The organism is Lebetimonas sp. JS032, assembly GCF_000523315.1.
In the GTDB taxonomy this organism is placed as follows: domain Bacteria; phylum Campylobacterota; class Campylobacteria; order Campylobacterales; family Nautiliaceae; genus Lebetimonas.
In genome coordinates this window covers 1-57136 of the sequence record NZ_ATHS01000002.1, presented here as the reverse complement: position 1 = coordinate 57136, position 57136 = coordinate 1, and the positions used below count along the sequence as shown (strand labels likewise).

Genomic DNA, 57136 nt, shown 5'->3' with positions numbered 1-57136 from the left:
GTTTGAGCTTGGAAGAGGGGGGGACGTTTTTTATGTAGATGAAGAATATCATGCAAGCGGAATAGCAGGAAGCAGGTTGACAAATGCCGAAGTCAAATTTTTTAAACACAACGATTTTGAAAATTTAAAAAAAATAAGCGTAAATTATAAAAAATACAACAGGGTTTTTACAGTGGTAGAAGGGATTTATTCCATGATGGGGGACAAGGTAAAAAAAGAAATTACCGATTACGCCCAGAAAATCGGATACCTGATTATAGACGAGGCTCACAGCGTAGGAATTTGTGGAGACAATTTAATGGGGATTACCGATGAATATAAATTAAGCCCGACAAACACCATCAAAATGGGGACCCTCGGAAAAGCACTCGGAAGTTACGGGGCATATATTCTGGCAAATAAGGAAATAATAGAATTTTTACTTAATAAAGCAAGAAGCATTATTTATACAACAGCCCTGAGCCCCGTTGATTCCCTTTTGGCTTTTTATGCCATTGAAGATATTACAAATAATCTTAATTTTTATAAAGAAAAAATAAAAAAAAGACAAAAATTATTTGATTCCCAATCCTTAATAAAAATAATCCCTTCCCTTTCAAACAAAGATTTACTAAAAAAACAAAAAGAACTTTTAGAAAAAAATATTTTAATAGGGGCAATACGACCCCCTACCGTAAAAAGCCCCATTTTCAGAATAATTTTAAGATTAAATGTAAGTCTTGATATAATACATGAAACATTAAATTCTTTGGGAGAAAAATGATAAAAAAAATATTTACTTTTTTATTGATGTCTTTAACGGCGGCAGTTATTGCAGGTTTAGGGTATTTTTTATATTTATATAACGACACAAGGTTTGTTGCGGCAAAAATAATATATTACAACCCGCCTGTTTCAGCCCGGTTTTTTGACAGAAACGGAAAGTTAATAGATGTCAGGTTTTCTAAACAAAACCGTTTTTATGTAAAATACAAAGACATTCCCGGACGTGTCATAGAAACACTGGTTGCCACAGAAGACACCTCTTTTTTTGAGCATGAAGGTATAAATATAAATGCAATTTTAAGAGCCCTCATTACGGATATAAAAGCCGGCAGAAAAGTTGAAGGGGCTTCGACAATAACCCAGCAGCTTGTAAGAAACATTTATTTAAACAGAAAAAAAACATTAAAAAGAAAACTAAAAGAAATAATAATATCTTTAAAAGTCGAACATTTTTTAACCAAAGAGGAAATTCTCGAGAGATATTTAAACCAAATCTATTTTGGTAATGGATATTACGGGATTGCCACGGCGGCTTACGGATATTTTCACAAAAAATTGAAAAATTTGAGCTTAAAAGAAATTGCAATGCTAATTGCCCTTCCAAAAGGTCCGAGTCTATATGACCCCACCAGACATTATGAGCTTAATTTAAAAAGAGCCGATTCCATTATTAAAAGACTGTATCTTTTGGGATGGATTACCCCCGAAGAATATAAAAAAGCGATACTTTCACACCCGAAAGTATATAAATACATGATTGAGCCGAAAATAAAAAATTTAGTAGGCTATGCAGTGGACAGCGCAATTTACAGACTCTCTAAAAAATACAAAAATCTGCTTTCACGTGGATATGATATTTATCTGACAATAGATACCAATATACAAAAAATTGCAAATGAATCCATAAAAGAAAATTATGAAAGACTGTTAAAACTTAATCCAAAATTAAATAAAAACGAGCTTAACGGCGCAATGATAAGCTTAAACCAAAAAACAGGTGAAGTTTTGGCTCTAATCGGGGGTGTCGATTATAAAAAAAGCAAATTCAACAGAGTTATTCAGTCAAGAAGAAGCGTGGGAAGCGCAATAAAACCGTTCATTTATCAAACAGCTTTGAATATAGGCTATAATCCGGCAAGTCTTATCCCGGATATTAAAAGAACATTTAAAATCCCAAGCAATACCCCTCAAGAAGATAAATACTGGAAGCCTAAAAATTATGAAAAAAACGCTCTCGGACTTATTACATTAAGAGAAGCCCTTGTCCATTCAAGAAATCTTGCAACCATAAACCTTGTTATGTCTATGGGATTAGATAATGTTATAAAAAATCTTTATAATTTCGGATTTGACAAACTTCCCAACAATTTAAGCATTGCACTTGGAAGCGCCGGGATTCCAATGTGGAAATTTGCCCAGCTTTATACAATATTTAGCAACTACGGCACAAAAAGTTATATTCATATAGTAAAAAAAATCATTTTGCCAAAAGAAGGGCTTATTATAAAAACAGAGCCGAAATACGAATATATTGAACCTGATTATCAGGCATATTTAATGATAGATATATTAAAAGATGTAGTCAAACACGGAACAGGTAGAAAAGCCAGGGTAAAAGGCATTGAAATAGCGGGTAAAACAGGGACAACAAATAACTTTACAGACGCATGGTTTTGCGGATTTACACCAAACACTCAAACTCTCATATGGTTTGGAAACGACGATTATTCAACACTCGGAGATAAAATGCCAGGCGGCAGGGTAAGTGCCCCGGTATTCAAAGAATTTTATAAAAAACTGTTAAACCTTCATCCGGAACTGATTAGACATTTTAAAAAACCTCAAAAAGTAAAAACATTTACATTGCCAAACGGTAAAAAAGAACTCTTTACCCCTCTCTCTCCTCCTCCAAAACAAAGCTCTTACGTACCGGTTTTTTAATTATATTTAGTAATAATTTTTACTATGTCTATAGGTGTTATTTTATTATCTTCTGCAATTTCTCTTAAAGTTTGAGTCTTTTTAGCATTTATTCCCTTAGATTTTAGAGTTTTAATAGTTTCATTTACATTACAACCGTATTTTTTACAAAAATCGCTAAGAGTCATTTTTCCAATTCCGCTTCCCGGTATAAACTTTACATTTTGAAAATTGCTATTTTTTTTAGGTTTTATTATTTCATAAATTTTAACAGGGGTTAAGTTATTTTTATTGGCAATTTCTTTTAAAGTTTCGTTTACATTAAATTTAATTCCTTTTTCTTTTAATTTATCTGTCGCTTGATTTAAAGGAATATTCAATTTATCACAAAAATCTTTTAAACTCAAAAGCTCTCCGTGTGCAATTGGTATCTCACTTTTTGAAACTTCCCAAGAATTTTTAATATACTCTTCTAAATCACTTACACTCTTAAAGGGTTGGATATTCTTTATTGTCCCAATAGATACCAAAGCTATAATTAAAAGAGCAAACACTGATTCTTTTTGTAAAAAAAGATATTTTTTTAAAGCCCTCCAATTAACAACAATATGCCAAATTGCTACAATAACCATAAAAAATCCAAAAATTACATGCAAATTATCCCATCCGTCTTTATCAATACCTAAAAACTTCCAACCTGTAAAATAAGCCACCCTTCCATGAGGCATTATGTATAATACAATTCCACTAAAAATGATAATTATCGTTGCATAAAACAAAAACAGATCAATCCATTTTCTCATTTACATCTCCTAGATTTACTTTTATACTCCAAACTTGTTGTTTTATCTTCTATTTCACAAGTTATAAAACTATACATTCCCTTATAACCTTTTACTTCTACTCTATCCCCAGGCCTTATATTGATATTTTGTAAAGTCCAAGTAGGTGCAATTGCTACTTTTAAAGTAGCATTATCAGTTTTTACATCTGCCATCCACCAATAAATACCTTTTCTAAGACCAGGTAATGTATAAACTCTCTCAACAACTCCATAAAACTCATTATTGTAGTACTTAGAACTTTTCATCATTCCCATTTCGTGTTTTGAACTTATAATTTGATTAAATTCACTCATAGAAATAAATTGTGGAGTATAATCCCCGCCATATCTTCTTAACACTCCAACAAAAGCTCTCATATGATTACGGCTTCCTTTTTCAAGATTTTGATAAACTAAGTTTATATCTTTATTATTACTTCTTTTAATTGCTTCTTCTAAATCTTTAATATCCAAATCTTCTATTGTAGCTCCTACCATTAAAGCGTCTTTTAAACTCATTGAGCCTTTCTCAACCAATTCATTATAAAGTTTTTGAAGCTTTTTACTCTCAAATACACCTACCCTGTCTCCTGTTTTTTCAACCGGGTCATTTAAACCATATTTATCTAAAAGCAATTTAATCATATGCATATGCCAATTTTCACTTTTTGAAATATTTTTAAATACCGGCAGTTTCCATTTTTTATATAAAGTCAGATAAACATCCCTTGCTAATTTTTCTTCTTCTCTCATATGAAGTAAGTCATTAATTTCAACTTTTGATAAACTCTCTTTAGGTAAACTTAATACATAATTTTCAATCGGCGTTTTTGCATAAGCACTACTTAATAAAACTCCTAAAACTAATGCGCTTAATAATTTTTTCATTTCTTTCTCCTTAATTTTTTCTAAAATTATAAAAGAGGAAGTTAAACAAAATGTAAACAGACTGCTACTTTTTTATCTATATTTCTAATTTCAAACTTTATTTTATATTCATCTGCTATTTTTTTAACAATATAAAGTCCAAGCCCAAAACCGCCCTCACTACTATTTTCTCTTACAAATTTTTTTGTAATGTTTTCAATATTTTTAATTTCACCAATATTTTTTGTACAAAATTTTCCTTTTTTAAGTTTAATCTCAATAGTTGAATTATTAGGAGCATATTTAATTGCATTTGAAAGTAAATTATCAATAATTCTAATTAAATCTTCTTCATCAAAAATTACTTCAAAACTTTCACAATCTTTTATAACTTTTAAGTTTTTATTTTCAATTTGAGTTTCAAAAACTAAAATCCTCCTAGAAACAAGCTCTTTTAAATCAATCTTTTTTAACTCTTTTTTCTTTTTATGATACAACCTTATATATTTTAAGTCTTCAAAAATTTTACTAAGTCTCATACTAGCATTTTCTATTCTTTTTATAGCTTTTTTATTTGGTTTTTCTTTAATCATCTCAATATTTGTAAGAATTATGCTAATAGGAGTATTCATTTCATGAGTTGAATCTCGTATAAAGTCTTCTAAACTATTTATAACCTCTTTCATAGGAGCTAAAAATACTCTTCCTAACCAAAAAGAAACAAAAGTTAAAAAAAATAAAAAGAAAATATTAAATATCAACAAATTTTTATATAAAATATTAAATTTTGTTTTATTAAGTGGTTTTTCAGCGATAACATCTATTATTCCCCATCTTTTAATCATTTCAAACCTGTAATAAATATATTTTCTTTTAATCCAAAACGTTTTATCAAAATATACTTTTTCAGGATTAAAATTCGAATATATTAATTTTTTATCTTTATATATTACAATTTTTAAATTTGTTGGAGAAGTAAATTTATAATTGATTATTTTTATAAACATTCCTCTGTTTTGTTCTAAAAAAACCTTTATTTCTGTTTCAATTGACTTAATTTCACTTTCAATAATATTTTTATAAGCTAATTTATAATAAAAAAACTCTCCTATACCTATCAAAAAAATTGTAGATACTAGATAAATTAGCAAAAACCTCCTTAAAGCCTTCTTTTCAGCCAACAAATTTATATCCCCTGCCACTTATTGTCTCAATACTATCTTTTCCTAAAACAAACCTTAAATTATTGATAAAAGTCCTTAATGATTTTTCATTTGGTTCATCTAATCCATACAGATATTCAAAAATTTCCTCCTTACTTACAACCCTGTTTCTGTTTTGTATAAAAAATTTTAAAAGCTCTGCAACTTTCGGTTTTAAATGAATAGTTTTATTATCTTTTTTCAATTCTAAATTATTCAAATCAAATTCAAATCCGTTTTTTAATCTTACTATATTTGAATCTCCATATACCCTTTTGATAATTGCATCAATTCTGTATTTGAGTTCTTTTAAGGAAAAAGGTTTTTTTATATAATCATCCCCGCCGCTTAAAAAACCTTCTTCAACATCTTTTTCACTATCAAGTGAAGTTAAAAAAATAACAGGTGTGTTTTTAAATTTCCTGATCTCTTTTACTGCACTAAATCCGTCCATTTTTGGAAGTTTTACATCAAAAATCATTAAATCATAATTATTTTCGTAAGCTTTTTTTAGAGCTTCTTCCCCGTCAAACACACTATCTATTTCATAAAAATTTTGCAGATATTCTTTTATAGTCTCATTTAAATCTATATCATCTTCCACTAACAATATTTTCATTTTCTCTTCCTTATTTCCCCCATACTCATAAACACACCTGCCAAAAACACTAAAAATCCACCTGTTATCTGATAAATATTAGGCACTTGGCCTAAAATAAGCCACGCAAGAATCATTGCAAAAAAAAGATCCGTAAATGCAATAATAGAAGCGGCCGAAAGTTTTATATAATTTAGGGAATCATACCAGAGAAAAAGTGCCAGTGCGGTATGGACAACTCCGGTAACGGCTGAAACGACAATTCCCTGAATTGTAATATGATAATTATTTATAAACAAAAACGGGAATGTTAAAAAAATGGAAATAAAAACCTGCCAGGCAGTAACATCCAAAGCTTTATGATATTTTGTGGCTATTTTGGAAAAAAAACCCAAAAATCCGTAAAAAACTCCTGAAAGCAAGGCAATAAAAACAAATTTATTTACTTCAATTTCGCCTTTTACACTGAAAATCACACCTAAAAGGGCAAAAAACATGGCAATTATCAAATTAATTGTTAGTTTTTCTTTTAAAAAAATTACAGATAAAATAATGGTAAATATAGGACCCGTATAATACATTACTATAACAGTTGAAACACTTATAAAATTTACCGCCCAGAATAGAAAAATCCAGTTAAAACTTAGCATAATTCCCGATAAAAAAATTGGCCAAAAAGGTCTTAATTTAAAAAATTCTTTAATTCCTGTTTTTTTAATAGCAAAATAGAGCAAAAAAGGAAAAGCAAAAACGACCCTAAAAAATACAAAAACCCCGCTTGGAAGATGTGAGAGAATAGACATTATCGGAGTGCTGCCCCATAAAAAGGCGGCACTAAACATTTCAATTATACCTCTTTTTTTCATTTTTTCAACTTTATTCCATATTCAATACACTCAACAAGTTCTTTAAAAGAACTTTTTAATGCAAGGCTTTTAGCCAGGTTAATTTCCCCAATGAGTGCAAGATATCTTTCAAAAATCAGTTCAATGCAAAATAATACTACTATCCATCTCTTTTTGTGTATAAAAACTTGGTAAAAAATGATAAATCCCCTCAATTTTTTCAAAATTTATATTTTTTTCTTCAAAAAAATTTAAATTTCTTTTTTTCTCTTATAACCTCAACTCCTGAATTAACTAAATTATTCAGTTCTTCATAAACATCCCTGTCAAATACATCAACAAAAACATCTTCACTAAAAGCACTGTATAAATGGGTACAATCGGCATCAAATTCAACAACATCTCCCTGGTTAATTTCTTTTGGATCATCCACTTTCCCTACTGTGATACTTCCGTTTAAAACAAAAATTTTTTCTTTTGTACCTGCAAAATGAGGTTTCGCAATGTAAGTTGCATTTTCTTTTAAATCTCACACCCTCTTCTTTTATTTCACCCTCGCCTACAAGCTCTCCAAAAGGAACACCTAAAATTTCGGCAATGGCCCAGATTGTTTTGATAGTCGGATTTGTTTTATTCAGTGTGGATTTTGCAATCCCGGCTCTTTTTGCAAGTCTCTTAGAAACTTTATTTTCTCTCCAAGTGTCATATTAAGCCTTTTGTTTCTTTTAAGTTAAAAAAGATATTTAACGCAACTTACAGCGGATGGACAGCGTTAATGTTATGATTTTACCTGTGGCGTTTGTATTCGGAAAATTTGGCAAAATGTATCCCAGTGCAGGAGGAAGCGCTACATTTGTTGGTACGGCTTTTGGATTTTTATATCTTTCAATAATCCCTATAGGCCCACTTATTATTTGTTTTTCCATTTATTAAAACTCTCGGAATTGTGTTTTGGTGTTTTGTGGGTATAGAGGCACTGAGCCATATATCACATGAATTTAAAAATGAAAACGACTTTTTTAAAGCGGTATATGGCCGTAACTTTTTCGGTTTTGGTATTCAATGCATATGGAAACGAATCAAAAAATCTCCACTCACTTGTAATAATTGCATCAAAAGTAATGCCTTATACCGACAAATTAATGGCAATTATCGCTTTTAGCATATGCATAATGGCTCTTAATTTATATGTTGCGGCTCTTACACGCTTAGCAACCACCCTGAATATAGAATTTAAAAAAGCACTTTTTATTATTATGGGCATTTTAGAATCTAAAATGAAAATTTTAAAAAACAAAATCTCTTTTTTTGCAGTTGTTTGAATGAGCTTAATTATATGTTTTATGCGACAGCTGTATTTTTAATATTTATAATTTTACAAAAAAGAGGTTTAAAAAACCTCAAAATTTGCGAGTAATTTTCCTATTCTTTTTATCACTTCCTCTTTTCCAAGGACGCTTAACATTGCCGCAAGGTCAATTCCTTTGGTATCCCCCACCATTGCGATTCTAAGAGGCGGCATTAAAAATTTGGGTTTAATCTGTTTTAATTCCAAAAATTCATGCATGATATCATGCCATTCATTTGGCAGTTTTGGATTTTTATCTTCTAAAAAGACTACAAATCCATTTAAATTGGCCAAAACATCATCTTTTATAAATTTTTTAACCGCTTTTTCATTATATTCACCCGGAGCGTTTAGTATTTTTTCAATTTCTGTGGCCATTTCTTTTAGGGTTTTTACCCTCTCTTTCAATTCATCTATTAAAATCTCTTTTCTGTCATGATTTACAATGTCAACACCAAAATCGTCTCTTAATATAATTTCCAATCTTTCATTCGGCGAATTTTTAATATAATGGGAGTTTAACCACTCAAGCTTTTCTTTATTGAATCTGCTTGGGGCTTTATTAATGTCTTTCGGGTCAAACAGGTTTATCATTTCTTCCATGCTGAAAATTTCCTGATCCCCGTGAGACCATCCGAGGCGCACTAAAAAGTTAAGCAAAGCTTCCGGAAGAAAGCCTTCTTTCTTATATTCCATCACATCCACAGCACCGTCACGCTTACTCATTTTGCCGCCTTTTTCATTATGAATCATAGGCACATGGTAAAATTTCGGCATTTTCCATCCGAAAGCTTCATAAAGCAGCATCTGTTTGAATGTATTTCTTAAATGGTCATCCCCCCTTATAATATCCGTCAAACTCATTTCATGGTCGTCAATTACAACCACAAAATTATATGTAGGAGTTCCGTCACCCCTGGCAATTACAAAATCTTCAATTTCTTTTGCATCCACACACTGCATTCCCTTTACACCATCTTCAAAACAAATTTTTCCCTCAAGAGGCGTTTTAAATCTTATTACATAAGGCTTATCAAGTTCACCCTTAAAATCTCTGTATTTTCTTATGTCAATAGGGGGTTCCCCGCCTTTCATTTTGGCGTTTCTTATTATTTCAAGCTCTTCTTTTGTGAGGTAACATTTATATGCAAGACCTTTTTGCAGCAGTTCGTTTACAAATTCTTTATAAATATCAAACCTCTCACTTTGAAAAACCACTTCCCCGTCATAATTAAGCCCAGTCCACTCAAACGCTTTTATTATGGCTTGGACCGCTTCTTGTTTATTTCTTTTTTTATCTGTATCTTCTATTCTTAGTCTGAATTTACCGTTGTTTTTTCTGGCCCAAAGCCAGTTAAAAAGAGCTGTTCTAAGCCCGCCGATGTGCAGATATCCTGTAGGGGAGGGAGCAAATCTTGTAATTACCATTATTTTCCTTTTTTGTGAAATTATACCAACTATTAATAATGAAAAATTAAAAGTGAAAACTTTTAACTATAAATCTGTTTAATACTTTTATTCCTATCATGACAACAATAACTTCCATTACAGCCGCAACAACCAAAACATTATACCAATAATCATTTATTGTACGATTCTGATGTGCAAGAGCGGCAACAGCAATCATTAGAGTAAGAGGCATGGAAAGGCTTATACCAAACAATATACTTTTTAAATTCAAAACACGGAAAAAAACAGATGAAGCAAAAATTCTTATTAAAATCATTAAAAGCACAATATAAAAACTGTCAACCAGCATTGTTGAAGAAAGAAGTTTTATATCAAGGCTTGAACCCACATGCACAAAAAATATCGGAATCAAAAAACCGAATCCAAAAGGAGCCAATTTGTGCTCAAGCGATTTATTATGCTCAAAAAACGTTTTCAAAAACACCCCTACCACAAAAGCCCCCAAAACCGCATCAATACCTATTTTATACAAAAGAACAATTACTATAAAAAAGAGGCTAATCGCAATTCTCACATCCTGATGATATTTATCAATTCCCGGCATCAGATAAAATTTAATCTCGGGAAACCACCAAAAAAGTGTTCTCATTATAAAAAACAAAACCGCAAGGGAAATTAAAACTGCCATTAATATAGAAATATTTACAAAGAATCTGTGTGTAAAGCCAAATTCAAAATAACTGCTAAGAAGCGTCAAAACAATAATAGAAACAACCTCGGCAATCACCCCTACTTTCATTGCAAGTTCAAGCCACTCTTTTTTGCCGATTTCCTGTTGCAAAGAGAGTATAAGCCCAACCGAAACCAGAGGAAAAACAACAATAAATATTTTACTGAATCCTAAGAAAAAAACGCTCAATAAACTAAGCAGATACATTAATATCAAAAATAAAACAGCATAGATAAATATCTTTTTTTCAAGTTTAAACATCTCTTTTAAGTTTATTTCCATCCCCGCAAGCAGCATTAAATATAAAAAACCTGTTTCAGAAAGCAGGCTAAAAATTTCATTTTCCCCAATTAATCCTATAAAACCGAAAATTGCTCCCAAAATAATTTCAACCGCTAAAATGGGAAAACGAAATATAGAACTTATAAAAGGTGAAATAAGAATAATTACGGCTAATGATAAAATCAAAATAAACTCAGCATGCATTTGCTATCTCTATATTTTCTTTTTTTAATATTTCTATATCTTTATCAGGTTTTTCCCCTTTGGTGGTTAAATAATCACCTATAACTATAGAATTTGCACCTGCTTTTATTCCTTCAATCCAAGTCTCTTTAAATACAACTTCCCGGCCTCCCGCCATCATTACAATAGAATTTGGAAATTCTTTTCTAATTTTTTTAATCATATCAATAGCAAATTCTTTTGTGTGGGTTGCTTTAAGAGGCAGCTTTTTGTTTTCTATAAAAAAATTTATTGGAATTCCTTCAGGATTAAGTTTTTTTAGTGAATTAATAAGACTTATTCTATCCTCTTCACTTTCTCCCATTCCAAAAATTCCTCCGCAGCAAAGTCCAAGACCCACTGATTTTATATTTTCACATGTTTTAAATCTTTCATCCCAGCTGTGGGTTGAACAGATTTTAGGATAATATTCCTGACTTGTTTCAAGATTGTGGTTATAAATTTTTACACCGCAGTTTTTAAGTTCCTTTAATGCAACTTTGCTTGCAATTCCGTTGCATGCAATAATAGTTATATCCACTTCTTTGAGTATTGCCTTACTTGCCCTGCCTACATATTCAAGTGTTTTGTCATCAAGACCTTTCCCGCTTGTAACAAGACAAAATCCGCTTGCCCGGTTTTTTTTTGCAAGTTTTGCCTCATAAACAATAGTTTTAATACTTTTTTCCCTATATCTGTTTATATTAGCGCCCCATTTGACACTCTGGGTACAAAACCTGCAGTCTTCCCTGCACGCTCCGCTTCTAATATTTGATATAGCACATAAATATACCTTATCCATAAACTTTCTTTTTTGATATAATTATACCATACGACCCGTTAGCTCAACTGGCAGAGCATCGGACTCTTAATCCGAGGGTTGTGGGTTCGATTCCCACACGGGTCACTTTAAACTGAAATTATTTCAATATCCGAGGAATAAAATCCTTTATCATTTGTCGCTATATAATCAGATTTTACTTTTTTAGCCAAAATATATTGCTGCATTATGTTTTGCTCTTTTTGGATCAATAAAATCAATAAGAATATTTGCGTCAATGAACCTTTTGAATGGCTTTTAATTCTTTTATCCCATATTCTTTTAAAGCCTCCCTGATAAAAAAACTTTTTGATTTTTTAGTCTGCTTTACTATTGTTTCAAGTTTATTCTCTAATTCTTTATCAAGCCTAATACTTAGCATTATTACTCCTAATCAGAACAATTATAACAGTAGAGACACGGGTCACTTTTTAAAAAAATATATTTTATTCTCCTGAAACAGTCTTTTTTTTGCCAAAAATTTCTTTTCCGCAAAAATTGCAAATATTAAAATAAAAATTAAAATCATCCATAAAATAATAGCTTTTATTCTGTGCTCTTTTGCTTTTTTTTCTTCCCACCATTTCCTCGGTTTAACGCCCTGAAACAAAAATGTTAAAACGCCGGCAAGATTTAAACTTGCAAAGTTTGCCAAAAAAAGTAAAAAACTCCCTATTGCATATAAAAAATATCCGTTAGATATTAATAATCCCGTGTTAACCAAAGGGGGAAGCAGGGAAATTGCAACCATAACACCCACAAGTCCCATCATCTGACCTGTGGTAAACGCCAATGTTCCGGCAACGCCTGAAACAAAAGCTATAATCAAATCAGGATAATTTACAGCTATTCTGCTTTTTATTTCAAAATTGTCAACATCAATATTTAAAAAAAACCCTGTTGCAACCGATAAAAGCAGAGCAATAAAACAGCCGATCAAAAAAGCCGCAATTCCTTTTTTTTCAAGTTCCAAATCTCCTAAAACCGTGGCGAACGAAACGGCAATATTCGGAGAGAGCAAAGGGGCTATCACCATGGCGCCGATTATAATCGTCCCGCTGTTTTTATAAAGTCCAAATGCTGCAATTATTGTTGAAAGAACAATCATTGTTATAAAAATATAATTTATTTCAATCGATGAAACAATGGCATTGTAAAGCTCCGGAATACTTACTCTTATGTGTTTGGTTTTTGAAATTTCCTGCTGCGGGAGCGGAAGGGTTGTTTTTACATCCATGCTGACAATTCTGAATCTCTCGTCTTTTGAAAATTTTCTTGAAAGCTTATCAATCAGTTTTTCGGATAATGTCGCATCTACCAAAATTTGAAAAATAATTTTATCCTCAACAATTTCTTCACGCCAAAAATCGACAATATTTTCTTTTGAAAGTAAAGTTTGAATATCTTCTTTTTTTTCTTTTGGTAAAACAGCTTCTATTAATCTTAATTCCATAATTTTTCTTTTTTATTAATTATAGCATTAAAAAATAAATTCTTTTTTCTTTTCTTTCCATTCACTCTCGCCGACTTTTCTGTAATAAAGCGTTACAATATATTTATGAGGCTCAATATCCAAAGTCATACATGTAGAAAACCCGTGGTCTCTTGCACAAACTTCACCTGGATTTAAAATCAAATTTTTACCGTTATAGCTTATATCTACATCATGGGTATGTCCGTAAACAATTATATCGGTTTCCAAAGGAAACATATATTTTGGATAATGCATTAATTTCCATGTTTTATTTGCAAGTTTAAAATAATAAGGTTCAGTTACAAGATTATATTTATCAATTACACTGTATAAATGGTGATCGTTATTACCGAGAACAGCCACATATCTGATTTTCTTTTCTAAATATTCCAAGACTTCAACTCTAACAATATCCCCCGCATGAAGCATAAATTCTATATTTTTGCTCAAAAGCAAATCTATTGCTTTTTTTGCCCTTCCCGGTTTTTTATGTGTATCTGAAATAATGCCTATTTTCAAATATCTTTCCTTGTTTTGCATTTTATACATTCAAGTACTTCTTTCCCCCTGTATGTACGTCTGGCCATTAAATATCCGCATTTAGGACATTTTTCACTGGTGGGACGGTATTTGGAAATAAATTTGCATTTCGGATAATTGCTGCAACCGTAAAATTCCCCTCTTCTTGATTTTCTTTTTATTATATCTCCTCCGCATTCCGGGCATTTTACATCTTCAAGAATTTCGGGAGGGTTAAGCGGTTTTGTGTTTTTACATTTCGGATAATTGCTGCATGCCAAAAACTCCCCGTTTTTTCCTTTTTTAATAATCATGTCGGCCCCGCATTTGTCACATTTGACATCGGCTTTTTTTACTTTTTCTTCTTCCAATGGCCTTGTATATTTACATTTAGGATATGAACTGCAGGCTATAAACTCCCCGAATCTCCCTTTTCTGATAACAAGAGGCGCCCCGCATAAAGGGCATGTCTCATCAATTGGTTTTGCAATTTTTTGTGAGGGGATTTCTTTATATCCTTTATCAATCATATCCATAAAAGGTTTGTAAAATTCTTTTAACACTTCCTGCCAGTCTTTTTTGTTTTCCGCAATTTTATCAAGCATTTCTTCCATATTCGCAGTAAAATTCGCATCCACTATATTTGGAAAATGTTTTTCAAGCGTTTCAATAACATTAAAGGCAATTTCTGTCGGATAAAGTTTTTTATCTTTTACCTCAACATAATTTCTGTTTTGAAGCAAAGTGACGGTCGGGGCGTAAGTGGAAGGCCTTCCGATTCCAAGAGATTCGAGTTTTTTAATAAGACTTGCTTCAGTGTATCTTTCAGGCGGTTTTGTAAAATGCTGGGTTGCTTTTACATCATCCGGTTTTAATTTTTCGCCTTTTCTGAATTCAGGCAATAATTCATCTGCGCTCGGTTTTCCGTAAACTTTATAAAATCCGTCAAAAATCAGTTTTTTACCGCTTATTTTAAATTCGCCCAATTCATTGGAAATATAAATATTTTGGGTTTCATATTCGGCATCTTTCATCTGAGATGCCAAAAATCTGTTATAAATCAGAGTATATAATTTTAATTCATCTTTAGTTAAATAGTTTTTTAAATCCTCCGGGGTCAGTCTCACATCAACCGGTCTTATTGCTTCATGCGCCTCCTGTGCACCTGATGATTTTGTTTTGTATGTTTTAGCCTGGGCATAATTCTCACCTATATTTTCTTTTATAAATTTCACTGCCCCCTCCCGGGCTTCTTTTGCAATATTTAAACTGTCAGTTCTCATATAGGTGATAATACCGCTCTCGCCCACAGGGGTTTTAACACCTTCATAAAGTTTTTGCGCTATCTGCATTGTTCTTCTCGGGCCAAATCCCAGCTCGCTGCTTGCAACCTGCTGAAGAGTTGAAGTCATAAACGGAGCGGGTGATTTTACTTTTGTTTTTTTCTTTTCTATTTTAGAAACCGTATATTCAAGAGGCTTAAGCTCTTTTACTACTTTTTCCGCTTCATCTTTTGTTTTTATATCAAATTTATCAAGTTTTTTGCCGTTATATTTAATTAAACTGCCGGCCTTGTTTTTAAAAACGGCTTCTATACTCCAGTATTCCTGAGGAACAAACGCTTTGATTTCCCTTTCCCTGTCCACTATAAGTTTAAGCGCAGAACTTTGAACCCTGCCGGCGCTTAAACCTTTTTGAATTTTTTTATTAAGTAAAGGTGAAAGTTTATAACCCACAATTCGATCAAGAAGTCTTCTTGCCTGCTGGGCGTTTACTCTGTTAATATCAAGCTTTTTCGGTGTTTTTAACGCATTTTTTATAGCGGTTTTTGTAATTTCATGAAACACAATTCTAGGAAGTTCTTCCGGATTTTTGCCTATTACGTTTGCTATGTGAAACCCTATCGCCTCACCTTCTCTGTCTTCATCGGTAGCTATATAGATATTTTCTGATTTTTTTGCAAGTTCTTTCAGTTTTTTTGCAATATCCTGATGGTCTTTGGTAACGCGATACTGAGGAAAGAATTTATCATCTTCTATTTTTATACCAAATGAAGTTTTGGGCAAATCCCTTATATGCCCTTTACTCGCAACAACTTCATAATTTTTACCTAAAAAATTTTTAATTGTTTTTGCTTTTGCGGGAGATTCCACTATTATCAAATTCTTACTCAATACAGGCCTTTTTTAGCCGCAATTATATTTATGAAAAGAAAAAAAGTCAAATTAACTGTTTGAATTTAAAGAAAAAAATCCCACGGTAACAAAAATCCAGCCTATTAATATAATTATAAAACCAACAACTATTATTGTTAAAAAACTTCCGATAAAAATAAGATTTCCACCCGTTGAAAACATTTTTTCATTTGTTATTTTGCTTAAAGAATTAAAACATTTTTTAAAAAACAGCGAACTAACTATGCCCAAAATATATAACACAATTCCAATAATTGAGACAAAAACCAAAACGGAAGTCATTTCATCGGAAGAATTGTCGCTTCCGGCCATTATTGCAATAATAAAACCGAGTATCAAAAATAAAAACAGAAAAGAATTTACAAAATAAAGCACTGTTGCTATTATAAAATTTTTAAAAGCTTTTTCATCTTTTTTAAATTCGGAAAGCTGCTTGATTGCAATAGCCATCAGTATAAACCCGACCACACTCGCAAGCAAAGAAATAGCCGCCCCTATATGTGGAATGGGTGAAAAAAATCCGGCTATCAGCAGCAATACTCCCCCGCTGCCTCCAAATGTTTTAATATTTTCTTTTATTTTTTTATCCGGAGTTTCCAACAGATAAATTTTTAGTGCTTTTTCTTCATTTACTTCAAAATCCACAGTATCGTTTTTTTGCGGAGGGGTCTGTTCCTTCCACTCTTTTATTTCAAATTCGTATCTTTTGCCGTCATCTCCGCTTATTACACCTTTCCCCTCCTGAAGATTAAAATCTAACACTTTTCCTTTCATTTACTAAAACCAGCATCGTTTATTTTTAACATAAATTTCTTCAAAATCTTTATCGGATTTAAATATATATATTAATGATTCAATAAATGCGATTACCGCAATTACAAAAGAGGGAATTCCCGCTAAAAAAATACCCACAAGAAAAACAACCAGCATTATTATGCCTTCTTTATTGCATCCCAAATAAAACTTATGTATTCCAAAACCTCCTAAAAAGAAAGCCAACAAAAATGCGACTATTTTACTTTTTTCACCTGATGAAGGAGAATTTTCCAAATCATAATAAATTCCTACAGCCCTGCCTTCTTCATTTACTTCAAAATCCACAGTATCGTTTTTTTGCGGAGGGGTCTGTTCCTTCCACTCTTTTATTTCAAATTCATATCGTTTGCCGTCATCCCCGCTTATTACACCTTTTCCCTCCTGAAGATTAAAATCTAACACTTTTCCTTTCATCTCTTTCTCCTTTAATTTTTTATGACTTAAATTATATTAATTATTTATTAAAAAATCAACTGAGCCTATCCCTGAAATCCTCGTAATGAAATTCACGGGATACAAAAAACTCTCCATTTTTTCTTTTTATTATAATTGAAGGAAGTCTTACCCCGTTAAATGCGGTGTTTTTCACATAAGTATAAATCGCCATATCTTCAAAAATAACCCGTTCACCCACTTTAAGAGGCTCATCAAAACTGTAATCCCCTATAACATCACCGGCTAAGCATGTAACTCCCCCGAACCTGTAAGTATATTTTTTCTCACCCGGTTTTCCCGCACCTCTGACTTCCGGGCGGTATGGCATCGCTAAGACATCTGGCATATGGGCTTCCGCCGACGTGTCAAGAATTGCTATTTTCATTCCGTTGTCAATTATATCAAGCACCTCTGTTTCAAGATATCCTGCATTTAACCCAACAGCTTCGCCCGGTTCGAGATAAACATCTTTGATATTAGGATAACGGTTTTTAAATTCCTTAATTAATTTTATTAAATTTTCAACATTATATTCTTTTCTTGTAATATGATGACCCCCACCGAAATTTACCCATTCCATATCTTTAATGTATTCACCGAAATTGTTCTCAAACCCTTCAAGAGTTTTCTCCAAAGCAGTGTCTAACTGCTCGCAGAGAGCATGAAAATGCAGACCGCTTATATTTTTTAATTTATTTGCTTTAAAATTTTCCTTTGTAATTCCAAGACGGCTAAAAAGGGCACAAGGGTCGTAAAGCGCCACAGGGGCGCTTGAAACACCGGGATTTATCCTAAGCCCTATTAAAGCTTTATCCTTAACCCTGTTTTCAAATCTTTCAAGCTGATTAAATGAATTAAAAACAACTGTATGGGAAATATCGGCTATTTCATCTATTTCATCTTCTTTATATGCTGGTGAGTAGGTATGAACTTCCCAGGGTTTCATATTCCCAAGCTTTGCTTCCCAAAGACCGCTCGCGGTAGCTCCGCTTAAATATTTTTCCAATAAATCAAATGTAGACCATGCGGCATATCCTTTAAGAGCCACAAGTATTTTACAATTTGCCTGTTTTTGTACATATTCAAGTATTTTTAAATTGTTTTCTAATTTTTCTTCTTCTATTATATAAGCCGGAGTTTTTATCATTTAAATCCTTTTTAATAAAATTTAATAATTTTAACTTCGCTTCCCGCTTTTAATTCATAAAGCCCCTCATCAAGCCACATCAGGGCCTTTGTTGTTATAAGATTGGTCAAAATGGCACTGCTGCCGCTTTTTTTACCTCTAACATCTACAACATATTTACCGTTTTCAAAAGATAAATTCACAGCAACAAACTGTGTTTTTTTAAAAACCTTTTTAAAATCATCCCTTAGAGTCGCGCTTAAAAACTCAACAGATTTTTTATTTTCAAAACTGTCGGCAATAGGCGCCACATACAAAAGAAACGTAACAAACGAACTGTATGGAAATCCCGGAAGCGAAACTATATATTTACTGCCGGCCCTTGCCACCATAATCCACTGGCCGGGCTTTATATTGACCCCGTGAAACAAAACATCAAATTCACCCGTAACTTCTTTTACAAAATCAAAATCCCCCACACTGACACCCCCCGTGGTAACAACAATATCACTTGAATCAAGCGCATTTAAAATTTTTTCTTTTATTTCATTTTTTTTATCCCCAGCAATTCCCAAATTATGAGAATCATACCCCAAACTTCGTGCAAGAGCATTCAGGGTATAATTATTGGAGCTTCTGATTTGCCCGAGCCTTACTTCATCATTAATATCTGCAATTTCCTCCCCGGTGGCAATAATTGAAACAACAGGTTTTCTTACCACATATACGCTGCTTATTCCAAGACTTGCCAAAACGCCAATTTCTCCGGCTTTAATTACTGTTCCTTTTTTTATTAAAACTTCACCTTTTCTAAAATCTTCTCCTATAGGTCTAACCGAATATCCTTTTTCTACTTTTTCTTTTACTATTAATTTATCTCCCTTGACCTCAACATTTTCAATAGGCACTAACGTATCGCTACCTTCCGGCATAAAAGAACCTGTAAATGTTTTAACGGCTTCACCGTTACTTATTTTATTAAATTCAAAACTTCCGGCAGGGTTTCGTCCTATTATTTTTATTTCTTTTTCTATATCCTCATATCTGATTGCATACCCGTCCATAGAGGCGGTCGGCATATAAGGATTGTCATATTTTGCGGCAATATCTTCGGCTAAAATTCTATTCAGGGCATTATCCAAAAAAACTTTTTCAGAATCTTTAGTTTTTGGCAAATTCTCTTTTAAAATTTTTTGTGATTCTTCAAAACTTATATGTGCCATTTATTCTCCTTAACTTTAAACTTTTCATTTTTAACTTTTAACTATCTAAGTATCCCAGCCTGTGGCAGTGGTTTTGCCCTATCGCTTGCAAAAATTCTTTTACCGTTAATTAAATCGTATTTCCAAATAGGTGCGTTTGCTTTAAAATCTTCTACAAATTCTTCTAAATATTTAAAACCCTCGCGCCTGTGTTTTGTAAAAACCGCACACAAAAAGCTTGTTTCCCCTACCATAACATCACCAAAACTGTGGGCCATCATTATTTTCGCATCTTCTAGATTATTCCATTTTTTAAACCACTGATTCAGCATAGGAAGATATAAATCAAAACTAAGCCCATCAATCCCTTTATCGGGTCTGACTATGCCGATAAACGGAATCATTGCGCCAAAACCTTCCAATTTAAAATTCTCATACCATCTCTCAACCGTTTCAATTACGGGAACACCGCCGTTAAAAACCTCGACCATTATATTCCTTTCATTTTTCACTTTACTTAATTTTGCATTCTCCACTCACTACTCACCACTCACTATTTCACCCACCGCAAACAGGAGGTAAAATAGATATTTTATCTCCGTCTTTTAATTCTATTTCAAGCGTATTAATCAATTTATCATTTAAGGCTACAGCCGAATTTTCAAGCCATTTTTTTAAATTTTCGTCTTTATTCAAAATTTCTCTTAATTCTTTTAAACTCTTAACTTCCACTTCTATGGCTTTTTTGTTAATTGGTCCTAAAAATTCTACTTTTACCATTTGATTCCTTTATGTTAAAATTCCAAAAAAAGGTCAATATGAAAATCGGTCATATCAATTATTTAAATCTTTTACCATTTTACCAATTTTTGAAAAAAAAGAATATCCCTATAATAAAAGGTGTACCTTCAAAGATAAATAAATTATATAAAAAAAGAATTATTGATGCGGCTTTTATATCTTCAGTCAAAGCAAAAAACGAACAATGTTTTAATGCAGGTATTGCTGTAAAAAGAAAAGTAAAAACCGTACTTTTGTGTCCTGGTGAAGGGTTTGATACAGAAAGCGATACATCCAATATGTTAAAAAATATTTTAAATTTAAAAGGGCAGGTTGTAATAGGGGATAAAGCATTCAGGCAGAAAAACTGTATCGATTTGGCAGAAGTATGGCATAAAAAATATAAACTGCCTTTTGTATTTGCCTGCTTTTGTGCAAACAAAAACCATAAAAAATACGAAAAACTGATAAACGAATTTTTAAGAAAAAAACAAAAAGTGCCTTTTCTTACACTTAAAAAATATGCTACAAGACTTGGAATTTCCACAAAAGAGGCAAAAGATTATTTAGACAATATTATTTATTATCCTCTCGGATGGAGGGAGAAAAAAGCCCTTAAACTGTTTTGGAGAAAATCAGATGAATATTTACGAAATAGAAAAATTACCAGAAATTGACAACGAACTATTTAAAACTTTATTAAAACACAAAAACATTGAAATTAAAAAAATTATCTCAAACACTCTAAAAACTCCCCAGACTTTTATTCAAAAAGAGGATGAATTTGTGGTTTTACTAAAAGGATGTGCCAAAATAGAAATAAACGGAGTTGTTAAAAAGCTAAAAAGTGGAGATACTTTATTTATTCCTGCAAATACACCGCATACTCTTTTAAAAACCAAAAAAATTGCCATCTGGCTTGCTATTCATATATATAATACTTTTAAATAACGAAAAAGTAAAAATATTACAGCGTTGCGGAATTTAACGAAAATTTTGCGTTAAAAAATTGCATTTAACCCGTAAGGGCTGCGTAGCTGTTTGCAATTTTTAGCAAAATTTGAATGGTGCGTTAGCAAAATGAAGCATTGAACTGTAATATTTTTATCTTTGTAGTTTTTTACTAACTATTAGTTTTTAAGTTTTTCAATAGCCTCGCTTAAATCGCTAAGAGGTTGTAATTCTCCATTTTCCACTATATACCACTCTCTTTTGTCAAATTTGCCCCCGTTTTCAAGCCTGCATTCAATTACATCGTCTTCATTAAGCTCAACATCCCACGAAGTTTTGTAATATTTTTTCTTTTTACACCATTCTTTCCCGTTATCGTTAAAAAATTCCCTCTCAACCCGCTCATCCGCCATATAAAGTTTTGCAATGTAAGCCGGACCGTGTTTTAAAGGGTTAAAACATTTGGGAGTTTTAAAAGAAAACCAATTTGTTTTTCTTTTTTTAATCTCAGCTTTTACATCTTCTAAAAGTTCTTTTAGCTCATCTAATGATAATTTGCTCAGGTTCATTAAAATACTCTTTACTTATACAGTGAACACTTCCATGCTGTCTGATTAACACATTTGCATTTATCGGAACAATTTCCCTGTCCGGAAAAATTTCGCAAAACAAATCATAAACATATTTGTCTTTTTCATCCTCATAAACAGGAAGCAAAACCGCATTGTTTATTATTAAAAAATTGGCATACGTTGCAGGAAGCCTTTCACCTTCATATATTTTAGGGGAAGGCAGAGGCAGAGGGATTAAATTAAACTTTGTTTTTTTAAGCTCTTTTTCCATTTTCTTAAGTTCATTATAGTGAATATCATTTTTATCTTCACATAAAGAGTAAACTATTGTATCTTTATTTATAAATCTTGCAAGTGTATCAACATGAGAATCTGTATCATCCCCTTCCAAAGATCCGTGATTTAGCCAAATAACTTCTTTTACAAAAAGTTCACTTTTTAAAAATTCCTCAATTTCTTCTTTACTCATTGGATAATTTCTATTTTCCTCTAAAAGACACTGAGATGTTGTAAGTAAAACTTCCCCGTTTGTATCAATACTTCCGCCTTCAAGCACGAAATTATAGCTTTTATGTAACTTAAAAATTTTTCTATTAATTACATTATCCAAATTGCTTGGAAATTTAAGCCCCCAGCCGTTAAATTTAAAATCAAGCAGCTTAACTTCATTATCAATTTTTACGCTGATAGCGCCAAAATCCCTGGCCCATGTATCATTGTTTTTAATTTTTTTAAAAATAAAATTTTTATGCTTTAAATGCTTTATGGTATTTTCATCTTCATAGCAGATCAAAACTTTTTGATGTCTCGCTATGGCATACGCAATTTCGCTAAAAGTCTCTATTGCTTCATTTAAACAACAGGCCCAGTCTGTATTTTTATGTGGAAAAACAAGCTGGATAAAGCTTTGTTTTTCCCATTCAGGCAACAGATAATTCATAGTTTTTTATTTTCTTTTGGAAGTTGATTTTTTTGAGATTTATTTAAAACTTTAATATTAAAGGGGCTATATGTCGGCAAATTCAAATCTTTTTCTATTTTTTCCACGGCACTGTTTATTTTTTCCTTATTTTTGTCTGAAAAGATATAAAAATTTACATGTCCCACTTTTAATTTATCATGTGAGAGATATTTACCCACAAGATAAACTTCAGAATCAGAAACACTGTTTTTAACGGCGGATGAAATTTTATCTATATATTTTTCAGCATCTTTTAACAAATCTTCTCTTTCTTTAAGTTTTACATCAACAGTTTCTTTAAGCCTCACGTCTGTAAAAAACCTGTAAGCGACCTCAAACAAAAAAGTAAGCACCAACACTACAAAGGATGAAGCAAGGGAATTAGGATTTGTTTTTAAATTATAAGATATTAAAGTAATGATAGAAACTAAACAAAGTAAAAATCCAGCCAACGGTATAAAAGGATTAGAATCTGTGTATTTTGAAAGTTTAAAATTGGCAAGATTAACAAAAGAAAATATCATCAAAAATCCCAGACTTCCTGCAATTGAAATATTTTCCAGATTAAATGTAAGTGCAAAAACAATGGTAAGAACAGCTAAGATTAAAAGACCCTCGGTTCCGTGTTTCCAGATATTTTTAGTTAAATTTTTTGGAAGTTCCCCAAATTTGGCTATCAGATAACTGACCCTGGCACTCCCGTATAATGTGGCGTTAATAGCGGAAGAAGTGGATAGAAGTGCGGCAATTCCTATTAATATAAATCCCGCTTTTCCCAAAAAAGGTTTGGCCGCCACAGCCAAGACATAATCCTGGTATTTTTGAACATCTTCGTAAGATACATTTGCAACCGTTACAATACTGACTAAAACGTAAATAAAAATAGTTGTAGACACAGCTGCGTAAAAGGCTTTTGGAAGTGTTTTTTCAGGATCTTCCACATCCTGGGCTGTATTTGCGATAAGTTCAAACCCCTCATAAGCTAAAAATATTATAAGACCGCCTGTCATTAAATTTAATAAACTCTCCCAATGAGAAGGCGAAAGTTTACTAAAATCCCCTGTAAAAAATCCCAACACAGAAAATATAAGAAGTATTCCAACTTTTACAAAAACCATTACATCTTCGGCTTTCCCGCTCACATATGCACCAAAAAAATTAATTATGGTAAAAAATGAAATTACTATAACTATAAATATTTTTTTGGCCAAATCCATTTCACCGCCTAAAAACAAAGCAGATGCATAACTGCCAAAAGCATAAGAATAAAGTGCAAGCATTATTATATAAGAAGCAAGTAAAAGAGTATTTAAATAACCTGTAAACAGATTATTTTTAAAAGCCCTCACCAAGAATTCAACCGTTCCGCCTTCTGATGGGTATCTGACAGAAAGCTTGGCATATGAATAAGAAGTTATAAGGGCTATAATGCCCGCAAAAATAAATGAAATTGGAGCCCCGCCTTTTGCCAAAAGGATTGTAAGTCCCAAAACGGCAAAAATACCGCCTCCTATCATACCGCCGATACCTATGGAATAGGCTTCCCAAAATCCTATTTTTTTCATGCAATATATCCTATATGAATCAAATAAAGTAAAGCCAATCCAAAAATAATCCTATAAACTCCAAAAGGTATAAGCGTATATTTTTCAACAAATTTTAAAAACCATTTAACGGCAATATAGGCCGAAACAAAACTTACAATAAATCCAACGGCTAAAATAAGGCCGTTTTGGTCTTTGAAATTGTGGATATTTTTTACAAACTCATACCCGCTTGCCGCAAACATTGTCGGAATTGCAAGCAAAAAACTAAAATCAGCAGCCGTTTTTCTTGTAAGTCCCCCAAGCATTCCGCCTACGATGGTAGCACCGCTTCTACTGGTGCCAGGAATTAAGGCAAAAACTTGAAAAACACCTATTATAAATGCCTGTTTGAAATTTATTTTTTCAACCTCATTTATTTTATTTTCTTCATTATACAGTTTTTCAACTATAAAAAAGACAATCCCGCCTATTATAAACATCCAGGCGGCAGTTGTGACAGTAAAAAGCTCTTTTATCTGATGCCTGAGTATAAATCCGACAACGGCAAGAGGCAAAAATGCCAAAATTACCTTTTTCCAAAGTTCAAATTCTTTAAAATTGATTTTATTAAGATATATCATTACAATAGCCAATGTAGCACCAAGCTGAATGATAACCTCAAAAGCCACATTGCTAACAGTCTGTTTTAAACCAAGAAGAGTGGAAACTATAATCATATGAGCAGTAGAAGAAATTGGTAAAAATTCTGTAATCCCCTCTACTATCCCTAACACAACACTATCAATTATATTCATTAATTCTCCTTATTTCATAATGCACAACTCACAACTCACTACTCACCACTCACTATATATTCCTTGGGTCTGCAATTTTTCCTGCGATTGCACTTGCCGCCGCTACCGCTGAATTGCTAAGATACACTTCACTTTCCCTGCTTCCCATTCTTCCTCGGAAATTTCTGTTTGTAGTGGCAACAGCCCTTTCTCCGTCTCCCAAAATCCCCATATATCCGCCAAGACAAGCTCCGCAGGTAGGATTGGCGACAACAGCGCCCGCATCTATTAACGTATCGAGAATTCCTTCATGCTCAGCCTGTTTGTAAATTCTCTGGGTTGCAGGAGTTACTATTAACCTAACTCTTTTATGAACTTTTTTTCCTTTTAGAATGTTTGCCGCAGTTCTAAGGTCGCTTAAAGTTCCGTTTGTACAGCTTCCTATATATACCTGGTCAATTTCAATATCATCTTTTACCGCCTTACTTATCGGTTTTCCATTACTCGGCAGGAATGGATAGGCAACAAGCGGTTCAAGTTTGCTAACATCTATTTCAATTATTTTTGAATATTTAGCATCAAGGTCTGAGTAGTGGATTTTCGGCTCAGACCTCAATGGATTAAATTTTTTTACTTCTTCTAAAAAAGCCTCAGTTATTTTATCATAAGCAATAATTCCGTTTTTTGCCCCGGCTTCTATTGCCATATTACACAAACTCATCCTGTCATCCATCGGCAATTCTTCTATTACTTCGCCTGTAAATTCAAGAGCTTTATATAACGCCCCGGCAACTCCTATTCTTCTGATTAACTCAAGTATCAAATCTTTTCCATAAACGTGCTCGCCTCTTTTGCCGGTAAATACCACTTTTATGCTTTCTGGTATTTTAAACCAGCTTTTTCCGGTAATCATACAAAAGGCAATATCAGTACTTCCCATTCCTGTAGAAAAAGCCCCAAGCGCCCCGTGAGTACAGGTATGAGAATCAGCTCCGATTATTATGTCTCCTGGAATTACAAGTCCTTTTTCAGGTAATAATCTGTGTTCAATTCCCATATCTTTTTCATCAAAAAAGTTTTTTAAATTATGCTCATACGCAAAATCCCTGTTTATTTTTGCCTGATTTGCACTTGCTATGTCTTTTGGGGGAATGAAATGGTCCAAAACTATTGCAAAATTATCCGGTTTTGCCAGTTTTTTAGCCCCGCTTTCTTTAAAAGCTTTAATTGAAATTGGGGTGGTAATATCGTTTCCTATTGTCATATCAACATCACACATTATAATTTCACCAGGTTTAACAACTCTACCTAAATGCTGAGCAAATATTTTTTCAGTAATTGTCATAGGCATAAAAATCCTTTTTTTATTGGAATTATATCAATTTGCTATAATAATAACAAAAAGGCTTTTTATGGCAAAAATATTTATTTTTATTGGAGTGATTTTTATAGTTATAGGCCTTATTTTATATTTTTTTAAAGATTTTCCGCTGTTTCATCTGCCGGGTGATATTGTAATTCAAAAAGAAAATTTTAGTTTTTATTTTCCTATAACTTCTTCAATTATTATTTCAATTGTTTTAAGTGCTGTTTTTTATATCATATCAAGGTTTATGCATTGAGACTGTTTATTGCAACACCTGTTAATCTGCCGGTTTATCAGACTATTAAAAACGATTTTAAAGATGTGATTGATGGCAAATGGGTGGAAGGTTGGAATTTACATTTAACTCATAAATTTATAGGGGAAGACGAACCGGAGAAATATAAAATTAAATTGAAAATGCAAAATGGAAAATGGAAAATTAATGGGATAAATCTATTAAAAAATAAAATTTTATATTTGCAAGTTGAAGGAAATGATTCAATAAACAGAGAAATAAATAAAAAATTTAATCTAAAAAACGATAAACCCTTTTTAGCTCACATTACACTTTGCAGAATTAAAAACATAAAAGATAAAGATAAATTAAAAGAAAAAATACAAAAATGGCAACATATTAATTTTGAATTTCCGCTTGAAGTATACCTTTACAAATCAACTTTAACAAAAAAAGGCCCTATATATGAAAAAATTTACAAATACTAAAGCGGTAGCTCTTAAATATAAAGCTTATGAGCAAAACGCTCCAAAAGTTATTGCAAAAGGAAAAGGCGAAATTGCACAAAAAATCATTCAAAAAGCCAAAGAATTTGATGTGCCTCTTTTTCAAAATGAAGAACTTGCCGATATGCTTTTAAATATTGAAGTAGGAGAGGAAATACCTCCAAAAATGTATGAAGCTGTCGTGGAAGTTTTTATATGGCTTTATAAACTTGAAGAAAGGGCACAGCTTAGTAAATAAAAAAGTTCCAAGTGCCGAGTAAACAAGTTCCAAGTGGCCAAGTTTTAAGTGAAAGACACTGACTAAATAATGAAAAAGTAAAAATATGACAGCGTAGCGGAATTTAGCGAAAATTTTGCGTTTAAAAAATTGCACCGAACCCTTAGGGCCTGCGTAGCTGTTTGCAATTTTTAGCAAAATTTGAGCGGTGCGTTAGCAAAATGAAGCTCTGAAGCTGTCATATTTTTATCTTTGTAGTTATCCTTGTATATTTTACCATTTAGTCAGTACCTAAGTGAAAAGTTAAAAATAAGCTTTGCTCATCTGGCTGATAAAAAAGCGGCCACGATGAAAAGTGTAGAATTTTGGTAAAATAATAAAAAAGGAGGGGAAATGGAAGATTTAAAAATTTTATCAAAAATTGCAAGACTTTCAATTTTAGAAGAATTTGAAGGCAAAAAATTAATTGATAGAGACGAATGGTTAAAAAAATATCCTTTTTTGGCTGAAAAAAGAGCCTGTTTTGTAACTTTAAAAAAGAAAAATCTGCCAAGAGGCTCTAACCTTAGAGGGTGTATAGGTTCAATTTTACCATACAGACCTTTAATAGATGATGTAATTGAAAATGCAAAATCAGCAGCTTTTGGCGACCCAAGATTTGAACCATTAAGAGAGGAAGAATTCGATGAGATTGAAATAGAAGTAAGCGTACTTACTATCCCGGAAAAACTTGAATATGAAGATGTAAACGATTTAAGAAATAAAATCAGACCGGGCGTTGACGGAGTAATTTTACAGCTTGCAAACAATCAGGCGACATTCCTGCCAAGCGTATGGGAAGAGCTTCCAAATTTTGATCTGTTTTTTGCACATCTTTGTATGAAAGCCGGACTTCCTGGAGACTGTTTAAATTATCATCCGGTAATATACAGATATCAGGCAATAGAAGTTAAAGAGGATTAATTTTTCTTCTTTTTTGCAGACAGAAGATAAAACACAAAAATAATAGAAAATTTTTTTAAAAATCAAAAATTAGATTTGTTATATAGTTTTACAACTAAAAAAGAGATAATTATTGCCAAAATCAGCCTGATAGAAATCAATATCCATATGCTTGCCCCAAAAATGGCAAAAAGGGCGGTATCTTCAATAACCGAATGACATATCATTAAAAAAGTTCCGATAAACAGTATATCTTTTTTTGAGAGTTTTTCTTTTTCTTTAATCAATATTCCTGCCCCGTAAGTTATTCCGAGAATCAAACCTGTTACAATTGAAAAATGTGAACTTATATTTTTATCTTTAAAAAATTTAGCTTTTATAAAATCCATAAAGATTATGATAACTGAGATTAAAACAATAATTTTTAATGCAAGTATTGAAGCATTATAAACAGAATGCAAAAGCATATCAAAAAAACTGTTATAGTGACTTACTTCAATATTTTTTGAAACTACCGCATCATTTAAATGAAAATTAAATAATTTAAATATATAAACAGCCAAGGTCGCAACGCTTATTCTTAAGATAGTTGAATACCAAACAGAAATTCCAAGTTTTTTCATTATTGCATTTTCAACAGGCAAAGCATGAGCAATACCCATAAAAAGCCCAAGGGCAGTCCATTCATATGGACTGAGATTCAAAGGTGCGGCAAATGCAATCCCGGCATAAATATTAAAAAGCAACCCGGCAGCCAGACTCAAAGCGAGCTTATCATCAAAGCCTAAAATAAAAGTAAAAGGTTTAAACAAAAAAGATATATGTTCTAAAACATGAAAATAGATTAAAACATCAGCCAAAATATAAAAAGGAATAACAAGTTTTATTATAACTAAAGCTGTTTTTATTATACTTCCCACCTGTTTTTACCGTTTCTTTTTGCTATATACAGTTTTTCATCCGCCCGTTTTATCGTATCAAACAAATTGTTGTCAGTTTCGTAATTTAATTCGCTTATTCCGATGGAAACGCTGACACTTATCTCTTTTTCGTCATTTATTTTTATTTTTTTATTTTCTATGGCTTTTCTTAATTTTTCAGCAATTTTAACGACTTCTTTTAATTTAACATCTTCTAAGATTATTACAAACTCTTCCCCTCCGTAACGTATAAAAATATCATTTTTTCTTAAAATCTGTTTTACAATTTCTCCTATTTCGCTTAAAACCATATCCCCTACATCATGTCCGTATGTATCGTTTACTTTTTTAAAATCGTCTATATCAAATATTAATACCGAAACCTGTTTTTTTAATGTTTTGTATTTCAAAAAGAGTTCATGCTCTTTTTCTTCTAAAAACCTTCTGTTAAATGCACCGGTTAAAATATCTATATAAGCTTTGTTGTAATATTCTTCTTTTTTTGAGCGTAAAATATTTATAAATGCTTTTATTTCCTTTGCAGCGTCTATTATGGCTTTTTGATGTACGTTTATTTCATTTCTTACTTCAAAAGTTTTAGGAAGTTTGTCAAACTCCTGATTTTTTAACAACTTTACATAAATATCTGTTTTATTAAGCTCTTTTATAATATAATTTAACATTCTAAAATAAAAAAACCATCCCATAAACATTATTAATACAAATATAAAAACATAACCCAAAATATGTACCACAATATCTTTAAACATTATTTCATTTCTATCGGCCAAAATTATTTTTCCCAGTTCGTTTCCGAAATAGTCTTTTAATTCAATTTTAGTAATAAAATATTTATTTTCTTTTATTTTATCCCCTAACAATCTGTATTTATTTTCAATTAAAGGGCATTTTTTATAACTTTTATAAAATTTCGGCATTAAAAAAAATTTAAGCAGTCTGTCATTTAAAAAAATTGATATTTTTTTAACACCCAAAAGTTTAAATCTGTTTATTAAAAAATCTATCTTCTGAGCGAAAGAAACACTGCCCACAATTTTTGAATCAACCTCTATTGGAAAAACGGCCCTGAGTCCAGGATATTTTGCGCAAATATAATAAAAAACGTCTCCTTTTTTTGCAGTTTCTATATTTAAAATATCAAGTCTTTTTTTTGAGGCGTCAAACATTTTTGTATTGTCGTTTGGAAAATCCAAAAAATTAACAGCGGGATATTTAAAAAAATGAAGCTCTTCAATAAGATTTTTTTTATTCATAATATTAAAAAGTGGTGCAAATTCATTATAAATTAAATTAGGATTATTTTCTTTATATGCTTTTTTAACCAAAGGAGAATTGGCAAAATATTTGGCTAATGAATAGAGATAATCTTTGTTTTCTTTTATTATAAAATTATATTCTTTTATCCTTTTTTGATGAATAACCTCATTCATTTTGGCTTTTGCATAATTTATAAAATCAAAAACAATAAAAAAAAGCAGTATTGTACTTGTAAGAAAAACAAAAGAAGAGAAAATAAAAAAATATTTTTTCACTAATCCGCTTTAAGTATCGCCCCGTTAGCAGCGTTTGTAACAAGGGCACGGTATTCCCTTAACCATTTTCCTGGCACCTCTTTTTTAATAGGAATGAATTCTTTTTTTCTTTTTTCAATTTCTTCATCGCTTAATTTTACATTTATAGAAAAATTATCGGCATCAATTTCTATAATATCCCCGTCTTTCAAAAGTCCAATCATTCCGCCCTCTGCCGCTTCAGGACTTACATGCCCAACACTGAGCCCCCTTGTGGCACCTGAAAATCTACCGTCAGTTATAAGAGCGACTTTGTCTCCAAGCCCCATACCCATAATAAGGCTTGTTGGTGCCAGCATTTCCTGCATTCCGGGTCCGCCTTTTGGTCCTTCGTATCTGATTACGACAACATCTCCTTCTTTTACTTTTCCGCCTGTAATTCCGTCAATTGCCTCCTGTTGGGAATTAAAGCATACCGCACGGCCAGTAAATTTTCTGCTTCCGATAATTCCGGCTGTTTTAATAACACACCCTTCCTCTGCAAGATTACCGAATAAAACGGCAAGCCCGCCTACTTTACTAAACGGTTTTTCAACAGGTTTAATTATAGAATAATCAAGAACCTTCGCATCTTTAATCCTGTCGGCAACACTTCCGCCTTCAATTACAGGATTATCAGTGTAAAGTATTACATCGCTTCTTTTTGAAATTTCTTTCATAACGGCACTGATCCCGCCGGCTTTATTAATATCTTCCATATGAACTGTCTGAAGTGAAGGGGAAATTTTTGCGATATGGCTTACATGTTTTGCGATTTCATTAATTTTAGCCAAATCAAAATCAACTCCGGCTTCTTTTGCAATTGCCATCATATGCAAAACCGTGTTTGTGCTTCCTCCCATTGCCATATCCACAACAAACGCATTATGAACCGCTTTTTCGTTGATAATATTTTTTATTCTATACTGTTCATAAAGTTTTTCGTCTTTTGCAATTTCGCAGATTCTTCTGGCTGCAAGTCTTAGAAGTTCTTCCCTCTCAGATGTAAGAGCGGGAACAGTTCCGTTTCCTTTAAGGGCAAGTCCCATAGCTTCCATTAATGTATTCATAGAGTTGGCTGTAAACATACCAGAACAGCTTCCTCCCCCCGGACATGCATTGCATTCCAATTCGTATAAAGTATTTTCATCAATTTCACCTTTTTCAAATTTACCAAGACCTTCAAATACTGTAGCAAGGTCAATCGGTGTTCCGTCTTTCATATGCCCGGCTCTCATAGGTCCGCCTGTCACCACAATAGTAGGCACATTTACCCTGAGTGCCCCCATAACCATTCCCGGAGTTATTTTATCACAGTTTGGAATACAGATAAGCGCATCAAATTTATGAGCATTCATCATGGTTTCTACTGAATTTGCAATAAGCTCACGGCTTGGCAGAGAATAAAGCATACCGTCGTGCCCCATTGCAATACCGTCGTCTACACCGATTGTATTAAATTCAAAAGGCACACATCCGTTTTTTCTAATTTCATCTTTTACAATTTCCGCATATTTATTTAAAAAAAAGTGCCCTGGAACTACTTCTATAAAAGAGTTTGCAACGGCAATAAAAGGTTTTTCAAAATCTTCATCTTTAAGTCCTGTAGCTCTGAATAAACTTCTGTGAGGAGCTCTGTGCCATCCTTTTTTTACTTCATCACTTCTCATTTTATGTCCTTTTTTTCCTTGTATTTTAACACTTTAAGCTAAAAAATGCAAAAAATATAAATTTAAGAAACTTTTATAATATTTCTTTCTTTTACCATTAAAATTTCATCCGCTTTTGCAATTGTTTCAGCCCTGTGGGCAATAATAATTGATGTTCTTTGTTTTAAAAAATTTTCTATATTTTTAAAAACCCTGTCTTCTGTGTCTATATCAAGGGCTGAGGTGGATTCATCCAAAATTACAACTTCGGGTTTAAAAAGAATTGCCCTTGCTATTGCAACCCTCTGCCTTTCCCCGCCGCTCAGTTTCACTCCGTTTTTACCTATAAACGTATCCAGTCCTTTTGGAAGTTTATTTACTACATTTAAAAGCTCTGCTTTTTTTAGGGCTTCTTTGATTTCATCATCGCTAAAATTTTCACCCAGAGTCAAATTAAATCTTAATGTGTCATTAAAAAGTTTAGTTTCCTGCAAGATTAAGGCCACATGTTTTCTTATTTCATTTAAACCTATCTCTTTATAACTTACACTGTTATATAAAATATCTCCCTTATCAGCCACCAAAAGTCCTGAAATAATTTTTGCAAATGTAGTTTTCCCGCCTCCGCTTGCACCAATTAATGCCGTAATCTTAAAAGGATTTATTTTCACGTTCACATTTTCCAAAATCTGAATCTCTTTATATTTAAAATATAAATTTTTTGTTTCAATAGTAACTTCTTTACTAAAAGGGTTCTTTTGATGCTCATAAACAGGCTCTTTTTTAAGTTCAAACAATTTATTTATCCTCTCAAGTGCCGCTTTTGCACTGAAAAAAGAGTACTGAATATTTATAATTTCCTGAATAGGGCTCATCATAAACCACAGATAACTGAAAACCGCTATCATCATACCGATACTTAAATCATCATATGCAACCGCCAAAATTCCGGCAGCCCTGAATATTTCATATCCCACCAAAAACATTAAAAAACTCATTTTGTTAAAAGCTTCGCTTTTGTAGCTGAACTCAAATGCTTTTTTCTTCATCTCCCCCGCCAGTAAAAACAGTCTTTTAAAGAAAAAATTTTCTTTATTGTATGCTTTTATCTGGTCAAACAGTTCCAGAGTTTCTATTAAAGTTTCCTGAAACACAGAAATTGTTTTATTTTGGGAAAGTTTATATTTTTTAACTTTTCTGGCCAGTTTTCCTGAAAAAACAACAACAAAAGGATTAAGCAAAAGTATAAAAAGCCCAAGTTTTAAATTAATACTTAGTAAAACTACAGCGACTCCAATCAGCGTCAAAAATGAAATTACAAATTTCGAAACCGATTTTATTAAAAAATCCTCCAGAGTATTTACATCGCTTATAAGTCTGCTTGCAATATCCCCCGTTTTTAAATTTTCATATTCATTAAGGGAAATTCTTTTTAAATGCTCAATTACCCTCAACCTTATTTTATAAGTTATATCTTTTGTTATTTTTTCAAAAAAAAATGCCTGGGCTATATTCAAAAACATAAAAGAGCCCCTTAATATCAGCACCGCAAACAAAGTTATCATCACATAACAAAACGGATTGCAATTCCCGAAACGGTTAATAAAATCTATCCACCAGCCACCTTTATGGAGTAATACCTCATCAATTAAAAGAGGCATTAAAAGTGGTATAGGAATGGAGATAAGTGTAGCCAAAAGTGCTATAATTTGAGCAGTAATAAATTCTTTTTTATATTTTTGAATTTCTTTTAATATTTTTTTAAATGTAAGCAAACCAAGCCTTTTTTAAGGAATTATAATGAATTTTTTCGATAATTTTAATAAACCTCATATTATAGGTGCCCACAGAGGATTAAGCGCTTTGTATCCGGAAAATACGTTAAATGCGTTCAAAGCAGCTAAAAACAACGCCGATTTTATAGAATTTGACGTTACATTTACAAAAGACAATCAAATAGTTGTAATACATGATGACACAATTGACAGAACCACAAACGGCAAAGGGGAAGTTTGCAAATTTACACTGAAAGAATTAAAAAATTTTACAATATATCCTGATGAAAAAATACCAACACTTAAAGAAACGTTAGAATTGTGCAAAGAAATGAATATGCCTGTAAATATTGAACTGAAAAAAGTATTTAAAAATGAACCTGTCTTTTTGGAAAAAGTATTAAAATCTATAAAAAAATTTGAATTTGAAAATAAAGTGTTAATTTCAAGTTTTGAACACAAATATTTAAGATTTTTTAAACAAAACAATATTTCCACCGCAGCACTTTTTGAGAAGCCTTTTTCAATGGAATACTTAAAAACATTAAACATAGATTCAATCCATATTTCAAAAAAACTGGTCACAAAAAAATTTTTAGAAAAATTAAAAAAATACAGAGTTTTAGTATATACAATGAATTCTAAGAATGAAGCCAATAAACTGTTTTCAATGGGAGTTTACGGAATTTTCAGTGATTATGGATATTTGGTGGAGACAACGGGACTCGAACCCGTGACCCCTACGCTGCCAGCGTAGTGCTCTACCAACTGAGCCATGCCCCCTTCTAAAAATTAAAAGTATAAAATGAAAAGTTTAATTATTTTTATTTTTTAACTTTTCACTCTCTATTAGAGAGAGTATTTCTTTTTCGTAATTATACAATAAATATCTCGCTTTTTTAAACTCTTCTGATAAATTAACATCAAATAATTTAAAAATCTCTTCTAAAACCCTTGCACTCTCCTGGCTTCTTTTTAAATTGGAAATAATTATCTCTTTTAAGTCTTTACGGGTTAGCTCATCTTTTATGGATTTTTTTAAAATATCCTCTGCTGAATCTCTGTATTTTATATATTTTTCATAATCAGGAATTTTAATATGTCTAAGCTCTTTTAGTTTAAAAGCAATGGGAGAAGAAAATTCATATCTTAAAATATCCTCAACCACCCTTATACCTTCTTTAAACCTGTTTATATTTGCATCAATGCTTCGATACAAATTATTCTTCATTATTTAAAAATCCTAAAATCTGAAGAAGTGATATAAACAAGTTTAGAAAATCAAGATAAAGCGCAACGGCAGCCTCTATTTCACTGCTCACATTTCCCCTTATTATATTTTGAGTGTCAAATAAAATAAACATACTAAACAAAACCGCCCCTACACTTGCAATTATTAATTGAAGCATAGGCAGATGTAAGAAAATATTGGCAATACTTGCGACTATTAAAACAATTAATGTAATAAAAAGCATTTTCCCCATAGTGGTAAAATCTTTTTTTGTATTCATTGCAAAAACAGTTAAAGCACCGAAAGCAACAGCGGTTAAACCGAACGCCTCTCCAATTACATAGCCCATATTTCTTGCTACATAAACAGCCAAAGTTGGGGCTAATGTAAACCCTGTCATAAAAGTAAACGCAAAAAGTAAAACCAAATTAAGCGGTGTCTTGTTTTTCGCCGCCAATAATCCAAAAAGCAAAACAAATTCCAAAATTACAGAACCCCAATATGTAAATGTAAGCCCTCCGCTTATCGGGTTTATCATATTAGATACAAAGCCCATACCTACATAAGCACCGAGCGCCCCGGCAATTAAACTTCCGGCTAAGAGTTGATATGTTTTTTTGACAAAAACATTAATATCTTCTATTGCATGATTTGTTTCATTTGTGATAGTTTTATTAAAAAGCCCTTGTTTAAAATCGCTTGAACTAAATTTCATTTTACCTCCTCAGTTTTATTTTATAAGATTTTATTATATATTGATGAATTTAGTATGAATTTGGAGGTTTTATATTAAAATCGAAATATTTACTCTCAAAACCGTCAGGAATTTTTGAATACTGAATTCTTGCTGCCCTAATGTTATTGGCTTCCTGCCATAAAAGTCCAAGTCCGTATCTTGCTTCTGAATATGTTGGGTTTTTTAATTTTGCAAGTTCCATTAAAGCTACTGCATTTGCATGATGATTGGCACCTATTCCCGCAACTGCAGCCTGGTATAGTGTAAAAGGATCGTCTACATTTTTGTTATTGATTAAATCATTGTAAATAACATAAGATTCTTCAAAATGTTTGGTATACAGATTTGCAAAAGCAAGCCTTTTTAAAAGAGGTATAACATCAAAATTTTCTATTTTAGCTTTTTTTTCTAAATCAAACCTTACCTTGTTTAAAAGTCCGGAAATTTTGGCAAATTCAAAATACCAGTCTCTCACAACTTTAGCACCGTAATAAAAATCATTCATATCCCAGTTTTTTTCCAGAAACAGACTCTGAAAATTAAGAGCTAATTTTTTAACACTTAAATTTTTATTCTCAGCATAAAAATAGAGTAAATTTGCAATAATATCCCTGTTAAACATACTTTTTAATTTTAATGCTTCATCAAGATAATTTTCATTTAAAACAGCTTTACCGGCAAGTTTTGCCAAAATCCACAGAGGATTTGGCTTTTCGTTTTTTTCCAAAAATGCGGCTATGCCCACGGTATTATTGTTTATTAAAGAAATAAGCCCATATTCCAAAACATTTTTGCCGTTTAAATCCTCTTTTAGAGAAGCAAGTAAATTAGAATCGTCTCTGCCTGTTTTTCTAACTGCCATAAGTGCATAAATACCGCTTAGCATATCACCTGGATTCAAATGATAGGCCCTTAAAAAATGAAAATAGGCTTGTTTGTAATCCCCAAGCTGCGCATAAGTCAAAGCAAGATTATAATGCAGAATATAAGAAGTGTCCCTTTTTTTTATAAGTGTCTGAAATTTTTTATTCGCCAGATAAATATGCCCGTTTAGAGCTAATTTTATTGCTTTTGAAATTTCCAAATTCAGCCCTGAATAAACAGCGCTTTTTGAAAGATATGAATTTGATTCTTCAATCGCCCCAATAGGTATCCCGGCAATTCCCTTTTTTAAATATGCAATAGTCTGGTTCAGGCTGTAAACCTTAAACGGGGCAAAATAAAAAAACAAATCGTAATAATCACTTTTTTTAGCTAAAAAACTGTTTTTAAACTCTTTTTGTGCCACTTTCACGTCAAACAAACTTGGTTTTAAATTTATTCGGATAGGATAAACATTGTTTTCATCGAAATTTTTAAAGAGTATTGAAGCTTCTTTAAATTCTGAAAGTTTTAAATCCACCAAAGCCAAGGCAAATTTGGCCTTTTTTTTATCTGAAATGGACAAATAATGTTTTGCCAAAGAATATTCACCTATTTCCGCCAAATCAAGACCTTTATAAAAAGGGGCCCTCTGAATATCCTGAGCTTTTATAAAATTATTATTATATTCGTAAATTGCGCTTAAAAGCCTTTGAGAATCTTCTCTGTAAGGAGTGTTCATTTTAAGAGCGGGAATCGCTTCTTGCTCATATCCCATATAATACATCACAAGGGCATAATAATAAGGATAACTTTTTGATTTGGCAATTTCAGGTAAAGTAATATATGCCAAATTTATATAATAATCAAAAAGTTTTTTATTTTTAAGCTTCAATGCACATACAGCAGCATTTATAGCACTCACAACCCTATTTTCTTTATTGTTTATCGCTTTTTGAAAAAATTTTAAAGCTTTATTAAATTTACCCTCTTTCATTTTAATCACACCGAGATTGTAATTTGAAAGAGACTGGGAAAAAGAAGAAACTTTATTCAATAATTCCAGGGCTTTTTTTTTCTGCCCGTTTTTATAAAGAATTGCGGCTTTTTTAATTATTGTTTTAAGGGTGTCTTTTTGTATATGCTTTTTTTCAAGTTTTTTGGCAATTTCTGTAATTTCTTTATTTTCAATATTATTTTCTTTTTTCTTTTTTATTACTGCAAAAGTCAAAACCAAAAGCAGTATTAATGCAATTAACAAAAGAATAATGATAATTAAAAAATATTTCTTTTTTTTCTTATTGTCTTCTTCAATGATTATTACATTTTCTTCTTCCGCCACTTATTACCTTTAAATGTTAAGTTTTGAATGTTAGATGTTGAATTTTAATTATTGCATTCATAATTCATCATTCAACATTCATAATTTTATAAATATCTTCTTAACGCTTCAGGAATTTCAATTGTTCCATCTTTTCTTTGATAATTTTCCATAATAGCTACAAGCGTTCTGCCGACCGCTAAAGAGCTTCCGTTAAGTGTATGAACAAGGCGATTTTTTTTACCGTCTTTAAATCTTATTTTTCCGCGTCTGGCCTGAAAATCCCTGGTATTGGAAACAGAACTTATTTCCCTGTATCTGTTTTGAGATGGAATCCATACTTCCAAATCAATTGTTTTCGCAGCACTAAAGCCCAAATCCCCTGTGCATAACATTACCTGCCTGTAAGGCAAATTTAATTTCTCAAGGGCCCTGCTTGCACATTCAACCATTTCCTCAAACATTTTATCGCTCTCTTCCGGACGGGTAATGGCTACGAGTTCCACCTTGTCAAACTGATGCTGACGGATAATTCCTTTTGTATCTTTCCCGTAACTTCCGGCTTCTTTTCTAAAACACGGCGTATATGCCGTAAGTTTTACTGATTTGCTTAAATCCTCAATTATTTCATCTCTGAAAAGATTAGTTAAAGGCACTTCGGCCGTTGGTATTAAATAAAGCTCTTCCCCCTCTATTTTAAATAGATCCTCTTCAAATTTTGGAAGCTGACCCGTGGCCGTCATAGTCTCCCTGTTTACAATAAAAGGAACATAAACTTCTTCGAATCCGTATTCCCTGTTATGCTCTATTAAGAAGTTAATCAAAGCCCTCTCAAGTCTTGCCGCATCGCTCTTTAACACAGTAAAACGGCTTTTGGCAAGTTTCACGCCCTTTTTAAAATCCAGCCAGTTTAGCTTTTCTCCAAGTTCGTCATGGGGCTTTATTTCAAAATCAAACTCCGGAATTTTGCCCCATCTTTTTATTTCTACATTATCATTTTCGTCTTTTCCTACAGGAACATCATCATCCGGGATATTGGGAATATTTAATGCTTTATTTTCCAATTCAGTCTCTATCTGTTTGGATGTTGTATTTAATTTTTCTATTTCTTCTTTTAATGCGGCCACTTCTTTTTTTAAATTCTCAGCTTCTTCTTTTTTACCCTCTTTTACAAGATTTCCAATCTGCTTTGAAAGGATGTTTCTTTTTTCAAATAATTTATCAAGCCTGGTTTTTAATTCTTTCTTTTTGGAAAAAAGTTGTTTAATTTCTTTTAATAGATTTTCATTAATTCCCTTTAATTTAAGTTTTTTAGTAACATTTTCAAAATCCCTCTCAAGTAATTTTAAATCTATCATTAAATTCCTTTGTCATTAAAATGTTATTTTGGTATAATTTAGAGAATTTTAACATAAAAGGAGGATAAATGAAAAAAGTAATCGCTATCGGACTCAGTGCATTAGTTGCTTCGACATTATTTGCAAAAGAAATCAAAGTAGGTGTTCTTCAACCTTTAACAGGACCTATTGCATCATTTGGACAAAAAACACTCGACGGAATTAAATTAATCCATTCAAAATATGCAACACTTCCAAACGGAGATACCATTAAACTGGTAATTGTTGACAATCAGTTCGACAAAGTTCAAACTGTTAACGGTTATAAAAGACTTGCCAGCGGAGAAAAAGTTGTAGCAATTGAAGGACCTTTGGCTTCATCCATGGCTCTTGCAGTTAAAAGATTTGCAGGGGCCACTAAAACTCCGACTGTAACACAAATTGCAACAAATCCAAGGGTTACAAAAGGGAGCAAATATCTTACACGTGCGTGTTTTACAGATGATTTCCAGGGAACTGTTGCGGCGAAATACGCCCTTAAACACGGTCTTAAAAATGCTGTAATCGTATTTGATATGAAACAGGATTATTCAGTAGGCCTTGCCAAAGCATTTGAAAAAGCTTATAAAAAAGACGGAGGAAAAATTCTTAAAAAACTATTTATAAATACTGGAGATAAGGATTTTAACGCTCAAGTTGCACAAATTAAAAGATTAAATCCACAGTTTATTTATACACCTATTTACGCGCCTGAGGAAGGATTGTTTCTAAGACAACTTAGAGCCGCCGGAGTAAAAGCTCCTGTAATGGGCGGGGACGGAATTGCAGATCCAGGACTACTTACAAAACTTGCTGGAAAAGCGGCAAACGGTGTAATGTATACTGACCATTTTGACGCAGCAAAAGCTCCAACTCCATTATCAGAACAATTTATTAAAGATTTTAAAGCTAAATACGGAAGACTTCCAAGTGCGTTTGCTGCAACCGGGGCCGACGGATATTTATTGATTTATAACGGAATTAAACAATGTGACACAAAAGCAAATACAAAAAATAACCTTCAATTTAAACAATGTGTAAACAATGCAATCAGACACACAAAACATCTTGAAGCAGTAACAGGATATCTTACAATCGACCCTAAAACCGGAAATCCAATTGACAAACCTGCTGTTGTAGAACAAATTGTAAACGGTAAAACAGTATTTAAAGAATTAGTACAGCCTTAATTAATTTTCTCCCCTTTGGGGATTAACAGTTAAAAAGTGCTTTATAAGCATTTTTTAACTGTTATATAAGGAAATAAATGAAAATAGATTATTCTAAGCCCATAGAAATAATGCCGGATATATACTGGGTAGGTTATTTGATACCAAACGATCCGTTTCAGTGCCAGACAGAATGCGGTTTGTATTTGATGGGAGATTATGAAAGCGATTTAAAAATATTAAATAAAGCAGATGAATTAATTAAAAAAATCTTTCACAATTTATTAACACAGTATGATTTAAATCTTATATTAAAAAGCTTTCTGTTTTATTTAAAACAAAACATACCCTCAATAGAGGAAATTGAAATCTGCGGTATTAACCCTGTCAAAAAAAATGAAGTATGCTTTAAAAAAGTAAATGACGCTTATGGGCACTTGACGGGTGATTGTATTTTAAAATCATTGGCAAAAGAAATGGAAAAAAATTTTAGACAAAGCGATTACGCTTTCAGATACGGAGGGGAAGAATTTTTAATTATAATGCCTTTTACAAAACAAAAAGACGCCTGTATAAAAATGGAAAAATTCAGAGAATTTATTGAAAATAAAAGTTTTTGCAAAAAAAATATAAAAATTACAATAAGTGGCGGAGTTGTTGAGTATAATTCCAACTATAAAATTAAGGATTTTATTGACAAAATAGATAAAAAATTATATATTGCAAAAAATTCCGGAAGAAATAAAATAATCTGTTAAAGGAAAAAAATGAGTTTAAGTTTTATATTGCAGCAAATAATAAACGGGTTTTCACTCGGAAGTATGTATGCCCTGATTGCAATAGGATATACACTGGTTTACGGAGTTTTAAGACTTATTAACTTCGCTCACGGTGACATTATGATGGTAGGTGCTTTTATGGCTTTTATTTTTTTCAAAATTATGGGACTTAATTTTTATGTGGCCGTAACTTTATCTATTATAGTAACTGCTATTGTTGGAATACTGACATATGTCAGTGCATACAAACCCCTTCTTGATAAGAATGCCCCTAAAATTTCACTCTTAATTACAGCGATTGGTATTTCTTTTTTCCTGGAATCCCTTTTTAATGTTATAGCCAATCAATATTTGGGAGGAACGTATCAGGCATTTTATTTTCCAAAATGGTTTTCTACAATATTACATATAAAAACATTAACAATTCCCGTGCTTACTTTAATTATTCCTATAATAACATTAATTTTATTATTGGTTGTTTTATATATTCTTTATAAAACAAAAATAGGTATCGCCATAAGAGCTTTGGCTTTTGATATAAATACGGTTAAATTAATGGGTGCAGATTCAAACAAAATTATTGCCTTTGTATTTGCTTTAGGTTCGGCTCTTGCGGCAATAGGGGGAATTTCTTATGCAATGGCTTATCCGAGTATTGATCCTTATATGGGAATGCTTGTAGGTCTTAAAGCGTTTGCCGCTGCGGTTGTAGGGGGAATCGGAAGCGTAACAGGTGCGGTAATTGGAGGATTTATTTTAGGTTTTGCCGAGATTGCAATTCCCGGTTTTTTTCCGGAACTCGGAGGATGGAAAGATGCATTTGCATTTATTTTTCTAATTTTTGTTTTATTATTTAAGCCTACGGGTATTATGGGAATTGATTTTGAAAGACAAAGGTTTTAGAAATGAAAAGTGTAAAATTAAAAGTTAAAAATGGAGTGAGAAAATGAATAATTTATCTCTTAGTAAATATTTTACTTTAATTGTTATAGTTACAGCTGTTTTTATCGGATTTTTATATATTTCTCCAAAAATATTCAGCGATTACACCACCACTGTTTTAGGGAATGTTTATATATTTATAATTTTAGCAGTCAGCTATAATTTAATAAACGGGGTTGCCGGCCAGTTTAGTTTGGAGCCAAACGGATTTGTGGCAATTGGTGCTTATGTTACGGCTTTGCTTATGCTGAGCCCCGATGTTAAAGCGGATATGTATATGATATAAAAGATATATATGTTCCAAATCCTTTTTTAGCTTTAGTTATAAGCGGTATAGTGCCCTTACCCTTGCATTTCCCGTTTTTAGGGTAAGAGGGGATTATTTGGCTATTGTAACACTTGGATTTGGATTCATTATTAGAATTTTTTTAATCAATAATCCGGAAATTTCAAACGGTTCAATGGGGCTCGATTCTATCCCCGGATTTGCAAGTTATTTTTGGATAGGGATTGTCTGTTTAATTACTGTTATTTTGGTATACAATATCGTTTATTCCAAACACGGACGTGCCATGAAAGCTGTAAGAGACGATGAAGATGCGGCACTTGCAATGGGAGTTAATACATTTAAAACAAAAACGCAGGCTTTTATGACAAGTGCCTTTTTTGAAGGTGTCGGCGGCGGGCTTTTGGCCAGTTCCATAGGTTCAATAAGCCCTGATCAATTTACATTTATGCTGACATTCCAACTATTGATTATTATTGTTTTGGGCGGACTTGGAAGTATGAGTGGTGCGATACTCGGAACATTGCTTATTTTTAGGTAGCATGGAATTTTTAAGACCTCTTGACGATAGCACATGGAGCATTGCAGGAATCCACGGTATTCCTGGTCTTAGAATGGTTGTGTTTAGTTTAATTTTACTTTTAATTATGCTTTTTGCCAGAAGAGGTATTATGGGAAATAAGGAAATCTGGGATTATATTAAAATAAGGAGAAATAAATGAGTGATATTTTGAAAATCGGTAAATATGAATTTACAAGCAGACTTATAGTCGGAAGCGGGAAATACCCGGACTTTAAAACAACAAGGGACGCCACACTTGCAAGCGGTGCCGAAATGATAACCGTAGCTGTCAGAAGGGTTAACATTCTTGATTCTAATGAAGAAAATCTAATGGATTATTTCAGAGACACCGATGTAAAAATTCTGCCAAATTCTGCAGGATGTACAAAAGCCGATGAGGCGATAACTCTTTTCAGACTGGTAAAAGAGGCCCTCGGAATCGATTTGATTAAATTGGAAATAATAGGGGATACAGCAAAAACACTCTATCCTGATGTTATGGAAACACTTAAGGCATGCGAAACATTGGCAAAAGAAGATTTTACCATTATGGCATATACAAATGACGACCCTATTATGGCCAAAAGACTTGAAAATGCGGGAGCTGCGGCCGTAATGCCTCTTGCCGCACCCATAGGAAGCGGCCTTGGTATTCAAAACAGATATAATGTGGTATTTATTAAAGATGCTGTAAATGTACCTGTAATTGTGGATGCCGGGATAGGAACTGCAAGCGATGCGGCAGTTGCAATGGAACTTGGAGCCGACGGAGTATTGACAAATACCGCCATAGCCAAGGCTTCTAATCCTATTGCAATGGCAGAAGCTATGAAACATGCGGTAATGGCAGGCAGAATGGCTTACAAGGCAGGCAGAATTCCTAAAAAACCTTATGCAACAGCTTCTTCACCACTTGAAGGACTTATAGAATTTTGAAACTTGTCAAATTAATCTTTATTTTTTTTCTTCTTTTTTTCTTTCTTTATTTAGCAGCATGTATTTATTTATACCTGATTCAGGATAAAAAAATTTTCAATAAAAAATGGGCAAAGCCCTACGTTCCAAAAATAGCTAAAAAAATATATTATAAAACAAGCGATGGACTCAAACTTGAAGGAGCAATGACAAAAAATGGGGAAAATCTCCCTTTAGTTCTATATTTCAGCGGTAATGCAAACAATGCAATAGAATTTTTAGATAAAATAGCCCCAAAAATAAAAAATTTTAACTTTTTAGGTTTTAATTATCCGGGATATGCAGGCAGCGTTGGAAAGCCTTGTGAAAAATGCATTGAAAAATACGCCCTTGAAATATTCGATAAATATAAACCGGATATTTTAATAGGCAGAAGTCTGGGAAGCGCGGTTGCGAGTTATGTAGCCGGCAAAAGAAAGGTTAAAAAAGTTTTATTAATTACACCTTTTAGTTCTATCGGATGTATAGCAAAAATGGAATATCCTTTTTTCCCGGTGTCTTTCCTTTTAAAATACAAATTTAATGAAGCAAAATTTATTTCAAACGCAAATATTCCTGTTAGTATTATTGCTTTGAAAAATGATGATAAAATTCCACAAAAATGTTTAAATATTCTTATTAAAAAGATTAAAAATCTTAAAAACATTTATTGCCTTGATAAGGTAAAACACGGGAATATATATAACTATCCCAATATTGAAAATATTATTTACAAAGCGTTGTCACAATAATAATTTACTGCTTTAAAAAACTTATTTTCCAAAAATTAATTTTTGGAGGAGCTTTTTTAAATTTAAAAAATTTTTTGAGATCATTTGCCAAAGCTTTATAATAAACATAATGATGAGAATTATAAAAATGAGCATTTTTATTTTCAAAATCACTGCGTAAATTTTCAAAATAAACACGGGGGTCACCGTAATATACCACTAAGTGTTTAGAAATTGACATTTCAAGAAAATCTTTTGAATTGCTTACTATACGAGTTAAAGAGCGTATGGGCTGTTTCAATGAAAGAGGAAAACGGCAATAGTTATAATCGGCATTAGCTCCAGGAACCATATGATAAGCCACAAGTTCTGTTTTTAAAGAGGTATTGGATTCAAAAATTTTTTTGGCTTTTTCAAATGAATCCAGAGGCATTGAAGGTAATTTAAATTTTTCATAAATGTTTGATTCTCCGTAACCTCCGGCCTGAAGAATCCTATCAACAACATCGGCACAGTTAAATTTTGTTTTATCCCATTTTATAATTCCATTTTTAAAATCATTTTCAATACGATAAATTTCTGCTATCATAGCTGTTAAATTCTGTGCGGGAACGCCGGCTACACGAAGGCCTATTGTCTCCCTTCCATAAGCCATACCGTATGTGTTGGTATGTATTTGTGAAGGAGACGGCGGCTTTACCCCATAAAGATAATCCGCAAGACTTAAATGTTGTAAAAAATTGGAATCAACAGAAGGGTTTGCAATATAATTTGCACTGTAAACAGTTTTATCTATGCGAATAGCAATGTGTCCGAATGGATTTTCCCAAATAATTCGCTGCGGAGACTGGGAAGTAGCATATGATAAAAGCAATTCAACTTCAGCCGGAGAATTGGCATCAAGCTGTGATAAAGCATCATTGACATTAATAACCGACTTGCCATTTTCAGCACCAAAATCTCCCGGTAAAGAACATGTAATAAAATTATCATTAAGCGCAAACCTGACAATATGCTCGATTTTAAAATTTTCTTTAAATTTTTTCTGCGCTCTGCAGATAGCTTCTTTCTCCGCAGGGTTAAACAAAAATGTCTGCAGCAGTTCGGCAGCCTGATTTGTATTGGAGGCAAGCTTGGCAACTCCAAGCCTGGCAAAAAAAGAAGCGTTTTCCCTTTCATGCCCGCTGAGTATATTTAAAAGAATAGTGGGAACGCCTATAGAAAATGCTTCCACAGGTGTTAACCCTCCGGCTTTAGTTATTAAAACATCGGCTATATTCATTAAAGAGAGCAAATCATCATGCGTAAATAAAGAAAAAATTTTCAGTTTTACATTATCCGGCAGATTTTTTTTTAACGTTTTAAGCAAAAACTGCTGTTTTTTATTTTTTCCACAAACAGCGACAATTTGCAGCGCTCCTTTATAATGTGCCACAATATCTTTAACCAAAACGGCATAATTTCCAACCCCTTCTTTTCCGGAAGTTATTAATACTATTGGTATATCCTCTGCCAAATTATATTTGTCTAAAGTTGTTTTTTGATCTTTATACTCATATTCAGACACATATACGGGCATACCGGTTGTAATAATTTTTTCAGAAGGAACGCCTGCCGAAAGCCACATTTTATACAGTTCACTGTGTGCAAGAAACGTCTGATCTATCCGTTTGGAAATTCTTGGAAAATAACCTTGAAAAAAATCAGTGTGAAGCCATCCTATTTTAATGTTTTTTAATTTACCTTTTTCTCTTAAGTTACCAAGAACCTGTGCCGCTCCGTAATGCGTGGATAAAATTACATCCGGATGTTGGGATTGTATAAATTCAAAAACCTTTTCATCGGGATAATCATTTGGCAATAAAGCAAGTGAAGGAACACTGTTACCTCGCATTTGAATTTCTTGAAAAAGAACATCAAACAACTCCGGACAGTTTCCGGCCACGAGCCAATAAAGCTTTTCATCAATTTTACGCCACAATGGATTCATAAAATCACGAATATCTTTCAAAACAATAACAGCATAGGGATTATGTTTATGTATCTCTTTTTTAATAGCCTGAGCCGCGCTAATATGTCCATAACCGATAGATGAATAAAAAATAATTATTTTTTTATTCTTTTTTTCTAAATGAATATTCATTTTTTAAAGCTCCGTTAATTTTTTAAATTTTTAAAAAAATTATTTAAATAAAAAACAATTGAATATTAAGATTTGAATATATTATACCATATCTAAATTAATTACTGATAAAATATTTTTTGAAGAAAGACAAAGTATAAAATTAACAGTGGCGGAGAGGGTGGGATTCGAACCCACGGAACGGTTGCCCGTTCAACGGCTTTCAAGGCCGCCGGTTTCAACCACTCACCCACCTCTCCAATAAATCAAAACAAATAATTTTAAATATTTGATTGACGGTGGTGCCCGGGGCCGGACTTGAACCGGCACGGGAAAAACTCCCGAGGGATTTTAAGTCCCTTGCGTCTACCATTTCCGCCACCCGGGCAAATGTGAAAGGAATTATAATTAAAATATATACCTATGTCAAGTGGAGGCGCCACCCGGATTCGAACCGGGGATCAGGGCTTTGCAGGCCCCCGCCTTAGCCACTTGGCTATGGCGCCTTACTGGAGCGGGCTACGGGACTCGAACCCGCGGCCTCCACCTTGGCAAGGTGGCGCTCTAGCCAACTGAGCTAAGCCCGCTTAAGGAATAGAATTATATAAAAAAATAGTGAAAAAAGCAAGAAGAATTAAAGTTTAGGACCTGCTTTTTCGTATTCTTTTCCTTCTTTTACATCTTCATATCTTTTAAAATTTTCGATAAACATATTTGCAAGTTTTTTTAATTGCTCATCATAGGCTTTTTTATCTGCCCATGTGTTTCTCGGATTAAGAACTTTTGTATTAACTCCCGCTAATTCTTTTGGCATAGCTAAATTAAATACTGGTAAAATTTCAAATTCAGCCATTTTTATACTTCCGTCAAGAATTGCATTAATACATGCTCTTGTGTCTTTAATGCTCATTCTTTTTCCAACACCATACGGACCGCCTGTCCATCCTGTGTTTACTAAATATACATTTACTCCGTGTTTGTCAATTTTTTCTCCAAGTAGTTTTGCGTATACTGTTGGATGAAGAGGTAAAAACGGCTCACCAAAACATGCACTGAATGTTGCAACCGGTTCTGTAATACCTCTTTCTGTCCCTGCCACTTTTGCAGTATATCCGCTTAAAAAATAATACATTGCCTGTTCTTTTGTAAGTTTAGAAACCGGAGGCAATACTCCAAAAGCATCGGCACTTAAGAATATTATATTTTTAGGGTGTCCCCCTGTTAGGGTACATTCATGATTTTCAATATGTTCTATCGGATAACTGACCCTTGTATTTTCTGTTTTTGATGCGTCGGTAAAATCCACTTCCCCCTCTTCATTTATTACTACATTTTCCAAAAGGGCATTTCTTCTTATTGCATTATAAATTTCAGGCTCGCTTTCTTTGTCAAGATTTATTACTTTTGCATAGCATCCACCTTCGAAATTAAATACACCTTCATCATCCCATCCATGTTCGTCATCACCTATAAGTTTTCTGTTTGGATCAGTTGAAAGTGTGGTTTTTCCCGTTCCTGAAAGACCGAAAAACAATGCCACATCACCTTTTTTACCTACGTTAGCAGAACAGTGCATTGAGAGTTTACCTTCAAGCGGAAGCCAGTAATTCATCATAGTAAAAATACCTTTTTTAAGCTCGCCCCCATACAAAGTGCCCGTCATTACAGCTGTATTTTCTTCTACATTAAATGCAACAAAAATATCACTGTTTAAACCGTCTTCTTTCCATTTTGGATATCTTGCTTCCCCTGCAACCAAAAAAGTAAAATCCGGTTTAAAATTTTTAAATTCTTCTTCACTCGGTAAAATAAACATATTCATTACAAAATGTGCCTGCCATGCTATAGGAGTTATAAATCTTATTGCTCTTCTGCTGTTTTTGCTGGCTCCTACAAATACATCAACAACATACAATTCATCTTTTTTTGATAATTCTTCTTTTGTAAATGCTTCCAATTTTCTAAATGTTTCAAGAGTTATAGGATGATTTATTTCCCCCCATGCTATATATTTTTCACTTGGAGATTGTTTTACAAAAAACTTGTCTTCGGGGCTTCTTCCTGTAAATTCACCTGTATCAACTGCTGTTGCCCCGCTTTTGGTTATTACAACTTCACCTTTTTTTAAAGTATCTTCAATGATTTTATCATAACTTGGATTGTGAATAATGTTTTGGGCTGTAATACCCAAATCGTCTAAATTTAACATAACATTCTCCTAATCTAATGTGGTTTTTGGAGTATTATTATAACAAAAATGAAGAAAAAAAGAGGAGATTAAAGGTCTTTTTCAAGACCTGTTTTTTTAAGTGTAAATTCTATAAATTTGTAAGCAATTATAATCAATACAGGCCACATGAAAAATAAGATAACTCCCCATGTCGTATTAATCTGTTGTGCTTCCGGATTAATCCCGTTTGGCAACAATTTATCAGAAGCGAAAAGGAAACTTCCGAAGAAAATTGTTATTAATGTTAAAAATTTTTTCATATCCACTCCTTAATATGCATGTGATTCAGAATCATTAATTTCTTCAACACTGACAGGTCCGCCTTTTTTCATCTGATACCAGACATAAACAATATATGCCAATACTATTGGCACAGCAACGCTAACCCATGCCATAACTTCAAGAGTATATTTACTTCCTGAACTGTTTTGAATAGTTAAGCTGCTTTGTAAATCAGCATAGCTTGGATAAAATGGAGTTCCGTTAAGTCCTGCTATAACAAAGACAATAATTCCGATTAATACAATTCCAAGTCCTGCTGGCCAGATACCTTTTGTTGAACCTTTGATTCCTTGGAAAATTCCAATAACAAAAAGAACTACTCCAACTAAGAATAAAATTAAAGGAATTGCTGCAAATGCAAGTAAATTTTGCAAATATTTGCCATCAACCAATGTCACTTTTCCGGCTGGATCATGGATATTATAAGAATATCCTTTCATTGTCAACAAACCGTAAAGTACTATTAATAGGGCAATCAACAATACAACAAAACATCTTTTTAAAACTGCTCTTAATCTTTCATGAACTGCTGAAAATTCATTTTGGTCTAAATCATTCATGAGCCATAAAGCACCTAAAATTCTAGCGGCACTAAATGCTAACACACCAAATGCCAAGTTAAACCAAGCTCCGTGACCAAAATCTATAGCAGCTTCAAGCCCTCTTAAATTAAATCCGTTGGCTGCTGTTCCCCAATGTAACACTCTTGTTACAGGATCATAAGTAAAATTACTTCCTGTAAAAAATGTTCCGACAGCAGCACCAATTAGAATCATACCGACTATACCGTTTACATATAAAAAGAATTTATATGTATTTTTACCAATTAAGTTATTGGGTTTATTCATATATTCATATGATACCGCCTGAAATACAAATGTAAATAAAATTAACATCCATACCCAGTATGCACCACCAAATGATACAGAATAAAATAATGGAAATGCCGCATACAACGCACCACCAAATAATACAAGAGTAGTAAATGTAAGCTCCCATTTTCTACCAAGGGAGTTTACAATACCTCTTTCTTCCATTTCATCTTTTGCAACATGCATTAGACTTTGTCCACCTTGAACAAATGTCATAAATAAAAAAAGTCCTCCTAAAACCGCGACAATTATCCAGAAATATACCTGAAGATAAAAATGTGTCGCGTCCACTGTAATTGGTGCCCAAGTCATCAGTGCGCTCCTTTTGGTCCGATTTTTACGACCGTAAATAGGATTTTAAGTTCAGCAATACCTAAAATTACAAATGCACTTAAGAATAAGAAAAATGTTGCCTGAACATTTTGCAATGCAATCGGTGTTACTGAAATTTTTGTCGGAAGCAATCCGAATACTGTCCAAGGTTGTCTTCCAAGTTCTGCTGTCATCCAACCAAAGCTTGTTGCAATCCATGGAAGTGGAACTGATAAAACTGCAAGTTTTTGTAGTACTGCACTGTTTTCAAATGTTCCTTTTGTAACTGCAATATATGCCCATGCAAATAAAATTATAAACCAGAATCCTAAAGTAACCATAATATGGAATGCATAAAATACTGGTGGTACTGGGGGATACAGTTTAGTTGGATCATCAAGATATCCGTAACCCATTAAATCTGCTTTTGTAACTGTCCATCCGTCAACTGTGGTAACCGGAGCATAAAAATCTCTTTTTGCTGCTTCCATTGCCGCAGCATCACCTTTGGCTTTTGCCACGTGATATGCTTTCAAATCTTCAATAGCTTCTTTACCAACTTGATGTAATTTGGCAAATGACCAAATACCGTATTTATCATTTCCATTTACTAAATCTCTAAGTCCAGGAATATAAGCATTTGGATTTCTTTTTCCAAGAAGTGATAATAATCCTGGAATTTCAATTTTAAAACTCCATGCCTCATCATTTGATTTAACATTTCTTGCATCTAAATCTTTTGGAAATCCAAAAGCCACTATTGGTGCACCCTTTTCACCTACATAAAGCCCTTCTGCTGAAGCTATTTTTGTAGGTTGTGTATTTGTAACTTCATAAGCATGTTCATCACCTATAACTACAGTGAAAATAGAAACGATTAAACCGAATGCAGCCGCTACCGCAGCTGATTTTTTAGCAAATTCTACATGTTTTTTTCTAAGCAGATAAAGTGAAGATATACCAAGTACAAATACCGCTGCCAATGTATAACTGGCACTAATAGTATGTAAAAATTTAACCTGTGCAACCGGTTGGGTAATCAATGCCCAGAAATTTTGCATTTCCGCTCTTGCGTTGTCAATAGAAAATCTTAAAAACGCACTGCTTGGATGTTGCATAAATCCGTTTGCAATTAGTATCCAAAGCGCTGAAAGGTTTGAACCAATTGCAAGCAGCCAAGATGCACTTAAATGAACACCTTTACTGACTCTTTTCCATCCGAAAAATGCTATTGCCGCAAAAGTCGCTTCCATAAAGAATGCAACAATACCTTCAACTGCAAGAGGTGCTCCAAACAAGTCACCTACAACCCATGAATACGTAGACCAGTTTGTCCCAAATTCAAATTCGTGAATAATACCTGTTGCTAAACCTATGGCAAAGTTAATACCAAATATCAATTGCCAAAACTGTGTAATGTTTTTCCACTCTTCTTTTCCGGTTTTTACATAGATAGTTTCAAAAAATGCCACTAAAAACGACATTCCTAATGTAAATGGAACGAAAAAGAAGTGAAACAACGCTGTCATTGCAAATTGGGCTCTTGCCCATTCTAGCATTGCATAATCCATTCTATTCCTCCTTTTTATGGTTCGTTGTGATTTTTGTAAGTTGTTTAACGTAAAGCTGTGCTTTTGCTTTTTCCCCTTTTACCTGCGAATTGATTGTCGGGAAAAAGAAAACTTTCAGCACTACAAAAATCACAACAAGTTTAATAATAACGATAACCCAGATTTTTTTACCCAGGTCGGACAGGTTTTTAAACCCGTCAATGTAAAAAAACAAGATGCGTTTAAACATAAGCCCTCCTTCGAGGCTAATAAAAATTATAAATCAAAAATTAAATTGTGTCAATAGTTTTTAATAAAAAATTAATAAAAAAACAGAATAAAAATACTCTTTTTATACATATGAAGATTCATTTATATATAATTTGGCCATTTTTTATACAGGAAAGAAAAAAGGGAGAATTATTCGCTAACGATTACTTCCTTAGTTTCACTCTCCCAAAGTCCATGTTTTGTACAGTAAGACATAGCTGTAAGTTTAAGTTTAGATTTTTTAGGAATAATATAAAAATCTACTTCCACTTGGCTTTTTTCATTTCCAAGAGTACCTGGAGTAAATGTAGCTTGTCCAAGTAGTGTTTCACCATCCCATAATTGCACATATGCAATATAATGGTCAAAATCATCTGGATGAGAATATTCATTTCCGACTTTTACTTTAACTTTAAATTTTTCACCTTTTTTTGCTGTGTCTTCACAATGAATAAATGGTGAGTGTCTGTCTATATAATCTCTTTTTGCTTCTCTGTCAATTTGAGAAATATCTTCGTATCTGTTAATTTTTGGCATTTTGCCCTCCTTTTGTTAAAATTTGTAATATATTATAGCACAAAAAATAAAAAAAGACAAAATCAGTATTTTATTAATAGAAAAAAATTATTAAAGGCTACTAAATGAAACAAATAGATGTTTTTACAGACGGAAGTTCTCTTGGTAATCCGGGACCTGGAGGATGGTGTGCCATTTTAAGGTATAAAAATTATGAAAAAATAATAAGCGGAGGAGAAGATTATACAACTAATAATAAAATGGAGCTTATGGCAGTAATTGAGGCATTAAAACAATTAAAAAAACCATGCATTATAAATTTATATTCCGATTCAACATATGTATTAAAAGGAATAAACGAATGGTTGGAAAACTGGATTAAAAAAAATTTTAAAAATGTGAAAAACAAAGAAATGTGGCAGGAATTATATAAATTAAAAAAATTACACACAATCAACATAAACTGGATAAAAGGGCATTCAGGCCACAAGGAAAACGAAATTTGTGATAAAATTGCAAAAGAGGAAGCACAAAAAAGGAAAAATTAATGCTTATAAGCAAAAATGACATTGAAAAATATTTACAAAATATTCCTCCCATTCCAAAATATGCGCTTGAATGTTTGAATGCTTTAAAAGAAGGCAATATAAAAAAAGCGGCAAATGATGCTCAAAAAGATTTGGTTTTAAAAAAACAGATAGAAAAAATAGTAAATTCAGCAGCTTTTTCCTTAAGAAAAGAAGTTAAAGACACATTACAGTTATTTACTCTTTTAGGAATTGAAAATATTAGGGCAATTGTATATTCATATTTAGTATCCCTTCTTATGCCTAAAAATTGGGAAATATTTAAAATTGATTTTACCGATTTTCAAAAAGAATTTTTAAATTCTTATAAAGAATTTGTCTCATTAGAATTTGGAGAAACCATATACAAAAAATATGCTGAAATCGGTGCAATAATCCCTGCAAGTGTTTGCGTATGCGATAGTTTACTTGGCGAAAAAAAAGAGAAATTAAATATTATTTTAAATTCAGCTCCTTTAGAATATGGAACACTTCTTAAAAGATTAACAGGTGAGAGTCTTTTTGGTATTGCAGCCAAAATTGCTGAAATATGGGATTTAGAAAAAGAAAAATGTGAAATAATTAAAAAAAGCGAATGTGAAATATGTGATAATCCCTTTTCAGCTCTTAATCATTTTATATTTTTTTATTTAACAAGCAAACCGGCCTTTTTTGATTTAAATTCTTTAATAGAATTTAATCCAAAATGTGTTGATTATATTCCAAAAACTTATGAAAGGATAAGTAATGATAGCAAAAGATTTGCAAAAGAGTCTGGGATATCAGTTTAAAAATGAAAAATTGATAACCGAGGCTCTTACACACAGAAGTTACTCTAAAGATTTTAATAACGAAAGACTGGAATTTTTAGGTGATGCGGTTATGGATTTAATTGTCGGGGAATATCTTTTTTTTATCTTTCCCAAAGCTGAAGAAGGTATTTTATCAAAACTGAGGGCGGCGTTGGTAAATGAGGAATCTTTTACAAGATTAGCAAAAAAACTAAACTTGGGAAATTATCTTCTCCTTTCCAATGCTGAAGAAAACAACGAAGGAAGAGAGAAACCTTCAATCCTTTCAAGTGCATTTGAGGCACTCATCGGTGCATTGTATTTGGAAGCAGGCTTTGAGAAAACAAAAGAAATAGCCCTAAATTTATTAAAAAATGTTTATCCTACCATTACGCCTGAAGAACTTTTAAGAGATTATAAAACAAATTTACAGGAAATTACTCAGGCACATTTTGGAGAAGTACCGGAATATAGGGTTGTAAAAACTTCCGGGCCTGATCATAAAAAAGAATTCGAAATAGCAGTTTTTATTCAGGGTAAAAAATATGCAAGCGCAAAAGGTAAAAGTAAAAAAGTCGCCCAACAAGAAGGAGCTAAAAAAACTATTGATATTTTAAAAAAAGAACTTAATTTATAATTAATGATCAATAGTAAAAATAAAGGTGAAATATGTTTAACAGTTTTGGAGAAATTTTCAGATTTACAACTTTTGGAGAATCGCACGGAAAAGCAATAGGGGTTGTAATAGACGGAGTGCCGGCCGGAATCGATTTTGATGAAGAATTTTTAATAAATGAACTTAAAAGAAGAAGACCAGGGCAAAACAGATTTGCGACCCAAAGAAAAGAAGAGGATTTTCCGGAAGTTTTAAGCGGGATTTTTGAAGGAAAAACTACAGGAACTCCTATTGCAATAGTAATTTTTAATAAAAACGCTAAAAGTAACGATTATTCAAATATAAAAGATATTTTCCGTCCGGGGCACGCAGACTTTACTTATTTTAACAAATACGGAATAAGAGATTACAGAGGCGGTGGTAGAAGCTCTGCAAGGGAGACTGCCGCGAGGGTAGCAGCCGGAGCAGTAGCTAAAATGATTTTAAAAGAATTTGACATTGAAATTGAAGCAGGAATTATTGAAATAGGAGGAATTAGAGCAGAAGATGTTGATTTTAATTATTCAAAAAATTCTCCTATTTTAGCTTTAGATAAAGAAAAAGAAAAAATTTGGATGGATTTAATAGATGAAGCAAGAAAAAATCACGATTCCCTAGGAGGAGTTGTAAAACTTAGAATAAAAAATACTCCTATAGGACTTGGTGAACCGATTTATTATAAACTTGATAATATTTTAGCAAGCGCAATACTCAGCATTAATGCTGTAAAAGGAATTTATATTGGAAATATTAATTCACATAAATTAAAAGGCAGTAAAAATAATGATGAAATTAGTAAAAATGGGTTTTTAAGCAATAATTCTGGCGGAATTTTAGGCGGAATAAGCAACGGAGAAAATATTGAACTTGAAGTTTATTTTAAACCGACTCCATCAATTTTTCAAACACAAAAATCTATAGATATTAATGAAAATGAGGTTGAAGTAAATTTAAAAGGAAGACACGATCCAATCGTTGCAATCAGAGGTGCGGTAGTGACAGAATCTATGGTAGCATGTGTAGTTGCAGATATGTTAATGATTAATTCAATTAGGAGAATGGATAACCTTAAAAAAATTTATTATTAAATTTAAAAGATAAATTACAATAATTTTTTATAATTTCTACTTTTTTCTAAACTCTTTAGATACATTAAATCCGATACTAATAATAAACAGCTGTTAATTATATTTAGCTGTTAAAAGTCTTGTCTCACGTCCGCTTAAAAGCCATTCGGGTTATTAGTACTGGTCAGCTCAACCCCTCGCAGGGCTTACACCCCCAGCCTATCAAGCAGGTAGTCTTCCTGCACCCTCATGGGAAGGCTCATCTTGGAGTGGGCTTCCCGCTTAGATGCTTTCAGCGGTTATCCCTTCCGAGCTTGGCTACCCAGCGCTGCCCTTGGCAGGACAACTGGTACACCAGTGGCTCGTCCAACCCGGTCCTCTCGTACTAGGGTTAGCTCTCCTCAACCTTCCTGCGCCCACGGCAGATAGGGACCGAACTGTCTCACGACGTTCTGAACCCAGCTCGCGTACCGCTTTAAATGGCGAACAGCCATACCCTTGGGACCTGCTCCAGCCCCAGGATGCGATGAGCCGACATCGAGGTGCCAAACCTCCCCGTCGATGTGAGCTCTCGGGGGAGATCAGCCTGTT

Annotated in this window: 59 protein-coding genes, 6 tRNA genes, 1 rRNA gene and 2 pseudogenes (1 of these 68 cut by a window edge); 22 read left to right on the top strand and 46 right to left on the bottom strand. The window is 32.7% G+C overall.

The window, feature by feature from the left end:
• A protein-coding gene (locus DZ65_RS0108845; protein ID WP_024791041.1) for a pyridoxal phosphate-dependent aminotransferase family protein crosses the window boundary here: on the top strand, nt 1-763 show its 3' portion. 314 nt of this gene lie to the left of the window's left edge; 763 of the gene's 1077 nt are visible here — the last part of the coding sequence; its start codon lies off the left edge, out of view; the stop codon is at nt 761-763.
• The gene (locus DZ65_RS0108840; protein ID WP_024788260.1) at nt 760-2706 is read left to right on the top strand and encodes a transglycosylase domain-containing protein; all 1947 of its coding nucleotides are present in this window, start codon (nt 760-762) and stop codon (nt 2704-2706) included. Before DZ65_RS0108845 ends, DZ65_RS0108840 begins: the two co-directional genes overlap by 4 nt.
• Here DZ65_RS0108840 and DZ65_RS0108835 read toward each other — a convergent pair.
• The 7 genes and pseudogenes from DZ65_RS0108835 to DZ65_RS11570 form a co-directional block, all read right to left on the bottom strand.
• The gene (locus tag DZ65_RS0108835) at nt 2703-3488 is read right to left on the bottom strand and encodes a DUF4405 domain-containing protein (RefSeq protein WP_024791040.1); all 786 of its coding nucleotides are present in this window, start codon (nt 3486-3488) and stop codon (nt 2703-2705) included. The genes DZ65_RS0108840 and DZ65_RS0108835 overlap by 4 nt on opposite strands.
• Nucleotides 3485-4396 carry a DUF2202 domain-containing protein gene (locus DZ65_RS10630; RefSeq protein ID WP_024788258.1) on the bottom strand — a complete coding sequence of 304 codons (912 nt, stop codon included), beginning with the start codon at nt 4394-4396 and terminating at the stop codon, nt 3485-3487. Before DZ65_RS10630 ends, DZ65_RS0108835 begins: the two co-directional genes overlap by 4 nt.
• Nucleotides 4397-4437: 41 nt before the next feature.
• On the bottom strand, nt 4438-5526 hold the full coding sequence (locus tag DZ65_RS0108825; RefSeq protein WP_024791039.1) for a sensor histidine kinase KdpD: 1089 nt from the start codon (nt 5524-5526) through the stop codon (nt 4438-4440).
• 22 nt (nt 5527-5548) lie between these two features.
• Nucleotides 5549-6196 (bottom strand): response regulator transcription factor, encoded by a 648-nt coding sequence (locus DZ65_RS0108820; protein ID WP_024788256.1) that lies wholly within the window; start codon nt 6194-6196, stop codon nt 5549-5551.
• The gene (locus DZ65_RS0108815; protein WP_024788255.1) at nt 6193-7041 is read right to left on the bottom strand and encodes a DMT family transporter; all 849 of its coding nucleotides are present in this window, start codon (nt 7039-7041) and stop codon (nt 6193-6195) included. Before DZ65_RS0108815 ends, DZ65_RS0108820 begins: the two co-directional genes overlap by 4 nt.
• 220 nt (nt 7042-7261) lie before the next feature.
• Nucleotides 7262-7453, bottom strand: coding sequence for a hypothetical protein (locus DZ65_RS0108805; protein ID WP_024791602.1), 192 nt, complete (start codon nt 7451-7453; stop codon nt 7262-7264).
• A pseudogene (locus DZ65_RS11570) lies at nt 7446-7685 on the bottom strand (helix-turn-helix domain-containing protein); the annotation flags it as partial. The pseudogene DZ65_RS11570 and the gene DZ65_RS0108805, both read right to left, overlap by 8 nt.
• 97 nt (nt 7686-7782) lie before the next feature.
• Between DZ65_RS11570 and DZ65_RS10765 the strand changes: the two are divergent.
• Both DZ65_RS10765 and DZ65_RS0108790 read left to right on the top strand, forming a co-directional pair.
• Complete coding sequence (locus DZ65_RS10765) at nt 7783-7953, top strand: hypothetical protein (RefSeq protein WP_156920243.1); 171 nt, start codon at nt 7783-7785, stop codon at nt 7951-7953.
• Nucleotides 7954-8051: 98 nt separating this feature from the next.
• Nucleotides 8052-8342, top strand: coding sequence for a hypothetical protein (locus tag DZ65_RS0108790; protein ID WP_024791600.1), 291 nt, complete (start codon nt 8052-8054; stop codon nt 8340-8342).
• A 68-nt stretch (nt 8343-8410) separates the two neighbouring features.
• Here the strand turns inward: DZ65_RS0108790 and gltX are convergent, their stop codons facing one another.
• Genes gltX through DZ65_RS0108775 form a run of 3 tightly spaced genes read right to left on the bottom strand, consistent with a single transcriptional unit; the run spans nt 8411 to nt 11814 of the window.
• A complete protein-coding gene (gltX, locus tag DZ65_RS0108785; RefSeq protein ID WP_024791599.1) occupies nt 8411-9796 on the bottom strand; it encodes a glutamate--tRNA ligase in 1386 nt (461 codons plus the stop codon).
• Between the two features lie 46 nt (nt 9797-9842).
• A complete protein-coding gene (locus tag DZ65_RS0108780) occupies nt 9843-10994 on the bottom strand; it encodes a cation:proton antiporter (protein WP_024791598.1) in 1152 nt (383 codons plus the stop codon).
• Entirely contained in the window at nt 10984-11814 is an 831-nt protein-coding gene (locus tag DZ65_RS0108775) for a biotin synthase (protein ID WP_024791597.1), read from the bottom strand. Before DZ65_RS0108775 ends, DZ65_RS0108780 begins: the two co-directional genes overlap by 11 nt.
• Nucleotides 11815-11846: 32 nt before the next feature.
• On the opposite strand from DZ65_RS0108775, the gene DZ65_RS0108770 reads away from it, so the two are divergent.
• Nucleotides 11847-11919, top strand: a tRNA-Lys gene (locus tag DZ65_RS0108770).
• Nucleotides 11920-12067: 148 nt separating this feature from the next.
• On the opposite strand, the gene DZ65_RS10620 is transcribed toward DZ65_RS0108770, so the two are convergent.
• The 10 genes from DZ65_RS10620 to DZ65_RS0108715 form a co-directional block, all read right to left on the bottom strand.
• The gene (locus tag DZ65_RS10620) at nt 12068-12214 is read right to left on the bottom strand and encodes a ribbon-helix-helix protein, CopG family (RefSeq protein WP_084021942.1); all 147 of its coding nucleotides are present in this window, start codon (nt 12212-12214) and stop codon (nt 12068-12070) included.
• A gap of 42 nt (nt 12215-12256) precedes the next feature.
• Complete coding sequence (locus tag DZ65_RS0108755; RefSeq protein ID WP_024791596.1) at nt 12257-13285, bottom strand: TIGR00341 family protein; 1029 nt, start codon at nt 13283-13285, stop codon at nt 12257-12259.
• 27 nt (nt 13286-13312) lie between these two features.
• On the bottom strand, nt 13313-13825 hold the full coding sequence (locus DZ65_RS0108750; protein ID WP_024791595.1) for a metallophosphoesterase: 513 nt from the start codon (nt 13823-13825) through the stop codon (nt 13313-13315).
• On the bottom strand, nt 13822-15999 hold the full coding sequence (topA, locus tag DZ65_RS0108745; RefSeq protein ID WP_024791594.1) for a type I DNA topoisomerase: 2178 nt from the start codon (nt 15997-15999) through the stop codon (nt 13822-13824). Before topA ends, DZ65_RS0108750 begins: the two co-directional genes overlap by 4 nt.
• A 51-nt stretch (nt 16000-16050) precedes the next feature.
• A complete protein-coding gene (locus tag DZ65_RS0108740) occupies nt 16051-16782 on the bottom strand; it encodes a DUF996 domain-containing protein (RefSeq protein WP_024788244.1) in 732 nt (243 codons plus the stop codon).
• A gap of 15 nt (nt 16783-16797) precedes the next feature.
• Nucleotides 16798-17250: a TM2 domain-containing protein gene (locus tag DZ65_RS0108735; protein ID WP_024790330.1), complete on the bottom strand. Its 453-nt coding sequence runs from the start codon at nt 17248-17250 to the stop codon at nt 16798-16800.
• Nucleotides 17251-17305: 55 nt separating this feature from the next.
• Nucleotides 17306-18418, bottom strand: a complete 1113-nt coding sequence (gene nspC / locus DZ65_RS0108730) for a carboxynorspermidine decarboxylase (protein ID WP_024791593.1) — start codon at nt 18416-18418, stop codon at nt 17306-17308.
• 11 nt (nt 18419-18429) lie between these two features.
• Nucleotides 18430-19620: a molybdopterin molybdotransferase MoeA gene (locus DZ65_RS0108725; RefSeq protein ID WP_024791592.1), complete on the bottom strand. Its 1191-nt coding sequence runs from the start codon at nt 19618-19620 to the stop codon at nt 18430-18432.
• Between the two features lie 41 nt (nt 19621-19661).
• Nucleotides 19662-20090 (bottom strand): molybdenum cofactor biosynthesis protein MoaE, encoded by a 429-nt coding sequence (locus DZ65_RS0108720; RefSeq protein ID WP_024788240.1) that lies wholly within the window; start codon nt 20088-20090, stop codon nt 19662-19664.
• Between the two features lie 67 nt (nt 20091-20157).
• On the bottom strand, nt 20158-20379 hold the full coding sequence (locus tag DZ65_RS0108715) for a MoaD/ThiS family protein (RefSeq protein ID WP_024788239.1): 222 nt from the start codon (nt 20377-20379) through the stop codon (nt 20158-20160).
• Between the two features lie 38 nt (nt 20380-20417).
• Here DZ65_RS0108715 and DZ65_RS0108710 point away from each other — a divergent pair, with 38 nt between their 5' ends.
• Nucleotides 20418-21056 carry an MqnA/MqnD/SBP family protein gene (locus DZ65_RS0108710; RefSeq protein WP_024791591.1) on the top strand — a complete coding sequence of 213 codons (639 nt, stop codon included), beginning with the start codon at nt 20418-20420 and terminating at the stop codon, nt 21054-21056.
• A complete protein-coding gene (locus tag DZ65_RS0108705) occupies nt 21019-21330 on the top strand; it encodes a cupin domain-containing protein (RefSeq protein WP_024790325.1) in 312 nt (103 codons plus the stop codon). Before DZ65_RS0108710 ends, DZ65_RS0108705 begins: the two co-directional genes overlap by 38 nt.
• Nucleotides 21331-21509: 179 nt before the next feature.
• Here DZ65_RS0108705 and DZ65_RS0108700 read toward each other — a convergent pair whose 3' ends face one another.
• From DZ65_RS0108700 to leuC, 5 genes are read right to left on the bottom strand one after another with little or no spacing between them, the layout of a single operon-like run.
• Nucleotides 21510-21899, bottom strand: a complete 390-nt coding sequence (locus DZ65_RS0108700) for a hypothetical protein (protein ID WP_024791590.1) — start codon at nt 21897-21899, stop codon at nt 21510-21512.
• On the bottom strand, nt 21871-22842 hold the full coding sequence (locus tag DZ65_RS0108695; RefSeq protein ID WP_024791589.1) for an agmatine deiminase family protein: 972 nt from the start codon (nt 22840-22842) through the stop codon (nt 21871-21873). The genes DZ65_RS0108700 and DZ65_RS0108695 overlap by 29 nt, the downstream gene beginning before the upstream one ends.
• The gene (locus tag DZ65_RS0108690) at nt 22839-24428 is read right to left on the bottom strand and encodes an APC family permease (RefSeq protein WP_024791588.1); all 1590 of its coding nucleotides are present in this window, start codon (nt 24426-24428) and stop codon (nt 22839-22841) included. Before DZ65_RS0108690 ends, DZ65_RS0108695 begins: the two co-directional genes overlap by 4 nt.
• Nucleotides 24425-25204 carry an undecaprenyl-diphosphate phosphatase gene (locus tag DZ65_RS0108685; protein ID WP_024791587.1) on the bottom strand — a complete coding sequence of 260 codons (780 nt, stop codon included), beginning with the start codon at nt 25202-25204 and terminating at the stop codon, nt 24425-24427. The genes DZ65_RS0108690 and DZ65_RS0108685 overlap by 4 nt, the downstream gene beginning before the upstream one ends.
• Nucleotides 25205-25256: 52 nt before the next feature.
• Nucleotides 25257-26534: a 3-isopropylmalate dehydratase large subunit gene (gene leuC / locus DZ65_RS0108680; protein ID WP_024791586.1), complete on the bottom strand. Its 1278-nt coding sequence runs from the start codon at nt 26532-26534 to the stop codon at nt 25257-25259.
• Nucleotides 26535-26595: 61 nt separating this feature from the next.
• On the opposite strand from leuC, the gene DZ65_RS0108675 reads away from it, so the two are divergent.
• The 4 genes from DZ65_RS0108675 to amrA all read left to right on the top strand — a co-directional run bounded on the left by DZ65_RS0108675 (nt 26596) and on the right by amrA (nt 28470).
• Nucleotides 26596-26805, top strand: coding sequence for a DUF2905 domain-containing protein (locus DZ65_RS0108675; protein ID WP_024788232.1), 210 nt, complete (start codon nt 26596-26598; stop codon nt 26803-26805).
• Nucleotides 26802-27272, top strand: coding sequence for an RNA 2',3'-cyclic phosphodiesterase (gene thpR, locus DZ65_RS0108670; protein WP_024788231.1), 471 nt, complete (start codon nt 26802-26804; stop codon nt 27270-27272). Before DZ65_RS0108675 ends, thpR begins: the two co-directional genes overlap by 4 nt.
• The gene (locus tag DZ65_RS0108665) at nt 27250-27528 is read left to right on the top strand and encodes an EscU/YscU/HrcU family type III secretion system export apparatus switch protein (RefSeq protein ID WP_024791585.1); all 279 of its coding nucleotides are present in this window, start codon (nt 27250-27252) and stop codon (nt 27526-27528) included. Before thpR ends, DZ65_RS0108665 begins: the two co-directional genes overlap by 23 nt.
• 372 nt (nt 27529-27900) lie before the next feature.
• Nucleotides 27901-28470, top strand: a complete 570-nt coding sequence (gene amrA, locus DZ65_RS0108660) for an AmmeMemoRadiSam system protein A (protein WP_024791584.1) — start codon at nt 27901-27903, stop codon at nt 28468-28470.
• 62 nt (nt 28471-28532) lie between these two features.
• Here amrA and DZ65_RS0108655 read toward each other — a convergent pair whose 3' ends face one another.
• From DZ65_RS0108655 to DZ65_RS0108640, 4 genes are all read right to left on the bottom strand, one after another.
• A complete protein-coding gene (locus tag DZ65_RS0108655; protein WP_024791583.1) occupies nt 28533-29369 on the bottom strand; it encodes a hypothetical protein in 837 nt (278 codons plus the stop codon).
• Entirely contained in the window at nt 29357-30922 is a 1566-nt protein-coding gene (locus DZ65_RS0108650) for a diguanylate cyclase (RefSeq protein WP_024790317.1), read from the bottom strand. Before DZ65_RS0108650 ends, DZ65_RS0108655 begins: the two co-directional genes overlap by 13 nt.
• A complete protein-coding gene (gene ilvD / locus DZ65_RS0108645; protein ID WP_024791582.1) occupies nt 30922-32610 on the bottom strand; it encodes a dihydroxy-acid dehydratase in 1689 nt (562 codons plus the stop codon). The genes DZ65_RS0108650 and ilvD overlap by 1 nt, the downstream gene beginning before the upstream one ends.
• A 62-nt stretch (nt 32611-32672) precedes the next feature.
• Nucleotides 32673-34364 (bottom strand): ABC transporter ATP-binding protein, encoded by a 1692-nt coding sequence (locus tag DZ65_RS0108640; RefSeq protein ID WP_024788225.1) that lies wholly within the window; start codon nt 34362-34364, stop codon nt 32673-32675.
• A gap of 25 nt (nt 34365-34389) precedes the next feature.
• Here DZ65_RS0108640 and DZ65_RS11565 point away from each other — a divergent pair, with 25 nt between their 5' ends.
• Entirely contained in the window at nt 34390-35121 is a 732-nt protein-coding gene (locus DZ65_RS11565) for a glycerophosphodiester phosphodiesterase family protein (protein ID WP_084021944.1), read from the top strand.
• Here the strand turns inward: DZ65_RS11565 and DZ65_RS0108630 are convergent.
• The 5 genes from DZ65_RS0108630 to serS form a co-directional block, all read right to left on the bottom strand.
• Nucleotides 35072-35147 (bottom strand) — tRNA-Ala (locus DZ65_RS0108630). The genes DZ65_RS11565 and DZ65_RS0108630 overlap by 50 nt on opposite strands.
• Before the next feature lie 31 nt (nt 35148-35178).
• Nucleotides 35179-35595: a thiamine-phosphate pyrophosphorylase gene (locus tag DZ65_RS0108625; RefSeq protein ID WP_024791580.1), complete on the bottom strand. Its 417-nt coding sequence runs from the start codon at nt 35593-35595 to the stop codon at nt 35179-35181.
• The gene (locus DZ65_RS0108620; RefSeq protein ID WP_024791579.1) at nt 35585-36310 is read right to left on the bottom strand and encodes a Bax inhibitor-1/YccA family protein; all 726 of its coding nucleotides are present in this window, start codon (nt 36308-36310) and stop codon (nt 35585-35587) included. The genes DZ65_RS0108625 and DZ65_RS0108620 overlap by 11 nt, the downstream gene beginning before the upstream one ends.
• A 49-nt stretch (nt 36311-36359) precedes the next feature.
• On the bottom strand, nt 36360-38534 hold the full coding sequence (locus DZ65_RS0108615) for a tetratricopeptide repeat protein (RefSeq protein ID WP_024791578.1): 2175 nt from the start codon (nt 38532-38534) through the stop codon (nt 36360-36362).
• 86 nt (nt 38535-38620) lie between these two features.
• Complete coding sequence (serS, locus tag DZ65_RS0108610; RefSeq protein WP_024791577.1) at nt 38621-39871, bottom strand: serine--tRNA ligase; 1251 nt, start codon at nt 39869-39871, stop codon at nt 38621-38623.
• A gap of 68 nt (nt 39872-39939) precedes the next feature.
• Between serS and DZ65_RS0108605 the strand changes: the two genes are divergently transcribed.
• From DZ65_RS0108605 to DZ65_RS0108580, 6 genes and pseudogenes are all read left to right on the top strand, one after another.
• Nucleotides 39940-41079 carry an ABC transporter substrate-binding protein gene (locus DZ65_RS0108605; RefSeq protein ID WP_024791576.1) on the top strand — a complete coding sequence of 380 codons (1140 nt, stop codon included), beginning with the start codon at nt 39940-39942 and terminating at the stop codon, nt 41077-41079.
• A 77-nt stretch (nt 41080-41156) separates the two neighbouring features.
• Nucleotides 41157-41816, top strand: coding sequence for a GGDEF domain-containing protein (locus DZ65_RS10465; RefSeq protein WP_024791575.1), 660 nt, complete (start codon nt 41157-41159; stop codon nt 41814-41816).
• A 9-nt stretch (nt 41817-41825) separates the two neighbouring features.
• Complete coding sequence (locus DZ65_RS0108595; RefSeq protein ID WP_024791574.1) at nt 41826-42740, top strand: branched-chain amino acid ABC transporter permease; 915 nt, start codon at nt 41826-41828, stop codon at nt 42738-42740.
• 43 nt (nt 42741-42783) lie between these two features.
• Nucleotides 42784-43787, top strand: a pseudogene (locus DZ65_RS11560) (branched-chain amino acid ABC transporter permease).
• Entirely contained in the window at nt 43784-44563 is a 780-nt protein-coding gene (locus DZ65_RS0108585) for a thiazole synthase (protein WP_024790306.1), read from the top strand. Before DZ65_RS11560 ends, DZ65_RS0108585 begins: the two are co-directional and overlap by 4 nt.
• The gene (locus DZ65_RS0108580; protein ID WP_024791573.1) at nt 44560-45333 is read left to right on the top strand and encodes a S9 family peptidase; all 774 of its coding nucleotides are present in this window, start codon (nt 44560-44562) and stop codon (nt 45331-45333) included. The genes DZ65_RS0108585 and DZ65_RS0108580 overlap by 4 nt, the downstream gene beginning before the upstream one ends.
• 4 nt (nt 45334-45337) lie before the next feature.
• On the opposite strand, the gene DZ65_RS0108575 is transcribed toward DZ65_RS0108580, so the two are convergent.
• From DZ65_RS0108575 to DZ65_RS0108525, 11 genes are all read right to left on the bottom strand, one after another.
• Nucleotides 45338-47455: a glycosyltransferase gene (locus DZ65_RS0108575; protein WP_024791572.1), complete on the bottom strand. Its 2118-nt coding sequence runs from the start codon at nt 47453-47455 to the stop codon at nt 45338-45340.
• A 149-nt stretch (nt 47456-47604) separates the two neighbouring features.
• A tRNA-Ser gene (locus DZ65_RS0108570) sits at nt 47605-47694 on the bottom strand.
• Between the two features lie 40 nt (nt 47695-47734).
• Nucleotides 47735-47822: transfer RNA gene (locus tag DZ65_RS0108565), tRNA-Leu, on the bottom strand.
• Between the two features lie 43 nt (nt 47823-47865).
• Nucleotides 47866-47940, bottom strand: a tRNA-Cys gene (locus tag DZ65_RS0108560).
• A gap of 4 nt (nt 47941-47944) precedes the next feature.
• Nucleotides 47945-48021 (bottom strand) — tRNA-Gly (locus DZ65_RS0108555).
• Between the two features lie 47 nt (nt 48022-48068).
• Complete coding sequence (gene pckA / locus DZ65_RS0108550) at nt 48069-49643, bottom strand: phosphoenolpyruvate carboxykinase (ATP) (RefSeq protein ID WP_024791571.1); 1575 nt, start codon at nt 49641-49643, stop codon at nt 48069-48071.
• Between the two features lie 68 nt (nt 49644-49711).
• A complete protein-coding gene (locus DZ65_RS0108545; RefSeq protein WP_024788211.1) occupies nt 49712-49924 on the bottom strand; it encodes a hypothetical protein in 213 nt (70 codons plus the stop codon).
• A gap of 9 nt (nt 49925-49933) precedes the next feature.
• Nucleotides 49934-51130, bottom strand: a complete 1197-nt coding sequence (locus DZ65_RS0108540) for a cytochrome d ubiquinol oxidase subunit II (RefSeq protein WP_024788210.1) — start codon at nt 51128-51130, stop codon at nt 49934-49936.
• Nucleotides 51130-52701: a cytochrome ubiquinol oxidase subunit I gene (locus DZ65_RS0108535; protein WP_024788209.1), complete on the bottom strand. Its 1572-nt coding sequence runs from the start codon at nt 52699-52701 to the stop codon at nt 51130-51132. The genes DZ65_RS0108540 and DZ65_RS0108535 overlap by 1 nt, the downstream gene beginning before the upstream one ends.
• Nucleotide 52702: 1 nt before the next feature.
• The gene (locus DZ65_RS0108530) at nt 52703-52930 is read right to left on the bottom strand and encodes a DUF4492 domain-containing protein (RefSeq protein WP_024788208.1); all 228 of its coding nucleotides are present in this window, start codon (nt 52928-52930) and stop codon (nt 52703-52705) included.
• Nucleotides 52931-53100: 170 nt separating this feature from the next.
• A complete protein-coding gene (locus DZ65_RS0108525; RefSeq protein WP_024791570.1) occupies nt 53101-53487 on the bottom strand; it encodes a class II SORL domain-containing protein in 387 nt (128 codons plus the stop codon).
• Between the two features lie 104 nt (nt 53488-53591).
• Here DZ65_RS0108525 and rnhA point away from each other — a divergent pair, with 104 nt between their 5' ends.
• From rnhA to aroC, 4 genes are read left to right on the top strand one after another with little or no spacing between them, the layout of a single operon-like run.
• On the top strand, nt 53592-54014 hold the full coding sequence (rnhA, locus tag DZ65_RS0108520) for a ribonuclease HI (protein ID WP_024791569.1): 423 nt from the start codon (nt 53592-53594) through the stop codon (nt 54012-54014).
• Nucleotides 54014-54823: an HDOD domain-containing protein gene (locus DZ65_RS0108515; protein WP_024791568.1), complete on the top strand. Its 810-nt coding sequence runs from the start codon at nt 54014-54016 to the stop codon at nt 54821-54823. Before rnhA ends, DZ65_RS0108515 begins: the two co-directional genes overlap by 1 nt.
• Nucleotides 54780-55460 carry a ribonuclease III gene (gene rnc / locus DZ65_RS0108510; protein ID WP_024791567.1) on the top strand — a complete coding sequence of 227 codons (681 nt, stop codon included), beginning with the start codon at nt 54780-54782 and terminating at the stop codon, nt 55458-55460. Before DZ65_RS0108515 ends, rnc begins: the two co-directional genes overlap by 44 nt.
• A 32-nt stretch (nt 55461-55492) precedes the next feature.
• Nucleotides 55493-56566, top strand: coding sequence for a chorismate synthase (gene aroC, locus DZ65_RS0108505; RefSeq protein ID WP_024791566.1), 1074 nt, complete (start codon nt 55493-55495; stop codon nt 56564-56566).
• Nucleotides 56567-56698: 132 nt separating this feature from the next.
• Here the strand turns inward: aroC and DZ65_RS0108500 are convergent.
• Nucleotides 56699-57136 (bottom strand): 23S ribosomal RNA (locus DZ65_RS0108500); the annotation flags it as partial.

Bases quoted from the DNA above. Each gene is read 5' to 3' on its own strand.
- DZ65_RS10465 (WP_024791575.1), top strand. From the start codon at position 41,157: ATGAAAATAGATTATTCTAAGCCCATAGAAATAATGCCGGATATATAC.
- DZ65_RS0108585 (WP_024790306.1), top strand. From the start codon at position 43,784: ATGAGTGATATTTTGAAAATCGGTAAATATGAATTTACAAGCAGACTT.
- gltX (WP_024791599.1), bottom strand. From the start codon at position 9,796: ATGGTAATTACAAGATTTGCTCCCTCCCCTACAGGATATCTGCACATC.
- DZ65_RS0108700 (WP_024791590.1), bottom strand. From the start codon at position 21,899: ATGAACCTGAGCAAATTATCATTAGATGAGCTAAAAGAACTTTTAGAA.
- DZ65_RS0108515 (WP_024791568.1), top strand. From the start codon at position 54,014: ATGCTTATAAGCAAAAATGACATTGAAAAATATTTACAAAATATTCCT.
- DZ65_RS0108605 (WP_024791576.1), top strand. From the start codon at position 39,940: ATGAAAAAAGTAATCGCTATCGGACTCAGTGCATTAGTTGCTTCGACA.
- DZ65_RS11565 (WP_084021944.1), top strand. From the start codon at position 34,390: ATGAATTTTTTCGATAATTTTAATAAACCTCATATTATAGGTGCCCAC.
- DZ65_RS0108735 (WP_024790330.1), bottom strand. From the start codon at position 17,250: ATGAAAGGAAAAGTGTTAGATTTTAATCTTCAGGAGGGAAAAGGTGTA.
- DZ65_RS0108715 (WP_024788239.1), bottom strand. From the start codon at position 20,379: ATGGTAAAAGTAGAATTTTTAGGACCAATTAACAAAAAAGCCATAGAA.
- serS (WP_024791577.1), bottom strand. From the start codon at position 39,871: ATGATAGATTTAAAATTACTTGAGAGGGATTTTGAAAATGTTACTAAA.
- pckA (WP_024791571.1), bottom strand. From the start codon at position 49,643: ATGTTAAATTTAGACGATTTGGGTATTACAGCCCAAAACATTATTCAC.
- DZ65_RS0108780 (WP_024791598.1), bottom strand. From the start codon at position 10,994: ATGCATGCTGAGTTTATTTTGATTTTATCATTAGCCGTAATTATTCTT.
- DZ65_RS0108530 (WP_024788208.1), bottom strand. From the start codon at position 52,930: ATGTTTAAACGCATCTTGTTTTTTTACATTGACGGGTTTAAAAACCTG.
- DZ65_RS0108840 (WP_024788260.1), top strand. From the start codon at position 760: ATGATAAAAAAAATATTTACTTTTTTATTGATGTCTTTAACGGCGGCA.
- nspC (WP_024791593.1), bottom strand. From the start codon at position 18,418: ATGATAAAAACTCCGGCTTATATAATAGAAGAAGAAAAATTAGAAAAC.
- DZ65_RS0108705 (WP_024790325.1), top strand. From the start codon at position 21,019: ATGAATATTTACGAAATAGAAAAATTACCAGAAATTGACAACGAACTA.
- DZ65_RS0108775 (WP_024791597.1), bottom strand. From the start codon at position 11,814: ATGGATAAGGTATATTTATGTGCTATATCAAATATTAGAAGCGGAGCG.
- DZ65_RS0108575 (WP_024791572.1), bottom strand. From the start codon at position 47,455: ATGAATATTCATTTAGAAAAAAAGAATAAAAAAATAATTATTTTTTAT.
- DZ65_RS0108535 (WP_024788209.1), bottom strand. From the start codon at position 52,701: ATGGATTATGCAATGCTAGAATGGGCAAGAGCCCAATTTGCAATGACA.
- DZ65_RS0108835 (WP_024791040.1), bottom strand. From the start codon at position 3,488: ATGAGAAAATGGATTGATCTGTTTTTGTTTTATGCAACGATAATTATC.
- leuC (WP_024791586.1), bottom strand. From the start codon at position 26,534: ATGCCTATGACAATTACTGAAAAAATATTTGCTCAGCATTTAGGTAGA.
- DZ65_RS0108815 (WP_024788255.1), bottom strand. From the start codon at position 7,041: ATGAAAAAAAGAGGTATAATTGAAATGTTTAGTGCCGCCTTTTTATGG.
- DZ65_RS0108790 (WP_024791600.1), top strand. From the start codon at position 8,052: ATGGCCGTAACTTTTTCGGTTTTGGTATTCAATGCATATGGAAACGAA.
- DZ65_RS0108820 (WP_024788256.1), bottom strand. From the start codon at position 6,196: ATGAAAATATTGTTAGTGGAAGATGATATAGATTTAAATGAGACTATA.
- DZ65_RS10630 (WP_024788258.1), bottom strand. From the start codon at position 4,396: ATGAAAAAATTATTAAGCGCATTAGTTTTAGGAGTTTTATTAAGTAGT.
- DZ65_RS10765 (WP_156920243.1), top strand. From the start codon at position 7,783: ATGGACAGCGTTAATGTTATGATTTTACCTGTGGCGTTTGTATTCGGA.
- DZ65_RS0108545 (WP_024788211.1), bottom strand. From the start codon at position 49,924: ATGAAAAAATTTTTAACATTAATAACAATTTTCTTCGGAAGTTTCCTT.
- DZ65_RS0108690 (WP_024791588.1), bottom strand. From the start codon at position 24,428: ATGAAAAAAATAGGATTTTGGGAAGCCTATTCCATAGGTATCGGCGGT.
- DZ65_RS10620 (WP_084021942.1), bottom strand. From the start codon at position 12,214: ATGCTAAGTATTAGGCTTGATAAAGAATTAGAGAATAAACTTGAAACA.
- DZ65_RS0108710 (WP_024791591.1), top strand. From the start codon at position 20,418: ATGAAAATCGGTCATATCAATTATTTAAATCTTTTACCATTTTACCAA.
- DZ65_RS0108665 (WP_024791585.1), top strand. From the start codon at position 27,250: ATGAAAAAATTTACAAATACTAAAGCGGTAGCTCTTAAATATAAAGCT.
- DZ65_RS0108525 (WP_024791570.1), bottom strand. From the start codon at position 53,487: ATGCCAAAAATTAACAGATACGAAGATATTTCTCAAATTGACAGAGAA.
- amrA (WP_024791584.1), top strand. From the start codon at position 27,901: ATGGAAGATTTAAAAATTTTATCAAAAATTGCAAGACTTTCAATTTTA.
- DZ65_RS0108625 (WP_024791580.1), bottom strand. From the start codon at position 35,595: ATGAAGAATAATTTGTATCGAAGCATTGATGCAAATATAAACAGGTTT.
- DZ65_RS0108675 (WP_024788232.1), top strand. From the start codon at position 26,596: ATGGCAAAAATATTTATTTTTATTGGAGTGATTTTTATAGTTATAGGC.
- DZ65_RS0108725 (WP_024791592.1), bottom strand. From the start codon at position 19,620: ATGGCACATATAAGTTTTGAAGAATCACAAAAAATTTTAAAAGAGAAT.
- DZ65_RS0108540 (WP_024788210.1), bottom strand. From the start codon at position 51,130: ATGACTTGGGCACCAATTACAGTGGACGCGACACATTTTTATCTTCAG.
- DZ65_RS0108595 (WP_024791574.1), top strand. From the start codon at position 41,826: ATGAGTTTAAGTTTTATATTGCAGCAAATAATAAACGGGTTTTCACTC.
- DZ65_RS0108755 (WP_024791596.1), bottom strand. From the start codon at position 13,285: ATGGAATTAAGATTAATAGAAGCTGTTTTACCAAAAGAAAAAAAAGAA.
- DZ65_RS0108620 (WP_024791579.1), bottom strand. From the start codon at position 36,310: ATGAAATTTAGTTCAAGCGATTTTAAACAAGGGCTTTTTAATAAAACT.
- DZ65_RS0108695 (WP_024791589.1), bottom strand. From the start codon at position 22,842: ATGAATTATCTGTTGCCTGAATGGGAAAAACAAAGCTTTATCCAGCTT.
- DZ65_RS0108685 (WP_024791587.1), bottom strand. From the start codon at position 25,204: ATGAATATAATTGATAGTGTTGTGTTAGGGATAGTAGAGGGGATTACA.
- rnhA (WP_024791569.1), top strand. From the start codon at position 53,592: ATGAAACAAATAGATGTTTTTACAGACGGAAGTTCTCTTGGTAATCCG.
- ilvD (WP_024791582.1), bottom strand. From the start codon at position 32,610: ATGAGAAGTGATGAAGTAAAAAAAGGATGGCACAGAGCTCCTCACAGA.
- rnc (WP_024791567.1), top strand. From the start codon at position 54,780: ATGATAGCAAAAGATTTGCAAAAGAGTCTGGGATATCAGTTTAAAAAT.
- DZ65_RS0108720 (WP_024788240.1), bottom strand. From the start codon at position 20,090: ATGGTCGAGGTTTTTAACGGCGGTGTTCCCGTAATTGAAACGGTTGAG.
- aroC (WP_024791566.1), top strand. From the start codon at position 55,493: ATGTTTAACAGTTTTGGAGAAATTTTCAGATTTACAACTTTTGGAGAA.